Origin of the sequence: Arenibacter sp. F20364, assembly GCF_023015905.1 — a bacterium.
Taxonomy (GTDB): Bacteria; Bacteroidota; Bacteroidia; order Flavobacteriales; family Flavobacteriaceae; genus Arenibacter.
Map to the genome: position 1 here is coordinate 1 of NZ_JALKBD010000002.1, position 57,671 is coordinate 57,671.

The following is a 57,671-nucleotide window of genomic DNA, read 5'->3' on the forward strand; positions in this document are numbered from 1 at the left end:
AATGGTCTGTTCGGGTGCTTAAAAAACAAAACCACCTTAAAAAGCAGTTATCGAGGTCGTTGTTTTAATAATTACGGGGTTGTGCAACGGTTACCTATGTTGGCAGCAATACTGCTATAGCCGCTCTTGGCTTGTGCTAATTTGGCTTTGGCGGTTTCCAATTGAACACTGCTGATGATGTTTTTTTCTACTAACGGAATTAACTTGTCCACTTCCACCTGCGCTGCATTAATATTGGCCTTTGCTGCTTCGGCATCCTGACTTAATGATTGTGTTTCCAGCTTAAAAAGGACCTGTCCCTTTCTTACTTTTTGGCCCTCATCCACCTGTACTTGAGTGATATATCCCGGTACTTTGGCACGTACACTGCTGTTATTTGTACCTTCAACACTGGCCGGATATATGTTATGGGCAATAACTGTTTTTGTTGGAATAGATATTACCGGATAAGGTAGTGCTACGGGAGCTTGTTGTTGTGGTTGTTGTTTGCAAGCTTGTAACACAAGCAGACCAATAACGAAATAAAAATAATGAGAACGTTTCATAGAATGATATAGGATTTTGATTTTAGGTATGATAAATGTTTAAGATGAATATGTTAGTTAATTTCATCAAGCTTATTGATGGTAGTTTCCATAAGTAGTTTTATAGCTTTCAGATAGTCTCTATAAATAGTGGTTAACTTTTCATTTTTAATATAAGATGCTTGGTGATTTTGCTTCATAAAAGCACAGGTCAATTCAAAAAGTTTTAATTCCTTGTTCGCTTGTTGCGTATAATTCACCAATCTGTTTTTAAGGTAGTTTACATTCTTTCTAAAATGACGCTTACGATCACCTGGTTTTGTAAAATATTCTATCTTTTGGGTTTGCAATAGTAGATTGATACTGGTGGATACAGAGCTTTTACTGGCTTCCGTAGCTTCCATTAACTCTTCAAAAGTTTGCCCCTCAGAACCTGTAAGGATGAGCATTGCGTAAATTCTTGTAGCTAATGGGGGCATTTTGTACAGGTTTTCAAAGTGCATTCCCAAGGCTTCGATCAATTCTTTTTTTACAGGTGCTTCCAAAATTTTAGTTTTAAAATTTGCTGCAAAAATACAATTGGTTCTGAACAAACAAAACTAATCGAAGTTAAGAATTTGTTAATAAAGTGAGTTCGATATATGAATGGGGTTTAAGTGGAGGCTTGTGCCAAGTATAGTCTTTAGGCAAGGTAGATGTATGGGCATAACCCATAAGTACTTGCTAGGTCCGTTCTAAAGATAGTGGGTTTTTGGTGACGATCCGATTTAAGATGTGTAGCATATCTTTATAAGGCTAGGAAATTCAAAATCCGTAGCCTTTATACTATGGCACTATTGCTTGATGGAAAGATTCTTTTCGGAATCTGGGAAGAACAAATTAAAATGCACTTTTAAACTGCTCTAAAAATCGCATATCATTTTCGCTCAATAGTCTAATATCTGAAATTTGATGTAATAATAGTGCAATCCTATCAATGCCCATACCGAAGGCAAAGCCTGAGTATTCATTGGCATCAATACCGCAATTGGTAAGCACATTGGGGTCTACCATACCGCAGCCCATGATTTCCAGCCATCCTGTACCCTTGGTCATTCTGTAATCTGTTTCGGTTTCCAGGCCCCAATATACATCTACTTCGGCACTTGGCTCTGTAAATGGGAAGTAGGACGGCCTAAGCCTTATTTTAGATTTTCCGAACAATTCGGTAGTAAAAAATTGCAAGGTCTGTTTTAAGTCGGCAAAAGAAACGTCCTTATCTATATATAATCCTTCCACTTGATGAAAAAAACAATGTGAACGAGCAGAAATGGCTTCATTTCTGTACACTCTGCCTGGTGAAATGGTCCTAATAGGGGGTTTGTTGTTTTCCATATAGCGCACTTGTACCGATGAGGTATGGGTACGCAATAAAATGTCCGGGTTGGTCTGTATAAAAAAAGTGTCCTGCATATCCCTTGCTGGATGATATTCCGGAAGGTTTAAGGCGGTAAAATTGTGCCAATCGTCCTCTATTTCCGGACCTTCGGACACATTGAAGCCTATCCGGGAAAAGATATCGATGATCTGGTTTTTGACTATAGAGATAGGATGGCGCGTTCCAATGGCCAATGGTTCCCCGGGCCTTGTTAAATCGCCATAGATTCCTTTTTCCTCTTTCTTATTTTCAAGGGCTTCCCTTAAAGCATTGACTTTTTCGGTAGCAACCGTTTTTAATAAATTTATGGTTTGCCCAAACTCCTTTTTTTGCTCGTTTGGGACATTTTTAAAATCTGAGAAAAAATGATTGAACAACCCTTTTTTTCCTAAATATTTAACGCGGAATGCCTCTATGGCCTCATTATCGGTAGAAGAAAACTCTTCTACCTCAGTAATATGCTTTTTTATGGTATCGATCATGGTGTTCGGCTAATGCCGCAAATTTAAGATATTTACGGCATTACCGAATACATATTTCATCATAAAATGGCTAATCACCTATGCAGAAGCTTCAACTTTTTCGTTGGTTGGCTTATGATTTAAGAACTTGATACAATCATCAAAGGTGTCAAAAATATGTTCCTTTGGTATCAAATCAGGTATTAGATCTACACGCTCCATCATGTAACGCGGTTGATCCAGTACATCTACCAATAATACTTCGATATTGGAATTAAGTAAATCAATAAGTACATCTTCCAAAGTGTAGAGACCGGATTGATCCATATACTGCATACGGTCCATGCGAATAATAACCGTAGATGCGGACCTTGGAATTTGGTCTGCCAATACTTGAAATTCACTGGTTGAACCAAAGAATAGCGGGCCTTTGATGTGCTTTATAAAAACTTTTTCCTTTAAATGTTTCGGGAAATTGGCTTCATCTGCCCATCCTTTTTCATGTTCCAAGGTTTTTACATCTGACCTTTCAGCGGTTAGATCTCCCATTTTTTTCATGAACATTAGTGAAGCAATTACAAGTCCAACACCTACTGCATAAACCAAATTCCATACGGAAGAAAGAACGAGCACAATAATCATTATTATAACTTCAGAACTTAATTTAATTGGGCCAACGCTCATGTCTTTTGGTAAACTAGGTATGGCTTTTAGGCCTTTATAATCCATAACACCTATACCTACGGTAACCAATATACCCGCAAGTACGGCTGCTGGTATCTGGGACGCAACTGGTCCTAAGGCCAAAAGAATGATTAAGAGAAGAATACCTGCGACCATACCGGATAATTTGGTCTTGCCACCGGCATTTATATTTACTACTGTACGGATGGTAGCTCCAGCTCCTGGAATACCCCCAAAAATAGCAGCTACACTGTTACCTATACCTTGGCCAACAAGCTCTTTGTTGGGTTGGTGCTTTGTTTTGGTCATGTTATCCGCTACTACAGAGGTTAAAAGAGAATCTATGGCTCCTAATAACGCCAAAGTCAAAGCGGTAAATATATATGGTGTAATTGAACTGAGTTGAAAACCTGTGATTATTTCAAGATTGGGCATCGGAAAACCACTTGGGATTTCTTCAATAGGGCGGTAGTTGAGTCCAAATCCATACGCTACGCCCGAAACAACGATTAGGGCTACCAAGGCACTTGGTATGGCGGTTGTGATTTTTTTGAAACCGTAAATAATCACTATTGTAGCTAGGGCAAGTATGAGTTCTAACCAATTAATGTTCTGTAAGGCTCTGGGAAGCACTTTAATGGCCCCTAAAACCCCAGACGCCTCACTTTTGGCCAGTGTTCTAGCCTCTTTTAGCATATCATCTTGGGTAATACTTTCGGAACGTTTGATTGTTTCTTCAAAATTTTCTAAAACTAGAATACCTTCGCCTGCCTCTTCCCTTAGAATATTCTCTAATATTATTTCCTCAGCCATTGGTTTGAACTGTGATACAAACTCATCATCTTCTTTTGGGTAGTATCCTATAGCCGGTAAAATTTGAGTAACCAATATGATGACCCCAATAGCTGTCATAAATCCGGAAACCACTGGGTAAGGGATGTAACGGATGTATTTCCCTATTCCTAAAAGGCCAAGACCAATCTGCATGAGGCCGGCCAATAAAAATACAAGAAGAATGGCGGGAAGCGCCTTTTCAATGCTTCCGTCGTTAAGGGCTATAATACCGGCAATAACCACCATACTTACGGCGGTCATCGGAGCTGTGGGACCAGAAATTTGCGTATTGGTACCTCCAAACAGCGCAGCAAAAAAACTGATGAATATAGCTCCATATAGTCCGGCACTGGGTCCTAGCCCAGAACTTACACCAAAGGCCAGAGCTAATGGAAGGGCTACAATACCTGCAGTTATTCCTCCAAAAAGGTCTCCTCTAAAATTTGAAAAAAGATTTTTCATAATATTGTATTTAATGCTAAGCTTAGTTTAAGCAACAATTAATTAAGTTAGAAACCAACGTTTGGTTTCTATAATGAGAAGGCCAATATGGCAACATTGGCCTTCCATAACAATCGGTTTTTATTCGTAAAAAATAACTTCACCATTCGAGACATCATACATAGCGCCAACAACTTTTATTTCCCCTTTTTCTTCCATTTCGACTAGTACAGGGCTTTGTTTGCGGATATTGTCAATAGTTAAATTTACGTTCTTTTCAGCAACCTTATCCACAAACTCAAGGTTTTTGGAATTTCTTAAATTCTCATCTACTGGTTCAATAACCGCCTCCACTGCTGGTTCAATCTTGCGGATCAAGGCGGTAAGGTTGCCTAATCTTGCATGATCACAAGCTCCTTTTACGGCACCACAACTTGTATGACCTAAAATTACGATCAGCTTAGTGCCTGCAAGTTTGCAGGCAAATTCCATGCTACCCAAAATATCCTCGTTTACAAAGTTACCGGCTATTCGAATACTAAAGATGTCGCCAAGGCCTTGGTCAAATACCAATTCGGCAGAAACTCTAGAGTCAATACAGCTCAAGATTGTTGCAAATGGAAATTGGCCTTCACTGGTATCATTCACTTGTTCCAGAAGGTTTCTGTTGGCTTTAAGGTTGCCTTGAAATCTTTGGTTGCCTTCCTTTAAAAATTGCAACGCCTTTTCCGGGGTCATTGTTGCTTGGGTCTCTCTTGTATGTGCTTTCATATTTATCTATTTTAATTATGCTATTTTTAGTGTTGTGTTAAAGTTATATCGGCTGCGTTTTTCCCCTGTTATTAAAAGATTAATATCTGACTTCTTAACCATATCGTAAGTATTTAATGGACAGGAAAGACCTTCTTGTGCCTTTTTTCTTCCTTCCAAAAACAAAAGGTCGATATTACTTCTGGATAAATAAAGGGGAAGATTGTTCACAGTATTTTCATTGTGATCAAACACATAGTGGATGGTCTTGCGTCCTAAAAAATCACTCGTTTGTGGTAGAGCATTTGAAGCTTCAACAATATTAAACGACTTTAAAGTACTGTTCGTATGGAAAAAGAGTTCTTCTGTATAGGATGAGTTCAATGCCTCTTCGGAACAATTTAGGGATCCTATACCTATTTTTTTACCTGGTTCAAGACCTTTGTGATGTGAAACGATCAAGACAGTACCTTTAAAAACGTTTAGTACAAAGTTGATAATTCTATCGTCAGCAGTATTAAAATGTTTGCTTTTGTGTCTTCCCAAGACCAAAATGTCTGGTTGGTTTTCGTTTAAATACCGGTCAATTTCATTTTTAATATTTCCAAAGGTACTGGAATAATTAATAGGTACCCTGTAATTTTCAATCATGGGCGATATTATATCCTTCATTCGTTTATCGGTCAGAATATATTCACGGCTTATTGAACGCATGGCCGATAGTTGGTTTTCTTTCCCAATTACTGACGTAGGCTTTGTTATATTAAAAACTTCAATTTCCCCATTGATCATTTGAGCCAAGCTCACAGCACTTTTTAACAGGCTGGATATGTCTCCATGTAAATCGGTGAATAAAGCTATCTGTGGTTTATGTTTTTCCATGTCCATTAGCTTAAGCTTAAATTAGATTTTGGTCTTGTTCTAAAAAATTCCGAAAAACTTGATGGGTTTTCAACTACACCACGCTTAGAGACCAATTGAATATCTATATTACGCTCTTTGGCTTTTACCGAGAAATCGTCTAGAATTTCGATTATATCAAGATCAAGATATCTTGTCTTGAGCAAATTTATCTCTAAATAGGTGTCCCTAGGAAGGCTATCCAATTCTTTAAGAATAGCACCTTTATTAAAAAAGGTCACTTCTTCCGCCAGGGTCATTTTTATCTTGTGCTTTCCATTACTTACATCTTCCATGTGCAGGAAATGGGAGTTCTGATAATTTTTCAAAAGGATAACCACAATACCAACGGCAAGGCCTAGGCTGATACCAATGAGTAAATCTGTAAATATGATACCAAATACGGTAACCGAAAACGGAACGAACTGTTTCCATCCCAATTTGTACATTTTTACAAAAAGCGCAGGTTTTGCCAATTTAAAGCCTACTATAAATAGTATGGCCGCTAAAACCGATAAGGGTATCATATTCAACAATCTTGGAATAAGAATAACGGAAATTAGCAATAGGAAACCATGGAAAATAGCCGATAGCTTTGATTTTCCACCAGATTGAATGTTGGCGGAACTTCTAACGATTACTTGGGTTATTGGTAGTCCTCCAATTAATCCGGATAAAATGTTACCTGTACCTTGTGCAAGCAGCTCGCGGTTCGTAGGTGTTACGTTTTTGTTCGGGTCCAACTTGTCGGTGGCCTCAACACATAATAGAGTTTCAAGACTGGCAACCAAAGCAATGGTAAAGGCGGTAACCCATACATCTGGGTTTGTGATTGCAGCGAAATTAGGAAAGCTGAACTGTCCAAAAAAGGATGCGGCATCTTCCGGAATGGGTACACTTACCAAGTGGTCGGATGAAATGGCCAAAAAGTCACTGTTCTGAGTCAACACAAAGAATATGATACCTACTGCGACGGCGACCAAAGGCCCTTGGATAAGCTGAAAGATCTTGCCTTTTTTGGAAAGTACCTTATCCCATAACAATAAGATGGACAAGCCAGCTATTGCCACTAGTGTTGCACCAGGGCTAATATTGTTTACAGTATTTAGGATTCCGGAGAAGGTGTTTTCCCCATCCACTTGAAAGAAGGCCCAATCGCCCTCTGGGTCCGGGTCATAACCAAAAAAATGTGGAATTTGTTTAAGTATAATAATGATACCTATACCGGTCAACATGCCTTTTATTACAGATGAAGGGAAATAATACCCTATAATTCCAGCTTTTAGAATACCGAAGATCAACTGAATAATTCCACCAAGCACAACGGCAACCAAGAAGTTTTCATATCCTCCTAAGGCACCAATTGCAGTTAATACAATAGCGGCCAAACCGGCAGCTGGTCCACTCACACCAATTTTGGAACCGCTGAGTGCTCCAACAACAATACCACCGACTATACCAGCTATTAAACCAGAAAACAAGGGGGCTCCACTAGCTAAAGCAATACCCAAACATAGGGGTAGCGCTACAAAAAAAACTACGACACTTGCGGGAAGGTCGCTCTTAATATTTTTGAACATATAAAAAAAATAATTTAGTCCTTAATGGGAATCAAAGACAGGTTTTTAATTAATCGAAAAAGTTTTACTTAACTGATGGGATTAACTAATATGTTCAGGTGGTGGGAGAAGAATTTTTTGGGTGAAGTTAATATGCCCCATTGGATGGTAGACACCCATTTCAGATTTTTGGGACAGTGCAATTAATGAAAAATCAACATAACTATCGTTTACAAACTTCTCTTGTAAAGGAGATTTCTTACCGGTTTCTTGCTGTTCTTCTTCGTTAAGGTTGGTTACAATAACGGGATTATCAATATCAAGTAATGTGATGGCGCTCGGAGCCACTATGGCAAATAGCCAAAGGGACAATAATAGTACACGAGCGAAAACTTTCATAAAATCACAACTTTTGGCAAATATAACACCAAGGGTTTTAATAGTCGTTAAAGAAATATTAAAAATCCTTAAGGATCTTTATATCTTCTGATGGAATCCAACCTGTGGTGCCATCTAAAATACGAATTTTTTTCCAGTCATTCAGTTGTTCAAGAACGTTGACCTTGGCACCGGCATGTAAAGTAAAAACGGACTGGCTCCTATTGTTGGGTTCGGATTTAATAACAACTTCTTCCGAAAAGACAATGGCAGGTTGATCCGATTCAAATTCGGAAAATTCTAAATAGGCGAGTAATACAGCAAGGACTGTAAATAAAAGAAAGACTAGACTGCTTATAAAGGCTATTCGTTTTTGGGTGGAAAATCTGAAATAATAAAAGGCTATATAGCAGCACACAAATAGCATCATAAAGCCAACGGCAACATAGGCCCATTGGTCAAATGAGAGATATGAAGTAAGTTTGTTGTACAATCTGGAAATAGTGGTCTGTGGAAGTGGTTCAATGGCATCCAACGTCATGTTTTGGGCATAGGACAAATTATCCCTAATATCCTGATCATTAGGTTTAAGTAATAATGCCTTCTCGTAATAATAAATGCTTGGGGCAATATTGTTGAGCTTATAATAGGTATTTCCCAAATTGAAATATAATTCGGACGAATGTTCCCCATTTTCCAATATCTTTAAATAATTGTCCGCGGCTTTGGCATACTCGCCTTCGTTGTACAATGCCGTAGCTTCCTCAAATAGCTGTTCGTTTTGGGAAAATCCCAAGGTAGCTACCAAACAGACTAAAATAGTTAATACACGTACCATTGCTTAAATTTGTTTATCCAATTGTGAGATAACCTCACTTGCCTTGTTGTAATCCTCTTGCATTTGAACATCGGAGAAAGGGCTATATCTGGCCATTTCGTAATTCTTTAGTAATCCGATAAAGCCTTCCTGAGTGGTTTCGTCCACATTTTTTTCACTCAATAAAGAGGCAATTTTATCCTTGCTAAATTCTGAGGTCTCTATTTTCAGTTTTGCCTTCAAATAATTGTGCAAGGCCTTTTCCAAGGCCACATAAAATGATTCCTTGGATCCTAATGCCTTTTTAGCAGCAGACAGGTATTTTCTAGCCAGTTTGTTGGCACGCTTAATTTTGATTCCTTCTACATCACTGGCAATTGCTTCTCTTTTTTTACCAAATAGGATGGCCAGGGGAATTAGCAAAACGGGCAGTAGCCACCAAAGGAAGAAGCTGGTGGAACCAAAAAAGTGTTGACTGTTGATGGTTGTGAGATTTGGATTTAATTTGTTGAATACAAATTGATTTCCCGTAGCGACAACCCTTTGTTTATTGCTGGAAATAGGGCCAGTATTATTTGAGGCTCCACTGGTTGGGCCCTCTATCACATTGATCATGATTTCCCCGGAACTCAAAGTTTGATATTTTTCGGTCTTGGGATTAAAAAAGCTAAAGGCTATACTGGGGATGGGGTATTTGCCTTTAAATGTAGGCACTACCGTGTAACTATTGCTTACATTTCCTTCCATGCCAGATAAGGTAGTACGAACACTCTCGTTGAATTCAGGGTCATATACTTCCAAGGAACTGGGGAGATTTAATCCTGGAATCTCAAAAAGTTTTAGATTTCCCTTACCATTTATGGCAACCTTGGCCTGTAAAGATTCGGATGCGTTAAGATGGGTTTTACTGGTGGTAACCGAAAATTGGAATTCTCCGACCGCACCACTAAAATCTGCCGGTTTTCCTTCATTGGGCAATGGCTTTACATTAATGGTCCTATTGCCTGCGGATACGGTCTTGTTGGTTTGGGCAAATATTCTTCCTCCAAAAAAATCCCTTTTGTTGGTGGGAATCTGAAGACTTACATCCAAGGATAGGGGTTCTATCTCCAGTTCCCCGGTCTTCTGTGGATAAAGGACGACCCTTTTTAAGATGACGGATCTATAAGACTTGCCGTTGTAGGTGGTATTCTGTATATCGTATTTGGTGACAGGGATATCTTGGCTCCAGAAATTGTTATATTTAGGGTTGTCCAAAGCCCTAAAGTTGGTTACATCTATGGTAGGACTTGCGTAAAGTTTATAAACTACGGTGACAGCCTCATTTAAATATGGGCTGGTTTTGGATATTTCTGCTACCAGATGTAAACTTTCATCCGCCACATCATCTACCGTTTTTTCCCCGTCCGGCCTTTCCACCGCAGCAGTAACCTCCACTTCTTTGGGGAGTGATTTATAGGTTTCTCCCTTGATGACAATGGTCGCCTGTTTAAGGGTAAATTTTCCCCTTGCTGTGGGTGCAAGGGTATAGGTATAAGTTTTTGAAAAACTCCTGACCCCATTAACCCAAGAGGAGCTAATGGATTGTGAGGGGCCCATAAGCACCCTGAAACCTTCAAAATCAGGGGGAACAAAATTGTCCCCATCCCTGTTCATGGTAAAGTCTACCCGTAGTCGCTCGTTAATGCCCAACACATCCTTGCTGAGATTCATTTCGAAGGTAACGGTTTCATCATCCTGGGCATACGAGAGTATGCCTAGGAATAACAATGTAAATAACGATATGTATTTTTTAATATTCACCTGTATTACCAGTCTTTTTCATTTTGGGATTTTACACCTTTTACTTTTTGTGCATCTATTTTTTCCTGTACTTTTTTCTCTTCGTTCTGCATTGCCTCCAACAAATTTTTCACTTGCTGTGGAGATAGTTGGTTCGGCCTGGGCTGCTGTTGCTGCTTTTGGTCATCTTTCTGTTCCCCTTTGGAGGGATCATCATTATTATCGTCTTCCTGATCTCCTTCGTCTTTCTTATTCTCTTCTTTTTCTTCCTCGCCTTTATCCCCCTCTTCCTTTTTGTCTCCTTGGTCCTCTTTCTGCTCGCCCTTATTGTCTTCGTTCTGATCCCCTTCCTTTTTATCCTCGTTTTGGTCTTTTTGATCTTTTTGGTCTTCCTTGTTCTGGTCGTCCTTATTCTGATCGTTTTTTTGTTCTTCTTCCTGTTGCTTTTTTAGCATTTCCTTGGCCAGGGCCAAATTGTAGCGGGTCTCTTCATCCGTAGGGTCGTTCCTTAATGCCTCCTTATAGGTATCTACCGCTTTTTGGTATTCTTTGTTTTTCATAAAGACATTGCCCATGTTGTGATAGGCCCTGTGCTTGTCCTTTTTGTTGGTGGCATTTTCACCTGCCTGTTTAAACCTGCCAAAAGCCTCGCTATAAGTTTCGTTTTCATAATAGGCATTTCCCAAATTATAGGGTGCAATACTGCTCTCTGCACTTTTGGAGATGGCCCTTCTATAATTGGCTTCGGCATTTACAAAATTGCTTTCGGAAAGGTCTTTATTAGCCTCCCAAGTATAGTTGTTGGCAATTTTAATTGATTTTTCCTTTTCCTTGTCCGCTTCCTGCGCTTGGACAAGGCCTCCGATCAAAATAATGATAAATGCAATCTTTTTCATAATCCTTCTACGTTTATCGCTCGTTAAACAGATTCAATTTTTTTAGCCACTTGGTTTTTCTATCCAAGACAAAAATGTCTAAAAATAAGAATAAAAGGCCTGCTGCCAAAAACCATTGGAACTGATCTTTGAATTCGGCAAATTGCTTGGCCTCAAATTCCTTTTTGTCCATTTGGTTCAATTGTTCCTTAATGAAATCAACGGCTTCTTCCGTGTTTTCCCCGTTTATGTATTCCCCATTGCCCTCATCGGCAATTTCTTGTAGTACCTCTTCATTTAATTTTGTAATAACCACCTCACCTTGGCGGTCTTTTTTTAGGCTTTCAACAATACCGTTTCTTTTAAGAGGTATGGGTGCTCCTTTTGTTTTTCCTACGCCAATGGTAAATACCCTTATGCCTTCATTGGTGGCATCCTCAACAGCATTGCTCACGTTACCTTCGGAGTGGTCCTCTCCGTCCGAGATAATGAAAAGAACACGGTTGGTTTGTTCCTCATCGTCATAATAGGTCGATGCCAATTCAATGGCCTGATCAATGGCCGTGCCTTGTGAGGAAAGCATATCGGTGTTCATGTTTTGCAAGAACATCTTGGCAGCCCCGTAATCGGTCGTTATAGGGAGTTGGGGAAATGCCTGCCCGGCATAGGCAATAATCCCGATTCTGTCACTTGCCAGTTGATTGATAATCTCGGAAACCAGACGTTTGGCCTTTTCCAGCCTATTTGGTGCTATATCCTCGGCCAACATACTTTTGGAAACGTCCACGGCAAATACAATATCCACCCCTTCTCTCTTCACCGTTTCCAATTTGGTGCCCATTTTTGGGTTTACCAATGCCATGGTCAAAGAGGCTATTCCCAACAGAATAAAAATTAATTTCAAGGTGGATTTAAAGTTGGATCTGTCGGGGGTCAAACGCTTTAAAAGTGCAAGTTCGGCAAATTTTCTTTGCGTACTTTTTTTCCAGATTTGAAGGAGCAAAAATAGGACTACCATCACCGGAATGATGGCTAACAGATATAAATATGATTTTTCGTCTAACTGAATCATTTTGTATTCTTCATTTGTAAATCAATCCCCTCGAAACCTTAATTCTTCGACCTTAAATAAAACTCCTGAACAAGGTGTTTCTTACCAGCCATTCCAATAGGAGCAAAACTCCTGCCAAATAGACCCAAGGTCTAAATTTTTCTTCGTACTTGTAATATTTAAACTCCTCTACTTCTGTTTTTTCCAATTTATTTATCTCCTCGTAAATAGCCTCAAGTTTTTCATTGTCGGTAGCCCTGAAATACTGTCCCCCTGTTGTTTCTGCTATAGATTTCAATAGATTTTCATCTATTTCTACCTCCCGCATTCCATATCGGAAAGATCCGTCAGCATTGTACGCTATCGGCGTCATGGCATTTCCATTGGTGCCCAGGCCAATGGTGTAGGTTTTAATGCCGAACTCCACTGCCAAATTTGCGGCAGTTTGTGGTTCTATAAATCCCGAATTGTTGACGCCATCCGTAAGCAAAATAATGACTTTGCTAAGTGCCTTGCTTTCCTTTAATCTATTTACAGAGGTGGCAAGCCCCATTCCAATAGCCGTTCCATCATTTAATTGTCCATAAGTTATTTCATCCAAGGCCCTTAAAACGATAGATTTATCACTTGTAATAGGCGTTTTGGTATAGCTTTCCCCGGCATATGCCACTAATCCGATCCTATCGTTGGGTCTTTCGCTGATAAAATCGGCCGCCACTTTTTTAAGTGCTGTTAATCTATATGGCTTTAAATCTTTTGCCAACATACTGGAGGAAACATCGATGGCCATAACAATATCGATTCCTTTTGTAGTTTTGGTCCTGGAAGAGATATCCTCGGTTTGTGGTCGCGCCATTGCAACTATAATCGCGGCCAATGCCAACAATCGCATTACAAACAGCAGCGGTTTTAATTTGGGTAAAATGCTGCCTTTTGGAAAACCTTTAATGCTAGATATTTTTAAGGAAGCGGTCTGTTCCTTTCTTTTCAAGAAGTACCAAAGCATTGCCACTGGAAGTAATAGCAACAACCAGAAAAACTGTGGGTTCGCAAAGGAAATATTCTCAAACATCTATAAGCTCGTTTTTACTTCTACTGAGTTCAAAATTCGGTCTACTATCTGGTCTGCATATTGGTCATCTGCCAACCAAGTCAAGATTATATTTTGCTGAAAACCTTTACCACCAAAAAATAGGACCAAATAGTTTCCAGAGATCAATTCCTTGGATTCGGGCACGGCAAATTTTCCACTCCCGTACAGTTTAACCCCCTTTACCCCTGTAAGGGTAGAAAAAGGTTCTTGCTTGGTAGTGATGTTTTTGGCACCTTGATTTTCAAAATTTTTCAAAATCTGTTCGGAGGCCTTTTCAAAATCCGGTTCCTCCGGTTGTGCCAGTGTAATAGAGGTGGCGCCAATGGTAAACAGTCCAATGGAGCTTCTATAGGCAAAGGCCTGCATTTCTTTGATGGAGGCTTGGGCTTCTGGAGGGAGTTTTACCGCTTGGCGCAACAAGACTTCGGGGGTATGTAAACTAATAGGTGGGAAACCGTAATCGCTTTGTACCCATTCACCTTCCAATAATTCTTTGGTGGGGTGGCCTAAAACGGTATCTTTTACGTGTCCAAATCCGTAGAAACCTATTGCCGCTGCCGTGGAAAATAATAATACAAGGACCGCAGTAACGGCCACAATAACTATTTTTTTCTTATGTTTTTTGCGTTCCAGCTCCTCCAAGTACTCTTCCCTTTGCAATAATTCCTCTTCCGTGGGTTCTGGAATGGCCTCTTTGGTCTTGATTACAATCTGTTCAACAGATTTTCTATCCCGTTCGGCTACAGAGGACTCCGGCTTGGATTTTGCAAATTTCACCAAATCCGAGGTCTGTAGCACCTTTTTGAACTGTTGTATGGTTTCGGGGTCCAGTTTCAATTGACCGGCATCCTTCATCATTTCCAATTTATCTATCAATTGGTCCGTAGTACTTTCCAATGCCGTTACATGAACATCTTCTTCCAAATAAGATCTTACAATGTCCGTTAACTCGGAATAATAGGATTTATAATCGTCCTGGATTAAATATTTTGATTTTTCCAATTGTTTTAAACCAAGGATAGCACGGTCAAAAGGAGGTAATAGGGCTGCCTTTTCCTCTTCGCTCAAAGGTTTTTTTCTAAAAACGAACCAATATAATGCTGCCCCTGCCAATATAAGGATGCCCAGTACCCAAAGGAGTATTTTCCAGAGGGCCCCGTTCGATTTTTCTACATTTATAATGGGTTTTATGTCGTACATCTTCTGTGCCAAGGTATCGACGGGTACTGTAGCAACATCAATTTTTATGGAATCGGTAAAAAACGGTTTTCCGTTTACCATGATCTGTTGTCTTGGAAGGGTATAGGAACCAGAATCGAATTGGGTTAGGGCATAGATTTTTTGTAGGGTCATCCTATCCAATTTTTTAACCGTATCGGTCCTTAGGGCTTCCACGGTTTCCAAAGGGGAAAAGGTTTGGCCTTCGGGAAAGATTACCTGGGCGGTGGAATCTGTTTCTACGGTGACCTTAAAATTGATCTGTTCCCCAATCTTTATATAGGTAGTATCCACTCCAGACACAATGGTGGGGGTATTTTGGGAAAAACCTTGTGTCGAGGCAAATAACAGACACAATGTAATATATCGTAGAAAATACGAATAACTATTTATAATGCTCAAATTTAAGTTCCTCATTTAAATCAACCTCTTCTCTTAAAATAGCCCAATAATTTCTTTACATAACTTTCATCCACCCTACAACTCAACACCCCGCAACCTGATTTGGTAAAAGTCTCCTGAAAATAGGCAACTCGTTCACTATAGTGTTTGCCATAGGCCATCCTTACTTTTTTGGACTGGGTGTTCACCAATTGAGTAGCTCCTGTTTCAGCATCCTGCATTTGCACCATACCCAAATTAGGAATGTTTTCCTCCCTTTCATCAAAAACCCTTATGCCGGTAAGATCGTGCTTTTTGCCTGTGATGCGGAGGGTTTGAAGATAATCGTCGGTTATAAAATCCGAGAGTACAAAGACAATGGCTTTCTTCTTCATTACGTTGGTAAGGAATTTTAAGGCCGTTCCTAAATTGGTCTCGCTGCTCTTGGGCGAAAATTCCAACAATTCCCGTATTATTCTTAGGGCGTGACTTTTGCCCTTTTTTGGCGGAATGTAAAGTTCCACCTCATCGGTGAACAAAAGAAGTCCAACTTTATCATTGTTTTGAAGAGCTGAAAATGCCAGTGTAGCAGAAATTTCAGTAATAATTTCCTTTTTAAACTGATTGCTGGTACCAAAAAGTTCTGAACCACTCACATCTACCATAAGCATCATGGTAAGTTCCCTTTCCTCCTCAAATACCTTTACATAGGGTTCGTTATAGCGCGCGGTTACGTTCCAATCTATGGATCTTACATCATCACCGAATTGGTATTGGCGCACTTCACTGAAAGTCATACCCCTCCCCTTAAAAGTCGAGTGGTACTCTCCGCCAAAAATATGGTCGGAAAGACGCCTCGTCTTTATCTCGATCTTGCGAACTTTTTTTAATAATTCCTTGGTATCCATTTTCAGTATGCAGTTTGCAGTAAAAAGTATTCAGGTACAGTTTTAAGGATTAAAGGCCAAAAGCTGTAGACAGATAACTGTAGACTGATTAAGGTACTTCAATTTCGTTTACGATCTTATTTATTATTTCTTCCGAAGTAATGTTTTCCGCCTCAGCCTCATAGGTTATGCCAATCCTGTGGCGTAAAACGTCATGAATCACTGCCCTTACATCTTCAGGAACAACATAGCCCCTTCTTTTAATAAAGGCATAGCATTTGGCAGCAACCGCCAAATTAATACTACCCCTTGGTGAAGCTCCGAAACTAATCAAAGGTTTTAGGCTTTCTAAATTGTATTTTTCCGGGTATCTGGTAGCAAATACAATGTCGAGTATATATTTTTCAATTTTCTCGTCCATGTACACATCCTTAACCGCCTTTTGGGCACTTAGAATCTGTTTAACGCTAACTACAGGTTTAACCTCTTCGTATGCACCTTTAAGGTTTTGCCGTATTATTAATTGCTCTTCACTAAGTTTGGGGTAGTCTATAACCGTCTTTAACATAAAACGATCCACCTGGGCTTCCGGTAAAGGATACGTTCCTTCTTGTTCCACCGGGTTTTGGGTAGCCATAACCAGGAAAGGCTTGTCCAAAACAAAAGTTTCGTCACCTATAGTAACCTGTTTTTCCTGCATGGCTTCCAAAAGGGCGGATTGCACTTTTGCAGGAGCACGGTTAATTTCATCCGCCAGAACAAAATTGGCGAATATAGGACCTTTCTTAATGGAGAAATCGTTCAATTTCATATTGTAGATCATAGTACCAACAACATCTGCCGGTAGAAGATCGGGAGTGAACTGAATTCTACTGAAGCTTCCTTGTACAGCTTTTGCCAGGGTATTTATGGCTAAGGTTTTTGCCAAGCCAGGGACGCCTTCAAGTAGAATATGTCCCTGCCCTAAAAGTCCAATGAGCAATCGTTCTACCATATGTTTTTGTCCTACGATTACTTTGTTCATTTCTAAAATAAGTAGGTCGATAAAAGCACTCTCCTGGGCAATTTTCTCGTTCACGGCACTGATATCTACCGAAGTATTTTCTTCCATATAATCCTTTGTTTTGTTTTGTTTACAGTGGTTTACTCCAAAAGTGGATGCAAATTGAAAATTTATTTAGTTATTGGCTGTTAATGTATGGTTAAAAGTTAAGCAATGGGTCTAGTTTTATGAACTATTTAAGGGATTTATTCATAATTTCACAAACATATGAAAAATAAAACATCTTATTTCAAAATCATTGCAGGTACAATTACTTGGGGCACTTGGGATAAGAAGCTTTCTGTTGGAAAGAAACTAAGTTAATTTATCCCTGTCAAGAACTGGGAGTTGCCACCTTTGATTACGCGGATATTTACGGTTTGTTTAGTTTTTAGCCGTTTATTGGAAAGGTCTCTACCACTGCACATATATCAAGGGGTATAATTTGGATTATAGGTACCGCCCAATCTAAACAATTGACCGACGCCATAAAGGCTTTAAATATGGAAGGTTGGTTTTTGTTGTTTAGTTGCTTTGCAGGGCAATGGATTTCCTAGTTGCCGACCAACGGAGTTAATAAATATAAAATATAGAATCATTTTTTATGAGTATTTCCAATAAAGAGAAGCCCACAGCATTTATAACCGGGGCTACGAGCGGAATAGGTCTTGCAACCGCCAAAATCTTTGCAGCCAACAAAATCAATCTAGTTATTTGTGGTAGGCGGAAAAAGCGATTGAACGAAATTAAAAAGGAACTGTCCAGACATACCAGGGTTTGCATTCTAGAATTTGATGTACAGGATAAAAAAGCGGTTTTTGAGGCCGTTGCTTCCCTTCCAGAGGAGTTTTCCAATATTGACATCCTTATCAACAATGCAGGCAATGCCCACGGTTTGGATTCCATAGAGGAAGGAAATTTGGAGGATTGGGAAGCTATGCTGGACATTAACGTGAAGGGCCTTTTATATGTTTCCAAGGCAATAATGCCAAAAATGATCAAAAACAAATCCGGACATATCATAAACATTGGCTCCATTGCGGGGAAGGAAGTGTATCCTAGAGGGAATGTGTACTGTGCCAGTAAATATGCAGTGGATGCCCTGAATCAAGGGATGAGAATAGATTTGAACAAATACGGTATTCGCGTTGGTGCCATTAACCCGGGATTGGTGGAAACGGAATTTAGTAAGGTACGGTTTAAGGGAGATAATGCTAGGGCCGAAGATACCTACAAGGGTTATAAGCCATTGCAGGCAGATGATGTTGCGGACATAATCCATTTTATGGTCACAAGGCCCTCCCATGTCAATATTGCAGATTTATTAATTTTACCTACGGCGCAAGCGAGTGCTACAATTGTCAATAAGGAATTATGATCAATAAGCGCCTGCTCGTAAAAAACCTGCTTGCCCATAATGACGAGAATAGCTTTTATGATAAAAAACGCTTTATAGATATTGGACAGAGGGAGGGGAAGGCTAAATTTTTGAAGCATGTCTGCGCTCTTGCCAATAGCAATCCTCAAAATAATTCTTTTATCGTTATTGGAGTCGAGGATGAAGATAATGAAATTGTAGGGGTCGATTTTTTTGATGATAGCAAGATTCAAAATTTGGTCAATGCCTATTTGGACAATCCCCCGCGTATTACCTATGAAAATATTCCATTTCCTCATTTGCCCATGGGCAAAGTAGTTGGATTGGTAACTATAAAATCTAATGGGAAAGTTTGTTCTTTGCGAAAGAATATCTGGAAGTATTATGGGGGGTCTGTTTTTTTTAGGGATGGTAGCATAAGTATGCCAAAGGCGTATGGAATTGAACTGACCGATATAAATGCAGAAGTGGTGGCAACCATAGAGAAGCATGCCAAAAATAATATTGAACTTACCCTGGACGGCGTAGTCGATTTTTTGAATGAAAGACACAAGGATTTAACCAGTCATTATAAGGTTTTTAAAGAGCAATTTGTGGTTTGTTGGGCGGGACATCAAAAAAAAGTAAAAAATGAAACTTATTACTCCCGTGTCGATATTGAATTGATCAATGAACAAGTGAAGCTGTTTTTTTCCGCATTCGATGAAATTACGATTGCTTATGATGAAAATTCCTTTACTACGATCGAATATGTTCAGTTGGGATTAAGTGGCCAACAAAAGTATTATCCTTTGGAAAAAGTGGTCATTACTTTCTTCGATAATGGGACCTATACCATTCAAAGCGATTTAATATTTGAACCTCCCTTGTATGATAAAAAAACACTTCATCACATTTACAACGCCAATATAGCCCTGCTTAAAAAAATTGAAAAGGATATTTCCCTGTCCCCAAATGAAACAAAGGACTTAGATCTGTTGTCCGATACTTTTTTGATTTGCTATGTCAATGGGTTCGACGAAGCCAAGGATGTTATGGAAAACGCAAAGCCGATCCTAAAGAAATATGATCTTCCGGTGTATCAATCCATAAAAGAATCATTAAGAATTATTAGAAAGATGAAATACAATTAGAGGTTGTGGCCGACCATTTCATTAAACCTGATTTATTTGTTCTTGGTTGGGCAAGGATTCTATGGCTCCAAAATTAAGGGTTGTAATAGCTCCGGCCTTATTGGCATCCTGCACCATTTTTTCCAAAAGTCCGGAATCGTTCAAGAGGGTTTCCAAGTTGGTTGTCAATGAAATTTGCTTTAACAAACACCCAATAAATGCATCTCCTGCACCTGTTGTGTCAAGGGGTTTTATTTTTATGCTCGGAATTATTTTTTGCACCGCAGGGGTGCTTAAATAGGTGCCCTCTCCGCCTAGGGTCACGGTAATTATTTTTGTTCCCAACTCGTGTAAAAAAGTACAGGCCTCTTTTAGATCCACTTTTCCTGAAAGCAATTGGGCCTCTTCCAAACTGAATTTACACAAATCCGATTTTTCAATAAAGGGGATGCATTTTTGAATAAAGATCTCCTCGGTTCCTTTCCATAGATCCACCCTAAAATTAGGGTCGAAGCAAATAAAACTGTTTTGGAATATGGCTTCTTGGAAATAGAGGGAATATGCCTCTTCCAAACTACCGCCGAGGAAGGAGGTTGCGGCTCCAAAATGTACGATCTGATCTTTAAATAGATTCTTTATTCTTATGTCGTGCTTTAATTCTTTGTCCGCCCCACGGCTAAAGACAAAATCGCGCTCGCCATCCTCTGCAAGGGAAACAAAGGCTAGGGTTGTAAAGGTGTCTGACCGCTGTGCCAGGGATACGTCTACCTGTCCTTCCGTTAATGTATTGATAAGAAAAGTGCCAAAGGGATCTTTGCCTACACAGCCGATAAAAAAACTTTTGCCCCCCAATTTGGCTATTGCTGAGGCCACATTTGCCGGGGCACCTCCCGCTTTTTTAGTAAAATCGGTGGCTTTTGATAGATCGCTACCCTGTTTCTCAGCCACGAAATCTATTAATAATTCCCCTATACAGTAAACGTTTTTCATCTGTTAAATTTTATTGTTTTTAGGGATTATATCTAAGCTAAGTTGAGTAAAATAATTATTCTCTTGAGTGTTTCATAATTATCTTAATCATCTAGGTTTCTACCCTTTTTTAAAATGACTGATCTAAAATAAAGAGAAATAAGCACTAATACTAAAAAAGCCCCTAATTGTATACAGTTAGGGGCTTAATTTTTAGGAGTAAATTTCTAGATCCAAAGAGTACAGGCCTATCCGCATTTGGACGAACCGCAATCCTTACAGGTAAGGCATCCTTCTTGGTAAATCAGATTCTTGGAATTACAGGAATCACATTTTTGTCCCTTGGCTTCCGTGCCATCGGCTACATATCTTTTCAGAGCTCTTGCAACCCCATTTTTCCAGGTGTTGATAGATTCGCTGTCCAGTTGTAGACTATTGATAAGGTCTACCACTTTTTCTATCGGCATGCCGTGGCGTAGGGTGCTGGAAATTAATTTGGCATAGTTCCAATATTCGGGATTGAATTTATGGGATAGCCCTTCAATGGTTGTTTTGTAGCCTCTTTTGTTCTTGTACTGAAAGTCATATCGCGAAGAACCGTCCTCATTCCTGCTTTTTATGATGACTCCGTCATTTACCCATCTGGGAATTAAGATACCGTCCTCGTCATCGGCCATACCAGTGAAAATTTCATAGGGCTGGTCGTTTATGAGGCCAATAAAGGCAATCCATTTTTCTTTATTATTTTGAAGTCGGACCACATCCGCATCCAAAATTTGGGGTCGCTTTGTAGGGAAATGGGTAAGGGATTCCTCATTTTCAGATTTCTTTGATTCATTGGAGATCAAAACACCGGATCTGGAACCATCCCTATAGACAGTGACACCCTTGCAACCTGCTTTCCAAGCTTCCAAATAGAGTTTACCGACCAATTCTTCGGATACATCGTTCGGAAGGTTTATAGTGACACTAATGGAGTGGTCTACCCATTTTTGCACCGCACCTTGTAAACGGACTTTGCTCAGCCAATCCACATCGTTGGAAGTAGCTTTAAAATACGGAGAACTTTCTACAATCTTCTGTAACTCTTCTTGGGAATAATTTTTTTCGGTATCAATTCCCTTGACGGTCATCCATTGTTTAAATTTATGATGGAAAACCAAGTATTCTTCCCAAGAATCCCCAACTTCATCTACAAAGTCAATACGGACATCCTTGTCATTGGGGTTTACTTTTCTGCGGCGTTTGTAAACAGGCAGGAAAACCGGTTCTATACCAGAGGTGGTTTGGGTCATTAAACTTGTAGTCCCTGTGGGCGCAATGGTCAATAGGGCGATATTTCTTCGGCCGTATTCCAACATTTCATAATATAGCTTTTCATCAGCTTCCTTAAGCCTTGTGATAAAGGGGTTGTTTTTTTCCCTTTCCGCATCAAAAATTTGAAAAGCGCCACGATCTTTAGCGGTGTGTACCGAAGCTCTATAAGCTTCTAGGGCAATAGTCTTATGTACTTCGATCGCAAAATTGTTGGCCTCTTCACTTCCATAACGCAGGCCAAGTGCTGCCAGCATATCTCCCTCGGCCGTAATTCCGATTCCCGTTCTGCGTCCCTGTTCGGCCTTTTCTTTAATGTTGCTCCATAAATTATATTCTACGGCTTTGGTTTCTTCCAATTCCGGATCGGATTTTATTTTTTCCAGAATTGCATCTACTTTCTCCAATTCAAGGTCTATGATATCGTCCATAATCCGTTGGGCAGCAGCAATATGTTCTTTAAAAAGTTTAAAATCAAAGCTGGCATTATCAGTAAAAGGCTGATTTACATAGGAGAAAAGATTAATGGCCAACAAGCGACAGGAATCATATGGACATAACGGAATTTCCCCACAGGGATTGGTAGAGACGGTGTTGTAGCCTAAATCTGAATAACAATCAGGAACGGATTCCTTTATTATGGTATCCCAAAACAAAATACCCGGTTCTGCCGATTGCCAAGCATTATGGACTATTTTTCCCCAAAGTTTTTGGGCATCTATAGTCTTGGATACTTTGGGGTTGGGGCTTTGAACCGGAAATTTTTGGGTATAGGGCTGTCCAGTTTCAACTGCCTTCATAAAATCATCGTCCATTCTAACGGAAACATTGGCTCCCGTTACCTTGCCCTGTTCCATTTTAGCATCTATAAAATCTTCTGCATCAGGATGGTTTATGGAGACCGATAACATTAAAGCTCCCCTTCTGCCATCTTGGGCCACTTCCCTGGTAGTATTGGAATATCTTTCCATAAAAGGCACCAAGCCCGTTGAGGTTAAGGCCGAGTTTTTTACCGGCGACCCTTTTGGCCGTATATGGGAAAGGTCATGCCCAACACCCCCACGGCGTTTCATAAGTTGAACCTGTTCCTGGTCTATTTTCATGATTCCCCCGTAAGAATCGGACTGACCTTCATTTCCTATTACAAAGCAATTTGATAAAGAAGCGATTTGAAATGGATTGCCAATACCTGCCATTGGGCTACCCTGTGGGACTATGTATTTGAAGTTTTTGATTAGGTCAAAGACTTCTTCTTCTTTAAGTGGGTTTGGATATTTTTGTTCTATTCTGGAAACCTCCCTAGCTATCCTATGGTGCATATCATTAGGGGTTAGCTCATAAATATTCCCTTCGGAGTCTTTTAGGGCATATTTGTTTACCCATACCCTGGCAGCAAGATCATCGCCTTTAAAATATTTCAATGAAGCATTAAAGGCTTCTTTCTGACTGTAAGTCTTTTGGGGCCCTTGGGCAATTTTTGTTGGCATATAATGATTTTTAATGGTTGTAGTAAACTTGGAATAAAGGACAAAAGTATTAAAAAAAGTAGAAATAAAAACATGATATTTATCATGAAAGTTTACAAGAAATAACCTATAAATAATTGAAAATCAACACAATAAAGATTTATCAACATAAAAAAGTTAACAAATAAATTTCACTTTTTATCAATTTTAATTTCATTTAGGCTGTCATTTTAAATGAAATTCCAGTAATGGTAGCCTGCCGGCTTTTTATTTTGGTTGATATATTTTCATCTTGTTTGGTCTTGTCCGATGGGCTTTTTATTCATTCGGTATTACGAGTTGATTCTAGGATTAATAATCAATTCACTGTGAAAATCCATTTTTAGTTGTTTTGCCATGGATATTAAAGTGGTATTTGCGATTTTTGCCAAATGAGAACATTGGTAATCGGAGACCTGCATTCAGGTTTAAAGGCCTTGAAGCAGGTATTGATAAGGGCAAATGTAAGCCCCAGTGACCATCTTATTTTTTTGGGGGATTATGTGGATGGTTGGAGTGAAGCCGTTGATACGGTAAATTTTTTAATGGAGCTTAGGCTTACACACAATTGCTCTTTTATTAGGGGAAATCATGATGAACTTTGCAATGATTGGTTAAAAAGTGGGGATAATAATCCTGTATGGTTACAGCATGGAGGGAGTGCAACCCAAAATTCTTATCGGCTAGTAGGGGATGAAATAAAAGAAGCCCATATTGAGTTTTACGATAATTTGGAGAATTATATTCTTGACGCTGAAAATCGCTTGTTTATCCACGCAGGATTTACTAACTTAAGGGGTGTAGGGCATGAATATTTTACCAAAACCTATTATTGGGATAGAACCCTTTGGGAATTGGCATTGTCTTTAGATCCATCGTTGACCAAAGTGGATGATTTTTATCCTCAAAGGTTAACGCATTACAAGGAAATTTTTATTGGTCATACGCCAGTAACCCGGATTGGTAGGACAACCCCAAAGAATGCCGCCAATATATGGAATGTTGACACAGGAGCTGCCTTTAGAGGTCCTTTGACCATTATGGATGTTGGATCAAAACAATATTGGCAAAGTGATCCGGTATATTTGTTTTATCCCTCGGAAATGGGAAGGAACCAAAATTAACTGTCTATTGGGGGAAATTATCAAGATTATTAAGGATATTTACATAAAATTTGAAGAATGTCAAATAAGAACGTTAGAATAGAAGTAATGAAGTCCATTGAGGGTAAGGTGGATGGTTTTATAGACCAGTACCTTATTCCAATACAAGATATTTGGCAACCCACAGATTTTTTACCTGATACACAAAGTGAAGGCTTTATGGATCACGTAACTCAGATACGCGAGGAAGCCAAGGAATTGGGGTATGATCTTTGGGTTACCTTGGTAGCGGATACTATTACCGAGGAGGCACTGCCTACCTACGAATCTTGGCTTATGGATGTGGAAGGAATAGACCAACATGGTGAAAACAAGAATGGCTGGTCCAAATGGGTGCGTCATTGGACCGCTGAGGAAAATAGACATGGTGATGTGCTTAACAAATATCTTTATTTGGCCGGGAGGGTGAATATGCGGGAAATGGAAATCACCACCCAGCATCTAATTGCGGATGGGTTCGATATAGGAACGGACAGAGATCCTTATAAAAACTTTGTGTATACCTCTTTTCAAGAGTTGGCTACCAATATTTCACATAAAAGGGTAGGTCAAATGTGTAAAAAGGGGGGCAATACACTACTTGGTAAAATGTGTACCATTATCGCGGGAGACGAAATGCGTCATCATTTGGCCTATAGGGAGTTTGTTAAGGTAATTTTTGAAAACGACCCCAGTCAGATGATGTTGGCCTTTGCCGATATGATGAAGAAAAAAATTGTAATGCCTGCCCATTTCTTAAGGGAGTCTGGAGGAAATATAGGGACGGCTTTTGAGAACTTTTCCAATTGTGCCCAAAGATTGGGAGTTTACACTGCACAGGATTATATAGATATTTTGAAAAAATTGAATAGCTATTGGGAATTGGATAGCATTAGAAGTCTTAATGATGATGCGGAAAGGGCAAGGGACTATTTGATGAAATTACCGGATAGATTGGAGCGAATCGCCAGCAGGATGAAATTCCCTGAGGACGACTATAGGTTTAAGTGGGTGGAAGCTAATGGAAGAATGGTATAATGCCATAAACATTGAGGCAGCTGTCCACATAATTGATTAGAAAGTGAAGCTAGTGATAGCTTCACTTTTTTTGCACTCTATCCATATGGCAAAGTAATACCCATATGTTTTAAGATGATTACAATAATTATAGTTTCCCTCTTTTGTGTTCTTCCTGCCACTTGTGTAATTCTTTCCATTTGCCCTCATAAGCCATTTTCGCCTGCATGGGCCAAGAGGCGGGATCGTGAATTTTATAACGTGCTCCTCCGCTGTTCAATATCTCCTGACATTTGGCTACAGCGGTTTCGGACAAATCTTTCCATGTTTTAATATCAAAAGAATTGAATAGTTGCTGAATTTTAGGACCAATTCCTTCCACAATCTTTAAATCGTTCTGTTTTATAGTTTTGCCAAAGACAGATTTTGCGGCTTGTGCATTAAAAGGAAGCAATGCTTCTGCAGGGACTATTGGGGAAATAGGTTCCGCAGGAACAACAAGCTCCGATTTTTGGGATAGTTGTTTGTTACAGGATGCTAATTCGGCTTCCAGTTTTGTGTTTTTATCCTTTAGTATTTTTAATTCTGGACTTTCGTCTAATTGGGTACTCCCGCCTTTTCCGATTAAGTAGCCAAATAAGGCGCAGACAATACCTACGATGGCGGGGATTAACCAGCACCAAATATTAGTGTTTTCCATGTGCTATATTGTTTTGGGTTAGTTATTTTGATCAAGGTTCTGTTGTATTATTTTTTCCTCGGCCAGCATTCTATTTTTAGCAACATCCTCGATATTTTCAACGGAGGAAACAACATCTGTTTTGGTAGTGCATGTATTGCACAACATGAGGTTAAAATAGGTTCCAGCAACAATGGCAATAACAATACCTAATATATTGGTTGTTCTTTTTGACATTTCGAATGGCTGTTAGGGTTTTGTCTAAATGTATTAAAAAATTCCCTTAAATGTTAAAAAAACCGTCTTAATTATTCCGTTTCAATTAGTTAGGAAAATTATTGGATCTGTTTGAAGAGTCCCAACCCCTTTGATAATTCATCTCGTTATTTAGGTTTAAGGAAGATTCCAGGATTTGTTAAGAGCCAATATTTCTCGAACTTTAGGGCGTAAAATTGGGGCAAGAATTAAGAGCGGTACGTGGAAAATTTACCAATTATACACGTTTTATTACCATCTATATAATTTTGCTTTTAAACATGGATTGAAATATAGACTTTAGCGTAAATATTATAATAATAAAGACCTTATTTCTCCCGACGAAGTTCCGGCATTGAAATAGGTCTTTTACACCATAATTATTTGAGTTAGTTTGGTTAAACCCGCAGCTATTTCTAATGGACCTATTCGGGGGGAGGGGAAATTTTCAAGTGGCTACGGGTTTATTAAATCCCAAACTGTCAAATTATAACTTTTTGTCTTGGAGTATAGAGCTGCTTCAGGATGTAATTTGGTTGGTTAGTTTTAAACCCGCTATGTACTGGTTCACTACCAGTACATAGCGGGTTTTTTAATGGGATTTGCTTTTAAAGGTCAAACTTTATCCCTTGAGCTAAAGGCAATTCTGTGGTATAGTTTATAGTGTTGGTCTGTCTTCTCATATAGATTTTCCATGCATCCGAGCCAGATTCACGTCCTCCACCTGTTTCTTTTTCCCCGCCAAAAGCTCCTCCTATTTCGGCACCGGAAGTTCCAATATTAACATTGGCTATACCGCAATCGCTACCTTGGACGGATAAAAAGCGTTCTGCTTCCCGCAGATTATTTGTCATTATTGCCGAGGATAGTCCCTGTACAACCCCATTCTGAATGGCTATGGCGTTTTCTACATCCCCGGAATACTTTAAGAGATATAATATTGGGGCAAAAGTCTCGTGCTGTACAATCTCATAAGTGTTGGTCGCTTCGGCAATGGCAGGTTGTACATAGCATCCACTTTCGTATCCTTCCCCCTGCAAAACGCCACCTTCAACAATAAGATTGCCTCCTTCTTCCACAACCTTCTTAAGCGCCTGTTGGTACATCTTAACCGCATCGGTATCGATCAATGGACCTACATGGTTGTTCTGATCCAGTGGATTTCCGATTCGCAATTGCCTGTAAGCGGTAACGATAGCATCTTTCACCTTGTCGTAAATAGAATCGTGTATTATTAATCTTCGTGTGGAGGTACAACGCTGGCCTGCTGTGCCAACGGCGCCAAAAACAGCTCCAATAACTGTCATTTTTATATCTGCATCCGGGGTTACGATAATTGCATTGTTTCCTCCCAGTTCCAATAGTGATTTCCCCAATCGTGCAGCTACTGCTTGGGCCACAATTTTCCCCATACGTATGGAGCCTGTTGCAGATACCAGAGGAATTCTTTTGTCATGGGTCATATACTCACCTACCTTATAATCACCATTGATCAAACTGGAAATACCTTCCGGAAGGTTATTCTCCCTAAACACGCTAGCTGTAATGTTTTGGCAGGCCACGCCACATAGGGGTGTTTTTTCACTGGGCTTCCAAATGCAAACGTCTCCCGAAACCCATGCCAAGGCAGTATTCCATGCCCATACGGCCACTGGGAAATTAAAGGCTGAAATTATTCCAACCACCCCTAAAGGATGATATTGTTCGTACATTCTATGTCCCGGCCTTTCGGAGTGCATGGTAAGTCCATGCAACTGTCTGGATAGACCAACGGCAAAATCGCAGATATCGATCATTTCCTGAACCTCTCCCAAACCTTCTTGATAAGATTTTCCCATTTCATAGGAAACCAACTTTCCCAAAGGTTCCTTAAGTTCACGAAGCTTATCGCCAAGCTGGCGTACTATTTCTCCCCTTTGGGGAGCGGGTTTTGTTCTCCAAATTTTAAATGCGTTGGTGGCCGCACCCATCACTTTTTCATAATCCTCTTTAGAGGTCGTCTTTACTTTGGCAATTAATGCACCATCAACAGGGGAATATGAGCTTATCTCCTCACCGCTGGAAAAATTATCCGAACCAGTTGAGGTTCCATGGTTTATAGTTTTGATGCCTAATTTTTTTAAGGCTTCCTGGATTCCAAATTCTTTCGCAATTTTTGACATTTATAACTATTTTATCGTTAATTGTTATATTTTTCAAATCTACAAATTAATGTGCAGTCTAAGATATAACCAACCATAAATGTTTAATAACCTAATTTATGGTTTTAGGTTGAATATAGAAGTTTAGAGGTTTTATTAAATAGAGATACTGGTTATTGGTCTTCCTTGGCAATAAACCTTTCGTCTACGGGCATTATAGTACCGCAATTGCTACAGGTTCTAAGTTCCTTGGAACCATAAAAGGTTTTAAAATGCCCTAGGAAGTCTTTTTCAATATCATTCAAAGTGAAGTAAACTTCATAAAGTTTGTTGTTGCAGTTATCGCAAAACCAAAGCAAGCCATCTTCAACGTTCATCTCGGCCCGTTTACGTTCAATGACCAGACCTATGGACCCTTCCTTCCTAACTGGGGAATGAGGTACTTTGGCCGGGTGCAGGTACATGTCCCCTGGGCCTAATTGCATGGTTTTTTTTTGACCATTTTCTTGAATATGGACCTCAATATTACCTTCCAACTGATAAAACAGTTCCTCTGTTTCATTATAATGGTAGTCCTTTCTGGCATTGGGCCCGGCAACAATCATAACAATATAGTCTCCCGATTCCTTGTATAGGTTTTTATTGCCTACAGGGGGTTTTAAAGTATCCCTATTCTCGGAAATCCATTTATTTAGATTGAATGGTTTTTTTATGGACATAGCGCATCTTATAGAAGTTAATATTATATACCACCAGCAGTTCAAAATTGATAGTAACTGCTCAGCTATCAAATATTAAAACGCGGTTTAATATCAAAAATAATAAAAGTAATCTGCTTTTTAGAAGACTATCGGTAGAAGAGTTGTGTAAAATATAGTTTGCCTTCGGTGTTTCTCTTTACACTTACCGCGGTATGCGTAAATTCTCCCTCCATAGTTTTTTTATGGTCAGAACTGGCCAACCATTTTTGAAAGGCTTCCAGGGCAGAATCATAATCTTTGGCAACATTTTCCGAGACAAAAGAGGCATTTACTGCTTGGGAAATATCGGATGCCCGTGCGCTAAAATTGTCGTGGTTAATAGAGCCTTTGGCTATCATATAGTCGGTATGCTTGTTGGCATACTCATAAGCCACTACACTAAAATCCAAATTGTTATAGCCTAGGGAGGTACGATGGTCGTTGACGATCCCGAGTAATTCCTGTTCCACCTCGACCGCATTTTCGGCTTCGGGACTAACTGCCGGCTCTATAGACTCTGTGCTGCATGAGACTACTACAAATGCGAACAAAAGCATTACAAAATAATGCAATTTCATTTTCATATAATGTTCTATTTGTAAGTAGGAAGAAAGGGAAGAATGGGGTATTCTTATGTTCTCGTAATTGGCTTCTCGTAACCAATAGTTGTAATATTAAAGAATTTATTTATCCCGAAGTTGAATTAAGTGATTTATTCGACGAAATGCATAGCTCGTTATGAATCCTGTAATCCAAGGATTACGTAATTGGTAAACCTAACACTCCACATGCCATACAGACTAGGAATTTCGAATTTTTAAGACTGCATCTAGAATAAAAATAAAAGGAAAAAAATCTTGTGCCTTGCTTAATTAGGTCAAATAATATCTCCTAAATGGAAATCCTTTTATCTTTACGGTACAAAATTGGTTCTTTTCATGAAATTACTTGTCCGCACCCTAGTATTTCTATTTATAGTTGGTTGTAACCCGAAAAAAGAGACTGGAAAAACTTCAATAGACAACTTAAATCTTTATCAGGAATATATAACGGAAGTGTCCCATGGAATCATTTCTGCAAAAGCCGATGTAAGGGTAGTGTTGAGTCGCCCAATTGATTCATGGGAAAGCGGAAAGGAACTGGATGGCGATTTACTAGTTGTATTTCCCAAGACAAGTGGCAAGGTGATAGCCTTGGATAGTAGAACCATTGCTTTTATACCCGAAGCCGGTTTTCTACAGGATAGCAACTATAGGTTTACATTGAACCTTGGGTCTATAATATCTGGGGTCCCAAAGGAATTGCGCGATTTTAATTTTGAGCTGAAAACATTGAAACAACAGTTTAATGTGTATACCCAGGCGCTGCAATCCTATTCCAAGGATTATCAATATATGGAAGGACAATTGAAAAGTGCCGATCAATTAAGTTTAGAAAATGCCAAGCAGTTGCTGGAAGTGAAACAACAGGGAAAAAAGGTTTCTGTTAAATTTGATGAATCCATAAGTGAAGGAACCCAGTTTTATTTTAAGATCGATAGTATCCAGAGATTTACAGAGGATACGGACCTGGAGGTAGTCTGGGATGGCACCGGTATGGATATTGAAAGTGTTGGAAAAAATACGATCAAGATCCCCGGCAAGAGTAATTTTAGTATTCTGGATGTTAGTTTGGAGACCGGGGAAAACCAAATCATTAATATCAATTTTTCGGATCCCCTAAAAAAAGGACAAAACTTTAAGGGTTTGGTGGTGTTGGAAGGTGATGGCAACCTTAAATATGATGTTGTAGGGAATACCTTGAAGATATACCCATCCAAGGAGATGAGCACAACACTTCAGCTCGAGGTTTTTGAGGGGATTGAAAGTATTGATGGGTACAAGCTAAAGACAAAGCTTGTAGAGCGGGTAGCGTTCGAACAAATAAAACCGGAAGTACGACTCTTGTCCAATGGTACGATTTTACCCTCCTCCAATAATTTGAAAATCAATTTTGAAGCTGTAAATCTGAAATCTGTTGATATTACTGTCTATAAGATTTTTGAGGACAATGTTCTGCAGTTCCTACAGGGAAATGATCTTAATGGGAGCTATAACCTAAAGACGGTCGCACGGCCAATAGCCTCCAAAAAATTGGATTTGGAAAACAGTCTTAGTGGGAATAATGGAAAATGGTCGGCGCATGCAATAGATTTAGAAACACTTATTACGTCCGAGGTAGGGGCAATTTATAGGGTCGAACTTGGTTTTAAACCCTCGTATAGCCTTTTTAAATGTGACGATACCAATTTTGAACAGGAAACTTCATCGGAAGATGTTTTTGATCAAGAAACGGAAAATAGTTCATGGGACGGGGTGGAATCCTATTATGAAGACTATTACTTCAACTATGATTGGAATCAACGTGATAACCCTTGCCATACTTCCTATTACTATGATAAAACGGTGGGGGCCAATGTTTTGGCCTCGGATCTGGGAGTAATCGTAAAACAAGGGGTGAACAAAAGTTATTTTGTAGCGGTCAATGACATTATAAGTACCGATCCCGTTGCAGGGGCCAAGGTAACTTTCTATAATTACCAGCAGCAGCCCATTGGACAGGTAACAACCGAATTGGATGGCACCGCTCTCTTCGATACCGATAATTTGGCCTACTTTGCAGTAGCAGAGAGCAATGGTCACAAGACCTATGTTAAACTAAATGACGGAAACGCCCTGTCCGTCAGTAAGTTTAATATTGATGGGGTTGCATTGCAAAAGGGGATCAAAGGTTTTATTTTTGGGGAAAGGGGTGTCTGGCGTCCTGGCGACGAGCTTTTTCTTTCCTTTATATTGAACGATAAGGCCAATAAGCTCCCCGTAGGACATCCCGTAAAATTGGAATTGATAGATCCCTACAACAAGATCGTGCACCGGGAAATAAGGACTAATTCCCTCAACAATTTTTATAGTTTTGTTTTAAGGACGGATGAGAATGCACCTACCGGCAATTGGATAGCGAAGGTGTCTGTAGGAGGGGCAACCTTTACCAAAACCATTAGGATTGAAACAATAAAGCCCAATCGATTAAAGATTAAGACCGCGTTTGAAAATGAGGTGTTGACTAGCGGTAGACCCATAAAAGGGAGGCTGGAGGTGGCTTGGCTTCACGGTGCGGTGGCCAAAAACCTGAAAGCGGATATTACGGCTAGGTTCAATGTGGAGACTACGACTTTTAAGAATTTTCCGGCTTATGTTTTCGATGATCCCACAAGGGCGTTTGCCACTGAGGATCAGATTATTTTTAATAGTGCTGTCAATGCCGAAGGTAAAGCGGACTTTAGTATAAGCCCACAAATTAATAGCCAGGCTCCAGGAATGCTAACGGCAGCGTTTATTACCAAGGTATACGAAAACGGTGGCGATTTTAGTACGGATGTCTTTACGAAGCAATTTTCGCCATTCAGTACCTATGTGGGGTTGAATGTGCCCAAGGGCGATAAGACCAGGGGCATGTTGCTTACAGATCAACCCCATAAGTTTGAATTGGTAACGGTTGATGAAATGGGCAATGCCAAATCTACCAAGAATTTAAAAGTGGCAATTTATAAAGTTAGCTGGAGATGGTGGTGGGAGACTTCTGCCGATAATCTATCCAATTTTAGTAGCAGTGAGTATCAGGAGAAAGTATTCGAGGAAACCATTAGTACCAATGCCAGCGGTAAGGCATCATTTAACTTTGAGTTAAAATATCCCGATTGGGGGCGATACTTGGTGCGGGTGGAAGACCCGAAAGGGGGTCATGCGACCGGTAAAACAATTTATATAGATTGGCCGGGATGGGCGGGAAAATCCATGAAAAATGATCCTTCCGCTGCTACTATGTTAATATTCTCTACGGACAAGGAAGTCTATAAAGTGGGGGAAACGGCCACTGTTACTTTTCCTGGTTCTGAAGGGGGAAGGGCATTGGTTACCATTGAAAATGGTAGTGAAGTCCTAAATTCACTTTGGGTGGAGGCCAAAAAAGGGGAAACAAAATTTGAAATTCCCATATCTGAATTATATACTCCCAATGTATACATTAATATTAGTTTGTTACAGCCCCATGCCTCTACTATAAACGATTCCCCTATTCGTATGTATGGGGTGGTCCCCATATCGGTAGAAGATCCTTTGACCAAACTACAGCCAGAAATTGCCATGCCGGATGTCTTGAGCCCCCAGGAAAGTATCACACTTAAGGTAAATGAGAAACACGGTAGGGCCATGACCTATAGTATAGCTATGGTGGATGAAGGATTGCTGGACCTGACCCGTTATAAAACCCCAAATCCGTGGAGTTCTTTTTATGCGAGAGAGGCACTGGGAGTCAAGAGTTGGGATGTGTACGATGATGTAATCGGGGCCTTTGGGGGACGAATAAATCAGGTATTTGCTATTGGCGGGGATGGAGAATTGGCCGGAGCCAAAAATAAAAAGGCCAATCGCTTTGAGCCTATAGTGGTTTTTCTGGGTCCCTTCAGCTTGGATAAAGGGGAGACAAAAGCGCACAAAATAGACATCCCCAAATATATTGGATCTGTACGCACAATGGTGATAGCCGGAAATTCCGGGGAGGCCGCATATGGAGTGGCAGAAAAAGCAACTCCAGTGAGAAAACCCCTTATGGTATTGGCTTCCTTACCAAGGAAAATTACCCCAGGAGAGACAGTAACTTTACCGGTTACGGTTTTTGCTATGGAGAACAAGGTAAAGGAGGTGACTTTGCAAATTAAGGCAGATCCTTCCTTTAGCGTAGTAGGTAAGACTGTACAAAATGTTTCCTTCTCCCAACCGGATGAGAAAATGGCCTACTTCCAATTAAAGGTAGCCGATTATAAGGGGATTGGTAAGGTGGTGGTAGAGGCTTACGGGAATGGTGAAAAGGCATCTTTTGAGGTGCCGATCGATGTAGTGAATCCAAACCCTTTAACTACCGTTACCGAGAATATTATCCTGGAGGCCGGGAGTAGTGGAAAAATCAATTTTGAGACTTTTGGTATTCCGGGCAGCAACGGGGCAGAGGTAGAATTTTCTACACTTCCACCAATGAATTTTAATGGAAGAATGCAATATTTGATCCAATATCCCCATGGATGTTTGGAGCAGACCATATCCGGTGCTTTTCCACAGTTGTTTATTGCGGATATCTTCGATATCAGGATATCCAAGAAAAAAGAGATACAGCAAAATATTGAAAGCGCCATAAAAAGAGTTGGTAGTTACCAAACCCCAGGTGGGGGTTTTGCCTATTGGCCGGGACAAAATTATGCCGATGATTGGAGTTCGTCCTATGTGGGTCACTTTTTGTTGGAAGCTGAAAAAAAGGGATATGTTTTGCCTCTGGGATTCAGGTCTTCTTGGGTAAATTATCAGCAGAATATAGCTAGGCAATGGAGATCTGGGACAGGATATTCTGATTTGGCCCAAGCATATAGATTATATACCTTGGCATTGTCAGGTAATGCCGATATTGCTTCAATGAACAGATTAAGGGAAACCCTTAATCTTTCCAACGAGGGAAAATTCCGCTTGGCAGCTGCCTATGGGCTTGTTGGCCAGGAGCCTGTGGCCCAACAAATAATCAAATCCGCAAATTATGATTTTTCGGATAGTAAATATGATGACTATACTTATGGGTCTTCCGATCGTAATAGGGCCATGGCCTTAGAAACCTTCGTGCTTTTAAAAGATAAGTTAAAAGCTCAGGAAATGGCCAAGAATTTGGCAAAACGTTTAAGTTCGGAAAAATGGATGAGTACCCAAAGTACTTCCTATTGCCTCTTGGCACTGGCAAAATTTGCCGATATGGTCGGAGGTAAGGGTATCAAGGCCAGTATTACGGTCAATGGTAGTAAGTCTACTATAAATACGGAAAAAACCTTGTCCAATATTGGACTGGGAATTAGTACTGGCACCAATGCTATCGATTTAAAAAATACTGGTGAGAATTTGCTCTATATAAGCATGGTTAAGAGTGGAATCCTGCCTGTAGGAGAAGAAAGGGAACTGCAGCGGAATTTAGTAGCCAATGTAACCTTCAAGGGAAGGAACGGTATTAAATTGGACCCTTCTTCTATAATGCAGGGCACGGATTTTGTCGCGGAAGTATCGCTTACCAATACCAAGGCAGAATTGATCAAAAATGTGGCATTGTCCGAAATATTCCCTAGTGGCTGGGAAATAGTAAATACAAGGTTCACGGATTTTGGAGATTTTGCGGAAAATGAAGTGACTTATACAGATTTGAGGGATGATAGGGCCAATTTTTATTTTGACCTGAAGAAGAACGAAACAAAAACTTTTACGGTATTGTTGAACGCATCCTATTTGGGAAGATATTATATGCCCGGCATACAGGCGGAGGCTATGTACAATAATGATTACGTGGTGCGTACTAAGGGGCAATGGGTAGAGGTTGTACAGTAATTATTCTTATTGGTCAGGAAAAAATGAAGGTCTTTTTACGCAACCCTTTTGTGTTTTTTGCATTTATAAATAAAAATATAAATAGCAACATATGAAAAAAACAACTTGGTTTGGGCTCCTTGGGGCAATTGCATTTAACAGCCTTTTGGTAGGTTGTAGTACGGATAATACTGTTGAATGTCCTGCTGATTTTGAAGGGGCACTCGTAGAGGAAGAAAATAGTTTGATCGGTACTTGGGAGATGACGGCCATAGTGGCTCAAAAAGAAGTAGATCTTACCAAAGACAACGTGGAGAATCCTAAAAAGGATATTTATGCACAATATACCGACTGCGAAAAAGATGCCGAGTATACTTTTGGCCCAGGTCGCGCCTACGAATTCGCCCAAGGGCAAAATGCTTCCACATGCAGTAATAAGGTTAAGATTGAAGGGACCTGGAAGCTCTCCAGTGGCACCCTAGGTTTTATTGGTAATTGTTCCGCTCAAAATTTGAAAATTGTTTTCAATGCGGAGAAAACGGCCTATACCACTACTTCCAATTTCAATATTACGGATGTAAATGGTTTAACGGTACAAACAGACGTTACTTTTACCTATACCAAAGTGGAAGCTACCCAATAATTGGAATTGTATTGAAGGACTATATCATCCTATAGGCCAGATTTTTTTTCTGGTGCTATAGGATGATGTAATTAGGCGCCTACCTTAATGAAGGTGTCTTTTTCGTTGTTCACGGGCGGTTCGGCCTGCAATGTGTTACTTTCCTTTAACACCTTACTAAAAACAAAGGCTCCTATTTCTTTTACAGGGCTATATAGTTTGGACTCGTCAATGGACTCTTGCTTAACAAATCCAAGTTGATTATTGGTCCTGTCAAAAAAGATCAATAGGGCACCTAGGATTACAGCAACCTTCAGAGCGCCAAATATTCCTCCTGCTATTTTATTTAGTAATCCCAACATGGCAAAATCGGCAATCTTGGTCAATAGTCTTCCTGCTATATTAACCACTAGGACAATAATTATAAAGGTGATCAAGAAAGAAGTAGTGTTCATATATCGTTCGTTCCAATCCATATTTTCGGAAAGATATTCCCCTGCAATGTACGAGAAGTGAATGGCACCATACAAACCTGCAATAAGGGCAACCAAAGATGCCACTTCTACAAAGAGACCATTTTTAATTCCTTTGTACAGGCCATAAAGTAATAGTAGTCCAATAATGATATCCAATACACCCATACTTAAAGTCTTTTGACAAATATAAAACTTTGATTTGTACCTTTGGACAATTCTATTGTACTTGGATAAATGAAGGTAACAATAGAGCTAAATCTGAATAAATTACAATGTCTAGAGATACACAATTAAAAGATAGATGGGAGATTTTGGTAAAAAAACTGTCTTCACAATTTGCGGACAACGATCCGTTGGAATTGGATGCGATAATATATCTGGTGGGAGTCCAGGAATTGGGGCAAATTCACAAAACCTTTAAAAAGGACGAAAAATTAAATCTGATGCATATTGCTATTTGTAGGTTGTTGGAACCTTATGGGTATTATGAGTTCGATTTTTTTGATGAAGAGGGCTGGCCGCATTATAATATAAAGGAAGAACTTCCCCCATTAAAGGCCGGCGAACAATCCGTATTGATGAAAGAAGCACTGGTAAGCTACTTTTTGGAAAAGGAATACATTTTATAAGCATGGAACTTAAAAAGCCCTATTACGCCGTAATATTTTCATCAATTACTACGCAAGATGATCGGGGGTATACGGAAATGGCCCAACAGATGGAGTCATTGGCCAAAAAACAGGCAGGTTTTCTAGGCTTTGAAAGTGCTAGGGATCAAATAGGGATTAGTGTAAGTTATTGGGAAAGTCTGGCTGCAATAGCGGATTGGAAAATGCAGGCGGATCATTTGTTTGCCCAAAAAAAAGGTAGGGAAGAATGGTACAAATGGTATAAAGTGCGTATTTGTATGGTAGAAAGGGAATATGAATTTGGAAACGGATAGGGATCCAGTTAAAGGAGAAACAATCTTTCAAAGGTTGAAGGGACTAATTCAAGAGCATCCTAAAAAGTTGATTGTCCTAAGCCTACTGTTGATCAGCTATTATTTCTGTTTGCCAAAACAATTGTTCCAAACTCCCCATGCCACCGTTGTTGAGAGTAATTCTGGTAAGCTTCTGGGAGCATTGATTGCAGAGGACGGGCAGTGGAGATTCCCGGTAGTGGATAGTGTTCCTTACAAATTTGAGACTTGTATTTTAAATTTTGAAGACGCCCATTTTTATCAACACCCCGGTTTTAATCCTGTTTCCATAAGCAAGGCTTTACTAGCAAATCTTCTGGCAGGGAAAACGGTGAGAGGGGGCAGTACCCTTACCCAGCAGGTGATACGTTTGTCTCGCAACCGCAAAAAACGGACCTACTGGGAAAAAATCAGGGAACTGGTTTTGGCAACTAGATTGGAGTTGCGTTTTTCCAAGAAACATATTTTAAAACTGTATGCCAGCCATGCTCCATTTGGTGGGAATGTGGTAGGACTGGAGGCGGCGGCGTGGCGCTATTTTGGGATGCAGCCAAATCAAATGTCATGGGCCGAAGCGGCTACTTTGGCCGTATTGCCCAATGCCCCAAGTTTGATTTACCCAGGGAAAAATCAAACAAAACTGCGAAACAAAAGAAATAGGTTGCTGAACAAATTGCTGAAGAACAATTATATAGATAGTACTACCTACCAGCTTTCACTTTTGGAGGAATTGCCTAAAAAGCCTTTTCCTTTACCGGATACCGCACCTCATGTGGTGCAATACTTGTCTAAAATAAATAAAGGAAAGAGAATTTTGACCCATTTGGATGGGAATCTGCAAGCGAGTGTCAATAGCGTTGTAGATAGGCATTACAAAAACCTGAAACAGAATCAGGTTTACAATACGGCAGTTATGGTGATGGATGTTAAAACACGTAAGGTGCTGTCATACGTAGGTAACACCCCAACGGATAGGGAACACGAAAAGGATGTAGATATGGTACAGGCCAATAGGAGCACGGGGAGTGTTCTTAAACCTTTATTGTACACGGCCATGATGAATGCTGGAGAATTGTTGCCCGGTATGCTAATACCGGACGTTCCAACTCAAATAGCGGGTTATGCCCCGGAGAACTTCAACGAGACTTATAGTGGGGCCGTGGAGGCGGACAAGGCCTTGGCCAAGTCCCTTAATATTCCGGCAGTGCGACTTTTGCGATCCTACGGTCTGGAAAAATTTAGGGACCAACTGGATCTGTTTAATTTAAGGGGCCTTAATAAGTCTGCCGATCATTATGGACTAACCTTAATTCTTGGTGGCGCTGAAACCAATCTATGGGATTTGTGTAAAACCTATGCCTCCTTGGCTTCTACAATAAATCATTTTAATCTAACCTCAAGTGAGTATTATACCAAGGAATTTGTAGAACCCATTCTAACAGTGGATACCATGGTCGATTTTGGTGTAAAGTCAACTGTAGAAACTATTTTTGACGCAGCTAGCATCTATCTGACCTTTGAGGCCATGAAAAAAGTAAACAGGCCGGAGGGGAATGAATCTTGGGAGTTTTTTGATTCCTCCAAACAGATAGCTTGGAAAACAGGTACCAGTTTCGGAAATAAGGATGCTTGGGCCATTGGTGTTACCGAAGGGCACGTAGTTGGTGTTTGGGCCGGTAATGCGGACGGTGAAGGACGGCCTAATCATACCGGGCTAACCAGTGCTGCACCAATTTTATTTGATGTGTTTGATCTTCTGCCAAGATCTGCTTGGTTTCAAAAACCAGAGGATGAGTTTACGGAAATTAATGTCTGTTCGGAAAGCGGTTACTTGGCAACGGACATATGTCCCAAAACGGAAATTTCTATCCCCAAAAAGCAAAATTTCGTTCAGGCCTGCCCGTATCATCAATTGGTGCATTTAGAAGTACAAAAGCAGTTTAGGGTTAATTCATCCTGCGCAGATTTGTCACAAACAGCTAGCGAATCTTGGTTTGTATTGCCACCAATGATGGAATATTATTTCAAAAAGGGACACCCCTCCTATAGGCCACTGCCCCCCTTTCTGGAATACTGTAGGGAAACCAACACTGCAGCTATGGAGTTTATTTATCCAAGTAACGGAAGTAGAATCACCTTGGCAAGAAATTTTGAAGGAAAGAAGAACGAATTGGTAGTTAAGTTGGCACATATTAAACCGGAAACAGCAGTTTATTGGTATTTGGATGAGAAATTTATTGGGCAAACCACAGACTATCACGAAATAGGAGTGACACCCGCACCCGGAAAGCATAGAATTACAGCAGTTGATGCTCTGGGCAATGAAGTTATTATAATGATAACGATAGAGTAACAGTTGCACTTTGATATGGACCTATAATCAGTTATCTTTAGAAACATTATAGAAAAAAGTTTACTCCCAACGAACCCATAATATATATAGATGATAAAAGATATTCGATTTTCTAATTTAGATAGGAAAAAAACCGTTGATAAACTTTCCAAGGAAGTATTTGACCTTGTCGTAATCGGTGGCGGTATTACAGGCGGGGGGATTGCCTTGGATGCTGCATCTAGGGGTTTAAAGGTTGCCCTGGTAGAAAAAAATGATTTTGCATCTGGAACCAGTAGTAAATCAACAAAATTGATTCATGGCGGCTTGCGATATCTAAAGCAGTTTGATTTCTGGCTGGTTAAGGAAGTAGGTTCTGAAAGAGCTATAGTCCATAATTTGGCACCTCATTTAGTCTTGCCGGAGAAAATGTTGTTACCGCTTATAGAAAACGGATCTTATGGTAAATGGCTTACCTCAATAGGTTTAAAGGTTTACGATATTTTGGCCCAGGTGACTGGCGATGATAAACGTAAAATGTTGGAGAAGAAAGAGGCCCTGAAATTAGAACCTTTATTGCCCAAAAAAATCTTGAAAGGAGCGGGCTATTATGCCGAATATAGGACCGATGATGCCAGGCTTACTATGGAGACTATAAAGACCAGTCTTCACCATGGCGCCATTGCGTTAAACTATGCTGAGGTGAAGGACTTTATTTATGAAGAGGATATGGTTGCGGGGGTTAAGGTGAAAGATACGGTTTTGGATACCGAATTCACTATAGCATCCAAGTATGTAATAAGTGCCGCAGGACCTTGGGTAGATGAACTTCGGGGGATTAACAACTCCAAAAAAGGAAAGCGCCTGCATCTTACCAAAGGGGTACATTTGGTTTTTCCCTATGAAAAATTGCCTATAAAACAATCCGTTTATTTTGATATCCCGGATGGACGGATGATGTTCGCGATCCCAAGGGGCAAGATTACCTATATTGGAACCACGGACACCAATTTTAATGAGAACAAGGATAGCGTAAAAACTGATGTGGCCGATGCTATTTATTTAATATCTGCCGTAAATAATATGTTTCCAAAGATAAATTTGGAAATGGAAGATATTATCTCTTCATGGGCAGGATTGCGCCCACTTATACACGAAGAAGGCAAGTCGGCCTCTGAACTATCCCGAAAAGATGAAATTTTTACTTCGGATACCGGTCTCATAAGTATTGCTGGGGGGAAGCTTACGGGGTATCGTAAAATGGCAGAGCGAGTGGTGAACAGAGTAGCCAAAAAAATGGAGGAAGAATATGGGATTAGTGTCAAGGATTCGGATACGGAGCATATACCTTTATGTGGTAACGATTTTAAAAAGTATAAATACGTTAAGAAATATATTGCCGAAATCCAAGAAAGGTTGGCCCCTGAGGGATTTTCTAAATATGACGCCTGGTATTTGGTAACTAATTATGGAAAGCAGACCGAAACAATATTACAATACTACGCAAAACAGAAAGCAGATGATCATATGTTGGGTATGGCAAAAGCCGAGCTAAAGTTTGCCATAGAAAATGAAATGGTACAAACTCCAATGGATTTCTTTATAAGAAGAACCGGAAGATTATACTTTGATATCGATAGCATTAGAAGTTTGATGGAACCCATATTGGCGGAGTTCAGAACCGTATTTAAGCTTAATGATGAGGTAATCAACACCTATCGGGAGACCTTGGAGAGAGAAATGGAGGAGCATTCCAACTTTTCGCTGGACCGAATTTAGCGAATACGTTCAAAGAATAATTTTATGGACTTAGGAAATTTATCTATTAATGCTAATCCAGCTTTTCGGTAAGTTCCTTAAAGACCTTTTTAGGGCTTTTATTTTCATAAAGCACTTGGTAAACGGCATTTAGGATAGGGGTCTTTGATTTTTTCTTATATTTTGCAACTATTAAATGGGCACTATTGGTGGCATAGTATCCCTCGGCTACCATTTTCATTTCCATCATGGCACTTTTTACCGTATAGCCTTTGCCTATCATGTTGCCAAACATTCTGTTACGGCTAAATACGGAGTATCCGGTCACCAAAAGATCTCCCAAATAAGCAGAGTCGTTAATGTTGCGCTTTATCTTATGTACCCAACCAATAAACCGCTTCATTTCTCTAATGGAGTTGCTCATAAGCACACTTTGAAAATTATCTCCATAACCCAAACCGTGGGCAATACCGGCAGCAATGGCATAAATATTTTTTAACATTGCAGCGTATTCCGTTCCAATAATATCGTCCGATATTTTTGTTTTTATATAGTCGCTGCTGAGGTGCTTGGCCACCAATTTGGCTTTTTCGGTATCGGCACAGGCTATGGTTAAATAGGATAAACGTTCCAAAGCAACTTCTTCCGCATGGCAGGGACCGGTAATGACCCCTATATTTTCAAATGGAATGTTATAGTTGGCATTAAAGTGTTCCCCGACGATCAAACTGGATTCGGGCACAATACCTTTAATGGCCGAAAAAACAATTTTGTCTTTAATGTCAACCTTTAATTGCTTCAATTCGTTTTCCAAAAAAGCGGAGGGAATTGCAAAAATAAGTACATCGGCATCAGCAACGGCCTTGTTAATGTCGTCTGTAAGGTTCAATTGGTCCGTATGAAATTCTACAGAACTAAGGTAATTGGGATTGTGCTTCTGTGTCTTAATATGTTCAATGGCATCCGTATTGCGCATATACCAGTTTACCACATCGGCATTCTCTGTCAACATCTTAACAATGGCTGTTGCCCAGCTACCACCACCCAACATTGCAAACTTAATATTGTTTTTCATTTAAATAATATTTCTTGTTCTTTATCCAATACCCAATAATTATGGTTTTAACTTATTCAAAAACATCAATGGCCCATAAACTTTCCATAATTAATACTGAAAAGCGCATTGTTGAACTAAATCCCTGGCAATGTAGGACTGTTTTTTGGAGATTCAAAACTAGAATTCAATACCATTTGAATAAGGTTCTGAACCAAGTTGGGAAGCTATAAGTTTGACCCTCTAAGTATGATTGTACTTATGACACCTTAATTATTTGATAATCAATAGCTAGTGTTATTGGCACAATGATTGTTTTACATGAATAAGTAACATCAATCTAAATGATATGAGAGCTATAAAACTCCTTCTTACAACTTTAACCCTTGCTATTTTGGCAACAGGTTGTTACACCGAGGTTATTGTTGGGGACGAATTTATTGAAGAACCAGTTCTAAATATTCGGACCTTATTAAATTCCTACGAAATCTGGTATGTGGATATCAATGCTACGGACGGTAATGGGGAGGTTCCTTTTCTGCAACGTGCATTTACTGTCTCATTTATGGATGAAACCCTTTTTGCCAATAATAATATAGTGGGTATAGGTAAGGCAGGCAACGGATTTGGATTGGATGTTGGGTATTTTAATACTGCTAACGGGAGGCTGCAAATAAATCATAATGTTGATGGATATTGGAGCTTTGAGGTATTCGTTGTGGATCACAATACCATTGAATTATATGACTCCAACAGCCAAACGTCCTATTTTTTGGAGGGATATCAGAGAAATAACTTTGATTACGATATGGTATTCTATGACAATATTCAATATTTATTGCAGGAATATGATGTTTGGGAAAAGATAGCTACTAGTGAAGAAGGGCTATTGGACGATTTTGATTCGGAAAACTACTTGCAATTCTACAATGACGGCAACAGAAATAGGTTTAGTTCCTCTGTAGACCCCAGCGGGATGCATTTGGACGACATTTTATGGGATTACCGTGGTGAGTATTCCCTGTTTGATGTTTATAACGATGAAACGCTTAAAACTTTAACACTGGATTATGATTTCATGGGCAATGATTACTTTGAGTTGTACGTTATTAATGATAGTACCATAGAGCTGTATCACTCCAAGAGTGGAACGGTATACAAGTTTAGGGGAAAGGGATTTATTACCTATTTGAAATCTGGGATATCGGAATCCGATAAGAAGAGGGCAAAAACCGAATATGGGACCATGAAGGTGGTCAGAAAAAGAAAGATATAATCATCGCCGTAATATTTTGCGGTACCGATATAAAGAAGTTTTTGGTTGGTTATTTAGTTAAAGACCGTCTTGGAGTAATTGCCTAGGGCGGTTTTTTATTTTACGACGGTGCCGTAAGTGACGCATTTGCTAAGGCAAAATCCTTTTGAGACCTATCAAAAGTTTATTCAATTAAATTCCTTAATTTAAGGTATCGTTCGAGACCATAAAAAGCTAAGGGATGAAATCCAAGTATACCGATCCAGCAAATAAGAACCTCCATTCCAAGATTCCGGGGAACCCTTCCACCTCTACCACGAGCAAAATAACTTTGAACGATAGAAGTAATGGAAAGCCTTTAGGTGTGTTGAGCGAGGATGATTGGAAATTCTGGAAGCACAATGGGTATGTCGTTGTCAAAAATGCCATTAATAAGGACCAAGCAAAAGAAACTGCACAATTTTTATGGGAATTTGAAGAAAAAGACCCTGAAAACCCGGACACTTGGTATACTGTCCCAAGGGCAGTAATGAAAATGAAGGAATTAACGGGTACGGGAATGGTGGAGGTGTATAACCATCAACATCTCTGGAACAATAGACAACAAAAAAGAATTTATGATGCCTTTGTAGATATTTGGGGGACAGAAAAACTTTGGGTAACAATAGACAGGGCCAATCTAAACTTTCCCAATCGCCCTGGATTTGGACAAAAAGGATTCATACATTGGGATTATGATCCCGAAACAAGACCACAAAATGTGCAGGGAGTATTGGCACTGGCGGATCAGACAGATGAAAATATGGGGGGATTTCAATGCATACCATGGTTGTACCGAAATTATGATTCATGGAAATTAGACCAGCCAAAGGATAGGGACCGCTTTAAACCTGATGTGGCCAATTTGCAGGAACAAATCGTAAAGGTAAAAATGGAGACCGGCGATCTTTTGATTTTTAATAGTACGCTACCTCATGGAATAAGACCTAATTTATCAAAGGACAAAGTTCGTATTGCACAATATATTTCCATGATGCCTGCAGAAGAGGATAATGAGTCACTCCTGGCTTGGCGTATCAATTCATGGAAGAATAGGTTGGCACCAGAAGGTTATGCCTTTCCAGGTGACCCAAGAAATTGGGAACGGACCAAATATAAGTCGGCCCATCTGACTGAATTGGGCAGGAAACTCTTAGGGCTTTCAAAGTGGTAATTTGTTGTAAATGTCACATTTAGGCATATTATGGCTGTCTAAACAAGAAAAATGGACTATTTTTGCGCCTTTAAAAATAAAGACGTGAAGAAGTATTTAAATCTATTCGATTTTAAACAAAAAGTAGATTATAAGACCGAGATATTATCTGGTTTGACCGTTGCTCTGGCTTTGGTTCCCGAAGCTATTGCTTTTGCTCTGATTCCAGGGTTTTCTCCCCTGACAGGACTTTATGCCGCCTTTGTCTTGGCATTGATCACTTCTATTTTAGGAGGTAGGCCAGGAATGATCTCAGGTGCTACTGGGGCCGTGGCAGTTATATTCATCGGATTAATTTTAGAATTAAAGAGTACTTTCCCTGGGATTACTCCAGAAACAATTTTGAATTATGTATTTGCTACCGTAATCATTGCCGGACTATTGCAAATAATGGCAGGAGTTCTAAAATTGGGAAAATTTATACGCTTGGTGCCACATCCGGTGATGTTCGGGTTTGTTAACGGACTTGCCATTATTATTTTTATGGCACAATTCCCTAATTTTTATGTTAAGGGAACTTCAGAGTTGTTATCCGGGATTCCGTTTTGGACTATGTTGGGATTAACGCTTTTAACAATGGTGATCATTTGGGGCTTTCCAAAAATAACAAAGGCAATACCCTCTTCCTTATTGGCAATCGTAGTGGTTTCCGCAATAGTTTTGGGATTTGGTATAGATACGCTAACGGTTGCGGATACCATGGCCGAAGGAGAGTCTATTAAAGGTGGATTTCCTCCTTTGTCCATACCCAACATTCCATTTACATTGGAAACCTTTAAAATAATATTTCCTTTTGCGGCTATTGTGGCCGGTGTTGGTTTAATAGAGAGTTTGCTTACCCTAAATATAATAGACGAAATTACAGATACTCGCGGAAGTGGAAATAAGGAATGTATAGCGCAGGGGACCGCCAATATATTCTCCGGATTTTTATCAGGGATGGGAGGATGCGCTATGATCGGACAAAGTTTGATCAATACCTCTGCTGGAGCTAGGGCCCGCTTGTCTGGAATTACCGCTGCCGTAATGTTGTTGGTATTTATTATGTTCGGCTCCAATTTAATTGAGCAATTGCCCATGGCCGCTTTGGTTGGATTGATGTTTATGGTGGCTATAGGGACTTTTGAGTGGGCAAGTTTTAAGACATTTAGAAAGATGCCTACCTCAGATGTTGTTGTAATGGTTTTGGTGACCTTGATTACGGCCATTACCCATAATTTAGCCGTTGCCGTTTTGTTCGGGGTAATTATTTCTGCCTTGGCCTATTCCTGGGAAAATGCCAAACGTATTAGGGCTAGAAAATCTACTGATGAAAACGGGGTTAAGCATTATGAAATATACGGACCTTTGTTTTTTGGATCAACTACTGCCTTTGCGGAGAAGTTTGATATACACAACGATCCCAGTGAAATAATTATTGATTTTAAGGAAAGTAGAGTGGCGGATATGTCGGGTATTGAAGCTTTGAACAAATTAACCGAGCGCTATGCCAAGGTAGGGAAGAAAGTGCACCTGAAACATTTAAGTCGGGACTGTATTAGGTTATTGGAGAATGCGGATGAGATCATAGACGTAAATGTTATCGAAGATCCTACCTATAAGGTCGTTGTGGACAAGGTGTAGGCTCAATCTAACTATATGTCCTAGAGTAAGAGTGATATTATAAAAGAAAAGCGTTTGTATCAATTCTTAGGGTGATACAAACGCTTTTTTATATTGAGTATTTTATACTATAAGGTCCTTAAATACTCTGCTACCGCACGTGCATCCTCTTCCGAAAGATTCTGGTTGAGCATTATAGCATTGTTATACTCCTTTAATAAGGCTTGAGCTATAGGATCTTCCTTAAGCATGCCATCAGGGTTTAAGATCATGTTCATAACCCATTCCGGACTTCTTCTTTCAAAAACACCTTTTAGTGCCGGTCCAATTAAACGTTGCTCGGCCATATGGCAAGCCACACAAATGGTACTGAATGTTTTTTGGCCTTTTGCAGCCAAGTCCGTATCTATTTCATCTGCAAATGTTACGGATTTGATAGGGCCAACACCTTTGTTGTCCATGTCTACGGGGACTCCCTCACTTACAGGTTCCGCTTTCACTTCTTTTTTGGCACGGTTCATTTCAAAACCTTCCTTCTTTTCTTCTTTTTTTTCGCCACAGCTGATGATTAATCCAGCTAAGACCAAAGGGATAATTAATTTTCTCATCGTTTTGGTTTATTATTTTACGAAGATATGAAATAGATTATTTTAATGTAATTCTTCAATGAATTTTAATGCTCTTTTTTCGGTGTAAGTAATATTTTTTTGATGATAAAATCCAACATGACCTCCGTACAAGGGAAGTTCGAAATGCACTGATTTATTTTGTTCGGCTTCCTTTAAAGGATAACATTGGTCCCCTAGGAAGGAATCATTTTGGGCATTTATAATCAAAGTAGGAGTGCTGATGTCATTGATGAATTGCAGTGAACTGGATTTTTGGTAATAATCAATGGCATCCTTAAATCCATGTGCCCTACTGGTATAGATGTCATCGAAATCCTTTAGGTTGTTTATCTTGGCGATATCAGGATCGCTTATTTTATTAGGAAAAAGCAGTTGCTTAGCCCGTAGCTTTTCAATAAGATGTTTCTTAAACCGTTTGGCGTACATTATATTTTTTGGCTTCAGTAGTTCTAACAGTGAACTGTGCAAGTTGCATGGTACAGATACTGTGACCGCCCCTTTTATTTCCTTAGGAACGGACCTTCCTTCCCCCAAATATTTTAGGGCTAGATTACCGCCAAGACTAAAACCCTTTAAATAAATGGTAGCGTATTTTTTTTCTTTCAGTATGTGGTTAATTACGGCTTCCAAATCTTCCGTGGCCCCGGAATGATAAGATCGAAAAAGGCGATTGGATTCCCCACTGCAACCTCTAAAATTAACTGCACAGGCATCAATACCACTGGCATTGAACTGTTTTGCACTACCGGTAATGTAGGGCCTTTGCGCATTGCCTTCCAAACCGTGTAAAAGGATTACCACTGCGGTAGAGGGTTGGGCAGAGAAGCTCCAGTCCAAATCTAAAAAATCCCCGTCACCCAATTCGAGGGGTTCCCTTTGTTGGGCAAGTCCATTTACCTTTCTAATAATTCCCGAATATATAGTGGATAAATGTCCGCTTTTAAATAGGAATGGAGGGTTGTAATGGGAACGGATTATGGGCATTGAAAGTGTTCTGTATAGGGTTTTGGTATTATTTATTGAATTTACAAGATAAGTTAATTCGAGAATTATTCAAAGTTGGGCGGCGCTTATATGTATAGAGGTATATGGAAAGTTGCATGCAGGCTCAAATTTTTAGAATATGTTACCAATGTGCCCTAATATATGCTTATTTCAGGCCTATTTTAAATTTTATTTATGAAATTGTGAATTAATCTGTTGGTGTTTCAACTTAATTCCCTATTTTCGTTAACGTTAACGAAAATAATAATTTAAACTTATGACTAATAATAATTCAACTAGGATATTCTTGGTTTTACTCCTTCAATTTACTTTTTTTCTTACATATGGCCAAGATGGCTGGGAGATGCTCTTTAATGGAAAGGACTTTTCCAATTTTGAACAATTGAACGGGAATGCAAAATATAAAATTGAAAAAGGGGAAATGATAGGGACTTCCCGATTGAACACTCCCAATAGTTTTATGGCCACAAAAAAGGCCTATGGCGATTTTATTTTAGAGTTTGACGTGTTTGTGGAAAACGGACTTAATTCCGGAGTACAATTTAGAAGTTTGAGCCTTCCCGAATATATGGATGGAAGGGTACATGGATACCAATGTGAAATTGAAACCAGCGATAGAAAATGGGCTGGTGGAATTTATGACGAGGCAAGACGCGGATGGTTATATCCCTTATCCAGAAACAGTCAGGGGCAAAATGCTTTTAAGCCTGGGGAATGGAATCATTATAGAATTGAAGCCATCGGTAACAATATAAGGACTTGGATAAACGGAATACAGTGTGCAAATCTTGTAGATGATGTTACCGCAAGCGGATTTATTGCTTTTCAGGTTCATTCAATTCACCAAGAAGATTTAGAAGGTAAAATAGTGAAATGGAAGAATATAAGGATCAAAACTTCCGATCTGGAAAAGGAGCGTAATAATGTGGCCCTATATGCCCCGGAAATAAGCTATTTACAAAATCAGCTTACCCCAAATGAAGTTAGAAAGGGATGGCGATTGTTATGGAATGGAAAAACTACGGAAGGCTGGCGAGGTGCCAAACTGGATGCTTTTCCAGAGAAAGGTTGGGTAATGGAAGATGGTACTTTAAGTGTTCTTTCATCTGGTGGTGCCGAGTCCCGTAATGGAGGGGATATTGTAACAACGGCCGCTTTTAGCAATTTTGAGTTAAGTGTAGATTTTAAATTGACCAAAGGTGCCAATAGCGGGATTAAATATTTTGTAGATCCTGAGCTTAATAAGGGCGAGGGTTCGGCCATTGGTCTGGAATTTCAAGTATTGGACGATAAGGAGCATCCAGATGCAAAAATGGGAAAAAATGGTAATAGGACCGTGGGGTCTCTATATGATCTTATCCGTGCAGAGAACTTGGAAAACTCTAGGGGCAAGAACTTTAATGGGATAAATAAATGGAACAATGCGCGTATTGTTGTTAAGGACGGGCATGTTGAGCATTGGCTTAATAATGTGAAGGTGGTGGAATTTGACAGGTTTAGTCAAACGTTTAAGGCATTGGTGGAAAAAAGCAAATACGAAAAATGGGAGAATTTTGGGGTTATCCCAGAAGGTTTGATCCTGTTACAGGATCATGGGGACAATGTTTCTTTTAGAAGTATAAAAGTACGTGAGTTTTAAATTAGGTTCAATTCAAAATATAAGGATTATGAGTGAGGGACGTAGAAATTTTATTAAGAAAACGGCTTTGGCCTCAGGGGGCATAGCCTTAGGAATAAATTCAATGAGTGCCAAAAGTTACAGTAAGATCATTGGTGCCAACGACCGGGTAAGGGTAGGTATAGCAGGGTTCTCCAATAGGGCCAAAGGGGCATTGATACCAGCATTCCTTGGCCATCACAAAAAACAGAACTTTGAAATTGTTGGGGTTTCCGATATTTGGAACCGCAGAAGGGATGAAGGAGCTGCTTTTCTAAAGGAAAAGACCGGGGAAAAGATGAGGATTTGGAGAAACCATGACGAAATGTATGACGAAAATAAAATTGATGCCGTCATAATCTCCACTCCAGATTTCCAACATGCCTTGCACACCGTGCAAGCTGCCAATGCAAAAAAGGATGTTTATGTGGAAAAACCTTTTGCCGAAACTATGGATGATGCGAGGGTAGGTAAAAAGGCAGTCCAAGATTCGGGAATCGTATTTCAAATTGGTTCCCAAAGGCGAAGCGGGAAAAATTACCACGCAGCCAACGACTATATTAAATCGGGTAAATTTGGTGATATCGTAATGGTTGAAATGAGTTGGAACGTAAATCAACCTGACAGATGGCGCTTGCCCGAATTAACAAGTCAGATCAAAGAATCGGATACCGACTGGAAGCGTTATTTAATGAACCGACCTTATGAGGAATGGGACCCTAGAAAGTATTTGGAGTATAGATTGTTTTGGCCTTTTTCTTCGGGCATTCCAGGACAATGGATGTCCCATCAGATTGATACAGTACACTGGTTTACAGGTCTTAACCATCCAAGGAGCGTTGCAGCTAACGGTGGAATCTATCTTTGGAAAGACGGAAGAAAGAATTACGATACCATGACAGCAGTATTCGATTATGGCCCTTCGGATGATCTCTCCAAAGGTTTCCAAGTGGTATATTCTTCCAGGTTTACCAATTCTGCTGGAGGAACCAAGGAAATCTACTATTCCAATGGGGGAGAATTAAACTTGGACACCAATAAGGTGAGTCCCAATGGTGGATTAAAAGCTTCCCATGCCAATAAAATGGGAATGAAGGAAAATCAATTGCCAGAATTTGATCTATCGGATAGCGCTGTACAAGTGGTCACCTCTGCAGATACCGGTGCAGATAATATGACCTCTTTGCATATGTTGAATTGGATGGAATGTGTAAGAAGCAGAAAGGAAACAAATGGTCCAATAGACGCGGCCTATAATCATTCCATTGCCAATATTATGACCACGGCAGCCTTGAGGACAGGATTAAAATCTACGTTCGATGAAAGTGCTCAGGATGTTTTGGCCGGAGACACGGTTTTTAAGTATTAATCCTAATATCGAAGTATTATGAATAAAATTATCATAAGTTGTTTACTGATTCTTGTATTAATCCCTTCATGTAAAAACAAGGTGGATAAGGCGAATGTGGCAGAACCCTCCCCCAAGATGGATCAAGTCACCTTTACTACAGATGAAAATAACAAAAAGGTAAACGTACTAATAGATGGAAATTTATTTACAAGTTACGTATACGATGGAAAAACTCCTAAACCGGTTCTCTACCCAGTAATTACCAAAAGTGGTAAAAAAATAACCAGGGGATTCCCAATAGAACCGCAAGAGGGAGAGCGTGTAGATCATCCGCACCATGTGGGGATCTGGTTTAATTATGGAGATGTAAACGGCTTGGATTTTTGGAACAATTCCTATGCCATAAAGGAAGAGGATAAACATAAATATGGAACCATTGCCCATAACCAAATTGTAGAGACCAACGCTGATAATGGAACCTTGGTTGCCAAAGCAACTTGGGATACCTTCGATGGTACATCGCTCTTGGATGAAACGACCGAATTCAATTTTAGTCAAAGCGGGGATACTAGAAAGATTGTTAGAACCACTACCCTGAAAGCCTTGGAAGATGTATCCTTTAAGGACAATAAAGAGGGAATGATTGCCATCAGGGTAACTAGGGGGCTGGAGCTTCCTTCAGATCGACCCGATATATTTATGGATGCCAATGGGATACCGACGGAAGTCAAGGTTTTGAACAACGAAGGGGTTAATGGCAATTATTTGACCAGCGAAGGAAAGACGGGAGAAGAGGCCTGGGGTACTAGGGCCAAATGGACTACTTTATACGGAAAGATTGCGGATGAGCCTGTTTCGGTAACCATAATGGATCATCCCGGTAATGTTGGGTATCCTACATATTGGCATGCCCGCGGTTACGGACTTTTTGCGGCCAATCCATTGGGACAGGAGGTATTTTCGGATGGAAAGGAAAAATTAAATTTCTCTCTTCCCAAAGGGGATTCCGTTACTTTTAAATACACCATTTTGGTTCACAATGGCGATCAACTTTCTGAGGATTCAATTAACGGATATTTTTCAGATTTTAGCAAAAACCAATAACACGAATATGAAATATATTTCGATTTTATTGCTTTTCCTAAGTTTTGGAGGTGAAATAGTAGCCCAGAATTCTGAAAGGACAACCATGTACAGCTTGTTCAACGGCAAAACGTTGGAATCTTGGAAAATTCCGGATGGAGGGGAGTGGACTGTCAAGAACGGAAAGATAATAGCCAAGAACAATTCCGGCAAAAAAGGTTCCATTCTTTGGACCAATGAAAATTATGAGGATTTTGTGGTACAATTGGATTTTAAAATGATAAGTGGGAACGTTGATTCCGGCATATTTATGCGGGGCGAGGATAAAAATAACCCACAGATACAAATTGGCATATCCGGCTCCCTAAAAAGGGATATGACCGGGTCGCCATATGTACCAGGTGCCAGTTATCCCGTGGAAGCGAAGAATGTAAATAAGTTGCTGCGATTAAAGGGTTGGAATACCATCAAGGCACGTGCCATAAAAAATAGGTACACAGTTTGGTTAAATGGTGAGGAAGTCATGAATTATACAATGGATAATGCCAATCTGCAAGGCCCGGTTGGGTTGCAATTGCACCCAGGAAGGGAAATGGAAATACACTTTAAAAAAATAGTTTTAAGCCAGCTTTAATTAGAATCAAGTTGTAATTTTGCGGCCATTTCATTATGCCCTTATATAGTTAATTTAAGGAAACCGGTCTATGGACAATCTTATCGGAATTAAACAAATTGCCAAACTGGCCAACGTTTCCATTGGAACAGTGGATAGGGTTTTGCACAATAGGCCGGGGGTATCCAAAGCAACAAGGGAAAAGATCAAAGCCATAATAAAAGAAACCGGATATAAAAAGAATACTGTGGCCAGTCGACTTAATTTGGCTGCGCGTAAGAAATTGAAAATTGCAGTGCTCATTCCAGAAGTATCCAAGAATTGGAGCTATTGGGATCTTCCCAAAAAAGGTATAGACAAGGCAGTGGAAGAATTGAGTGAAATGGGGATTTTGGTGAAGTACTATTATTTTACGGATTCCCTTTCCTTTGTAAAAATGAGTGATACTATTTTGGAAGAAAAATACGATGGTTTGGTGACGGTTCCTTTTTTTAAGATGGAAAGCAATTATCTTTTGAGCAAGGCCAAAGCCCATAATATGCCCATAGTTTTTTTGGACACTGAGGTCAAATTGGACCATTCATCCTATTTTATTCGTCAGAATTCACATAAGGCTGGAATGGTGGGGGCCAGGCTTTTACATGGGCTGGTTGGCAGTGATGGAATCTATTTTGTTATCAATATGGTAACGGAAAGGGGACTGCACGCCAATAACCAACAAAGGGAAAATGGATTTAGAGAATTTTTCGGAACAAATTTCAACGATAGGGATATTCCAATAATCACTATTAATCACCCTATTGATAGGCCCTTTGAAGTTAATTCCGAAATTGAAAATATATTTGCGGATCAAAGACCCAAGGGAATCTTTGTTACCAATGCAAGGTCCTACCTAGTGCCCAATATTTTAAAGGCCTATAATGTTTCCAATGTATCTGTTGTGGGTTTTGATCTTCATCAAGATAATCTGGAATGTCTGCGAAAACATGAAATTGATTTTTTGATCAATCAAAAGCCTGAATTTCAAGGATATACCGCTATTAAGGGAATGTTTAAATTTCTTACCGAGAATGATTCTTCGGACTTAAGCATGGATGTCCCTGTTGAAATTATTGTTCAAGAGAACTGCGAATCTATATAGACGCCTAACATTGGAAGCTTTTTCAACTTTTAAATAAAAAAGACTTGCCATAAAAAATAAGACCTCCATGTTGGAGGTCTTATTAAATGGACTTAATTTAAACAACTTATTATTGTGGATATCCGGGATTTTGTGGATAACCTCCTAAGGTCCTGTCTATTTGTTCCTGTGGAATAGGTCTTACCACATGATAATCCTGTATGTTGGGAGCAGCGCCTGGATTGTGCATCCTAGTGCGTTCCACTAATTTTCCGGTACGGGCCAGATCCCACCATCTCCAGCCTTCGCCGGTTAACTCTCGTGCTCTTTCGTCCAAGAGAAAATCCAGGTCTACATCACTTGCGGTTATCTGACTTGCCACTTCTTGTCCTGGTACGGCTGCCCGCATTCTCACAACATTAATATCTTGTGCAGCACCGGAAGGATCACTTTGTTGTAGTCTTGCTTCTGCACGCAGCAGATAGGCATCACCCAATCTCATTAAGATAAAATCTCGTTGCCCATTTACTTTCTGACGATCAGGTCGGGTTGGGTCTATCCATTTGTTCATGGAAGGAAATAACCTTTCAGAATATTCCTCGTTGGTAATAACTATATAGGGCTTGGTGTCCTGCAACGATTGTGGCCAATCCATATCCTTTCCAGGACCTGGAATATAAATGGCCGTATCACCAATAGATAAGGCCGCCCTTGCTGGTTCACTTCCACTGGCTTCAGTAGCTGGTTCATTCTTATTGGCGTACCATACATGTTTAAACGAAGCGTCATAGCGCGTATCTATGTCTCTATCCCATAGGGTAAGCATAAAATCCGTAGGGCGGTGTCTTTTCCATGGTCTGCCATTTTCGGTATCTCTGGTCATTCCACGCCTAACGTCATATTCCATAAGGAAATATAAGTGCCCACGGTGACCATAAGGGTCAATATCGCTATCTACCTGTGCCTTGGAATTAGATATTACAAAGACCATTTCACTATTCCCTTCATTTGTAATATCCCATAGATCGGCATAGTTATCCAATAGGGAAAAGCCATAATTGTCGATGACGTTACTGAAAAGTGTTTCCGCTCTAGATGCGTCATTGCCATCTGCAAATGAGGTGTAGCTGCGTGTCAATAATGCTTTCCCTAAAAGGAATTCTGCGGCAGCCTTGGTAGCTCGTCCGTAGTCCGACTGTGAGTTGGGAAGGTTGCCAATTGCAAATTCCAGGTCAGGTATAATGGCTTGGCTATAAATTTCTGCTTGGGCAGTCTTATTGGCCTCGACTTGTACGCCTTCGGTTTCCTCCAAGCTAAGATGGGCATCACCAAATGTAGTCACTACTTGAAAATAATACAATGCCCTTAAAAAACGGACCTCCGCTATTCGCAGGTTTTTCTGCGTTTCATCCATGTCTACATCTGCAGAACGATTGATAACACCATTGGCTTGGTTTATTCCCCTGTACCAAGTGGCCCAAGATTGCTGCACATAACTCTCGGCACTGTTAAGCCCGGTATCGTAAAAGTTGAAAACTTTATGGCCACCATCTGCACCGTTTGTCCAGATGTCTGTTCCAAAAGTAGTCATCGCAAAGCCCATCTCTTGTCCATAAAAGGGTTTTAAGAAGGAGTAAGTTGCTTTAACGGCATCTTCAAGTCCTTTTTCCGTAGTATAGTAGGATGCTGCCGAGACGTCGGTTACCAATTCCTCATCGAGTGAATCGGAGCAGGAATGGGTCAAGAGCCCTAGGGCCAAAAACCATATATAATATATTTTTCTTTTCATGATATTTTAAATTTATATTTTTTTAACCGTGTTTATGCTAGACATTAAAACTTGGCGCTTAAGGATAAGGAATACATTTTGTTACTAGGTACTATCCCGCTACCTGCCGAAACAGCATCTTCGGAAACTTCTGGATCAAAGGTTTCGTAATCTGTAATGATCAAAAGATTCTGTCCCGAAAGTGTTATTTTTAGTTCTTGCATCCCTAGTTTCTCCGTAATTGAATTTGGGAGGTTGTACCCTAATGACACGTTACGAAGTTTGATAAAACTAGAATCAAAATACCTAAGTGTAGACCCGTTTCTTGGGCTTTCCTGATTCTCGTTGGGTCTTGGATTGGCGTTGGTAGGATTGTCTATTGTCCAATAATCCACATCCAAATTGTTATAACGGGCAAACAAGGAATTGTTACTGGCATGAAAGTCCGATCGTATTGTTTGACCTTGACGGAAATAGAAGAAAACGCCCAGTTCCAATCCTTTATAAGAGAACTTATTGTTAAAACCTCCGTAAAAATCAGGGGTATCTGTGCCTAAAATTTTACGATCATCAGGCGTGATAAGTCCATCGCCATCTAAATCATTAAGTCGGATTTCCCCGGGTACTTTTTGCTCTTGGGAATTGGCCAAAGCCTCTTCGTCTGCTTGATAAATGCCTATTTTCTCATAGTCGTACCAAACTCTGATCGGTTGCCCTATAAACCAATTGTTCCCAATGTCATCTACCGGATTTCCATTTTCATCCTTTAAGGCCAATTCAACAATTTCTTCTTTATAACCGGCTACGTTAAAATCCATTTTCCAGGAGAATCCATTTGGATTGTCCAAGATACCGGCACTTACCGCAAATTCCAAACCTTGGGTACGTGTGGCACCAATATTCTGTAAAATACTATTGTAACCTGAGGTAAATGGTAAACTTCTGTCTAATAGGATGTCCACTGTATTTGTTCTAAACCAATCTATCGCGCCATTGATGCGTCCATTAAAGAGGCCGTAATCAACACCTATATCCAAGGTTTTTGATACTTCCCAGCCCAAAGCTGCATTGGGTATTTCCGAAAGTGCAAAACCAAGTGCGGATTCCTCTCCAAAGGCATAGGCAGTGCCTTGCAGCCTTCCGGCAGTTTGATAGGGAGCAACGGAAGTGTTACCAACCTCCCCATAAGAAGCCCTAAGTTTTAACTCGGAGATGGCCGATTCTGCCATAAAGTCCTCTTGTGATATTCTCCATCCAGCGGAAACGCCAGGGAAGTAGTTCCATTTGTTGCCTTCCGCCAGTCTTGAAGAGCCATCAGCTCTTAAAGAGGCTTGGAATAAATATTTACCGTCAATATCA

General features: G+C 39.9%; 46 protein-coding genes and 1 pseudogene (1 of these 47 running past the window's edge). 18 read left to right on the plus strand and 29 right to left on the minus strand.

What is annotated here, in order from left to right:
• Positions 1-92 precede the first annotated feature (92 nt).
• From MWU84_RS01540 to MWU84_RS01615, 16 genes and pseudogenes are all read right to left on the minus strand, one after another.
• Positions 93-545: pseudogene (locus MWU84_RS01540) on the minus strand (biotin/lipoyl-binding protein); the annotation flags it as partial.
• Positions 546-598: 53 nt separating this feature from the next.
• Entirely contained in the window at positions 599-1,069 is a 471-nt protein-coding gene (locus tag MWU84_RS01545) for a transcriptional regulator (protein WP_157730669.1), read from the minus strand.
• Positions 1,070-1,403: 334 nt separating this feature from the next.
• A complete protein-coding gene (gene pheS / locus MWU84_RS01550) occupies positions 1,404-2,423 on the minus strand; it encodes a phenylalanine--tRNA ligase subunit alpha (protein ID WP_246897442.1) in 1,020 nt (339 codons plus the stop codon).
• A gap of 78 nt (positions 2,424-2,501) precedes the next feature.
• Complete coding sequence (locus MWU84_RS01555; protein WP_246897444.1) at positions 2,502-4,382, minus strand: SulP family inorganic anion transporter; 1,881 nt, start codon at positions 4,380-4,382, stop codon at positions 2,502-2,504.
• Between the two features lie 120 nt (positions 4,383-4,502).
• On the minus strand, positions 4,503-5,132 hold the full coding sequence (locus tag MWU84_RS01560; RefSeq protein ID WP_246897447.1) for a carbonic anhydrase family protein: 630 nt from the start codon (positions 5,130-5,132) through the stop codon (positions 4,503-4,505).
• Positions 5,133-5,147: 15 nt separating this feature from the next.
• Positions 5,148-5,993 (minus strand): universal stress protein, encoded by an 846-nt coding sequence (locus MWU84_RS01565; protein ID WP_246897449.1) that lies wholly within the window; start codon positions 5,991-5,993, stop codon positions 5,148-5,150.
• A 5-nt stretch (positions 5,994-5,998) separates the two neighbouring features.
• Positions 5,999-7,591, minus strand: a complete 1,593-nt coding sequence (locus tag MWU84_RS01570) for a SulP family inorganic anion transporter (protein WP_246897451.1) — start codon at positions 7,589-7,591, stop codon at positions 5,999-6,001.
• 81 nt (positions 7,592-7,672) lie between these two features.
• Complete coding sequence (locus MWU84_RS01575; protein WP_246897453.1) at positions 7,673-7,969, minus strand: hypothetical protein; 297 nt, start codon at positions 7,967-7,969, stop codon at positions 7,673-7,675.
• Between the two features lie 58 nt (positions 7,970-8,027).
• Positions 8,028-8,786, minus strand: a complete 759-nt coding sequence (locus MWU84_RS01580; RefSeq protein WP_246897455.1) for a tetratricopeptide repeat protein — start codon at positions 8,784-8,786, stop codon at positions 8,028-8,030.
• Between the two features lie 3 nt (positions 8,787-8,789).
• Positions 8,790-10,568 carry a BatD family protein gene (locus MWU84_RS01585; protein ID WP_246897456.1) on the minus strand — a complete coding sequence of 593 codons (1,779 nt, stop codon included), beginning with the start codon at positions 10,566-10,568 and terminating at the stop codon, positions 8,790-8,792.
• 5 nt (positions 10,569-10,573) lie between these two features.
• The gene (locus MWU84_RS01590; RefSeq protein WP_246897457.1) at positions 10,574-11,443 is read right to left on the minus strand and encodes a tetratricopeptide repeat protein; all 870 of its coding nucleotides are present in this window, start codon (positions 11,441-11,443) and stop codon (positions 10,574-10,576) included.
• Between the two features lie 13 nt (positions 11,444-11,456).
• Positions 11,457-12,494 (minus strand): VWA domain-containing protein, encoded by a 1,038-nt coding sequence (locus MWU84_RS01595; RefSeq protein WP_246897458.1) that lies wholly within the window; start codon positions 12,492-12,494, stop codon positions 11,457-11,459.
• Between the two features lie 52 nt (positions 12,495-12,546).
• Positions 12,547-13,545, minus strand: a complete 999-nt coding sequence (locus tag MWU84_RS01600; protein WP_246897459.1) for a VWA domain-containing protein — start codon at positions 13,543-13,545, stop codon at positions 12,547-12,549.
• The gene (locus tag MWU84_RS01605; RefSeq protein WP_348647825.1) at positions 13,546-15,186 is read right to left on the minus strand and encodes a hypothetical protein; all 1,641 of its coding nucleotides are present in this window, start codon (positions 15,184-15,186) and stop codon (positions 13,546-13,548) included. It lies immediately after the preceding gene.
• Positions 15,187-15,206: 20 nt separating this feature from the next.
• Complete coding sequence (locus tag MWU84_RS01610) at positions 15,207-16,073, minus strand: DUF58 domain-containing protein (RefSeq protein WP_246897462.1); 867 nt, start codon at positions 16,071-16,073, stop codon at positions 15,207-15,209.
• An 88-nt stretch (positions 16,074-16,161) separates the two neighbouring features.
• On the minus strand, positions 16,162-17,163 hold the full coding sequence (locus MWU84_RS01615; RefSeq protein WP_246897464.1) for a MoxR family ATPase: 1,002 nt from the start codon (positions 17,161-17,163) through the stop codon (positions 16,162-16,164).
• Between the two features lie 535 nt (positions 17,164-17,698).
• On the opposite strand from MWU84_RS01615, the gene MWU84_RS01620 reads away from it, so the two are divergent.
• Positions 17,699-18,472 carry an SDR family NAD(P)-dependent oxidoreductase gene (locus MWU84_RS01620; protein ID WP_246897466.1) on the plus strand — a complete coding sequence of 258 codons (774 nt, stop codon included), beginning with the start codon at positions 17,699-17,701 and terminating at the stop codon, positions 18,470-18,472.
• Positions 18,469-19,605, plus strand: coding sequence for an ATP-binding protein (locus tag MWU84_RS01625; protein WP_246897468.1), 1,137 nt, complete (start codon positions 18,469-18,471; stop codon positions 19,603-19,605). Before MWU84_RS01620 ends, MWU84_RS01625 begins: the two co-directional genes overlap by 4 nt.
• Before the next feature lie 21 nt (positions 19,606-19,626).
• On the opposite strand, the gene MWU84_RS01630 is transcribed toward MWU84_RS01625, so the two are convergent.
• A complete protein-coding gene (locus MWU84_RS01630; protein ID WP_246897470.1) occupies positions 19,627-20,574 on the minus strand; it encodes a carbohydrate kinase in 948 nt (315 codons plus the stop codon).
• A 227-nt stretch (positions 20,575-20,801) separates the two neighbouring features.
• Complete coding sequence (locus tag MWU84_RS01635) at positions 20,802-23,354, minus strand: adenosylcobalamin-dependent ribonucleoside-diphosphate reductase (RefSeq protein ID WP_246897472.1); 2,553 nt, start codon at positions 23,352-23,354, stop codon at positions 20,802-20,804.
• A 410-nt stretch (positions 23,355-23,764) separates the two neighbouring features.
• Here MWU84_RS01635 and MWU84_RS01640 point away from each other — a divergent pair, with 410 nt between their 5' ends.
• Positions 23,765-24,496, plus strand: coding sequence for a metallophosphoesterase (locus MWU84_RS01640; RefSeq protein ID WP_246897474.1), 732 nt, complete (start codon positions 23,765-23,767; stop codon positions 24,494-24,496).
• A gap of 57 nt (positions 24,497-24,553) precedes the next feature.
• The gene (locus MWU84_RS01645; protein WP_246897476.1) at positions 24,554-25,552 is read left to right on the plus strand and encodes an acyl-ACP desaturase; all 999 of its coding nucleotides are present in this window, start codon (positions 24,554-24,556) and stop codon (positions 25,550-25,552) included.
• 127 nt (positions 25,553-25,679) lie between these two features.
• Here the strand turns inward: MWU84_RS01645 and MWU84_RS01650 are convergent, their stop codons facing one another.
• The 5 genes from MWU84_RS01650 to MWU84_RS01670 form a co-directional block, all read right to left on the minus strand.
• On the minus strand, positions 25,680-26,231 hold the full coding sequence (locus tag MWU84_RS01650) for a hypothetical protein (protein WP_246897478.1): 552 nt from the start codon (positions 26,229-26,231) through the stop codon (positions 25,680-25,682).
• Between the two features lie 18 nt (positions 26,232-26,249).
• Positions 26,250-26,447: a hypothetical protein gene (locus MWU84_RS01655; protein ID WP_246897480.1), complete on the minus strand. Its 198-nt coding sequence runs from the start codon at positions 26,445-26,447 to the stop codon at positions 26,250-26,252.
• Positions 26,448-27,073: 626 nt separating this feature from the next.
• A complete protein-coding gene (locus tag MWU84_RS01660; protein WP_246897483.1) occupies positions 27,074-28,627 on the minus strand; it encodes an aldehyde dehydrogenase family protein in 1,554 nt (517 codons plus the stop codon).
• A gap of 152 nt (positions 28,628-28,779) precedes the next feature.
• Positions 28,780-29,325: a 3-hydroxyanthranilate 3,4-dioxygenase gene (locus MWU84_RS01665; protein WP_246897486.1), complete on the minus strand. Its 546-nt coding sequence runs from the start codon at positions 29,323-29,325 to the stop codon at positions 28,780-28,782.
• 128 nt (positions 29,326-29,453) lie between these two features.
• Positions 29,454-29,930 (minus strand): CAP domain-containing protein, encoded by a 477-nt coding sequence (locus MWU84_RS01670; RefSeq protein WP_246897489.1) that lies wholly within the window; start codon positions 29,928-29,930, stop codon positions 29,454-29,456.
• 354 nt (positions 29,931-30,284) lie between these two features.
• Between MWU84_RS01670 and MWU84_RS01675 the strand changes: the two genes are divergently transcribed.
• A complete protein-coding gene (locus MWU84_RS01675) occupies positions 30,285-35,795 on the plus strand; it encodes an MG2 domain-containing protein (protein ID WP_246897492.1) in 5,511 nt (1,836 codons plus the stop codon).
• Positions 35,796-35,886: 91 nt separating this feature from the next.
• A complete protein-coding gene (locus tag MWU84_RS01680) occupies positions 35,887-36,417 on the plus strand; it encodes a DUF5004 domain-containing protein (protein WP_246897494.1) in 531 nt (176 codons plus the stop codon).
• A gap of 71 nt (positions 36,418-36,488) precedes the next feature.
• Here the strand turns inward: MWU84_RS01680 and MWU84_RS01685 are convergent, their stop codons facing one another.
• Entirely contained in the window at positions 36,489-37,037 is a 549-nt protein-coding gene (locus MWU84_RS01685) for a CvpA family protein (RefSeq protein ID WP_246897497.1), read from the minus strand.
• A gap of 107 nt (positions 37,038-37,144) precedes the next feature.
• Here MWU84_RS01685 and MWU84_RS01690 point away from each other — a divergent pair, with 107 nt between their 5' ends.
• The 4 genes from MWU84_RS01690 to MWU84_RS01705 all read left to right on the plus strand — a co-directional run bounded on the left by MWU84_RS01690 (position 37,145) and on the right by MWU84_RS01705 (position 41,944).
• Complete coding sequence (locus MWU84_RS01690) at positions 37,145-37,501, plus strand: hypothetical protein (protein ID WP_246897499.1); 357 nt, start codon at positions 37,145-37,147, stop codon at positions 37,499-37,501.
• Positions 37,502-37,503: 2 nt separating this feature from the next.
• The gene (locus MWU84_RS01695; protein ID WP_246897501.1) at positions 37,504-37,815 is read left to right on the plus strand and encodes an antibiotic biosynthesis monooxygenase; all 312 of its coding nucleotides are present in this window, start codon (positions 37,504-37,506) and stop codon (positions 37,813-37,815) included.
• On the plus strand, positions 37,796-40,186 hold the full coding sequence (pbpC, locus tag MWU84_RS01700; RefSeq protein ID WP_246897503.1) for a penicillin-binding protein 1C: 2,391 nt from the start codon (positions 37,796-37,798) through the stop codon (positions 40,184-40,186). Before MWU84_RS01695 ends, pbpC begins: the two co-directional genes overlap by 20 nt.
• Before the next feature lie 90 nt (positions 40,187-40,276).
• Complete coding sequence (locus MWU84_RS01705; RefSeq protein WP_246897505.1) at positions 40,277-41,944, plus strand: glycerol-3-phosphate dehydrogenase/oxidase; 1,668 nt, start codon at positions 40,277-40,279, stop codon at positions 41,942-41,944.
• Positions 41,945-41,996: 52 nt separating this feature from the next.
• Here the strand turns inward: MWU84_RS01705 and MWU84_RS01710 are convergent, their stop codons facing one another.
• Positions 41,997-42,998 carry an NAD(P)H-dependent glycerol-3-phosphate dehydrogenase gene (locus MWU84_RS01710; RefSeq protein WP_246897507.1) on the minus strand — a complete coding sequence of 334 codons (1,002 nt, stop codon included), beginning with the start codon at positions 42,996-42,998 and terminating at the stop codon, positions 41,997-41,999.
• A gap of 328 nt (positions 42,999-43,326) precedes the next feature.
• Here MWU84_RS01710 and MWU84_RS01715 point away from each other — a divergent pair, with 328 nt between their 5' ends.
• The 3 genes from MWU84_RS01715 (at position 43,327) to MWU84_RS01725 (ending at position 47,107) form a co-directional block, all read left to right on the plus strand.
• Positions 43,327-44,253: a nicotinic acid mononucleotide adenyltransferase gene (locus tag MWU84_RS01715; RefSeq protein WP_246897509.1), complete on the plus strand. Its 927-nt coding sequence runs from the start codon at positions 43,327-43,329 to the stop codon at positions 44,251-44,253.
• Between the two features lie 220 nt (positions 44,254-44,473).
• Complete coding sequence (locus tag MWU84_RS01720; protein ID WP_246897512.1) at positions 44,474-45,445, plus strand: phytanoyl-CoA dioxygenase family protein; 972 nt, start codon at positions 44,474-44,476, stop codon at positions 45,443-45,445.
• 84 nt (positions 45,446-45,529) lie between these two features.
• Positions 45,530-47,107, plus strand: coding sequence for a SulP family inorganic anion transporter (locus MWU84_RS01725; RefSeq protein ID WP_246897514.1), 1,578 nt, complete (start codon positions 45,530-45,532; stop codon positions 47,105-47,107).
• Between the two features lie 107 nt (positions 47,108-47,214).
• Here the strand turns inward: MWU84_RS01725 and MWU84_RS01730 are convergent, their stop codons facing one another.
• Both MWU84_RS01730 and MWU84_RS01735 read right to left on the minus strand, forming a co-directional pair.
• The gene (locus tag MWU84_RS01730; protein WP_246897516.1) at positions 47,215-47,694 is read right to left on the minus strand and encodes a cytochrome c; all 480 of its coding nucleotides are present in this window, start codon (positions 47,692-47,694) and stop codon (positions 47,215-47,217) included.
• Positions 47,695-47,736: 42 nt separating this feature from the next.
• Positions 47,737-48,699, minus strand: coding sequence for an alpha/beta fold hydrolase (locus MWU84_RS01735; RefSeq protein ID WP_246897517.1), 963 nt, complete (start codon positions 48,697-48,699; stop codon positions 47,737-47,739).
• A gap of 277 nt (positions 48,700-48,976) precedes the next feature.
• Here MWU84_RS01735 and MWU84_RS01740 point away from each other — a divergent pair, with 277 nt between their 5' ends.
• The 5 genes from MWU84_RS01740 (at position 48,977) to MWU84_RS01760 (ending at position 54,565) form a co-directional block, all read left to right on the plus strand.
• Positions 48,977-50,359: a DUF1080 domain-containing protein gene (locus tag MWU84_RS01740; protein WP_246897520.1), complete on the plus strand. Its 1,383-nt coding sequence runs from the start codon at positions 48,977-48,979 to the stop codon at positions 50,357-50,359.
• A 28-nt stretch (positions 50,360-50,387) separates the two neighbouring features.
• Positions 50,388-51,746, plus strand: coding sequence for a Gfo/Idh/MocA family oxidoreductase (locus MWU84_RS01745; protein ID WP_246897522.1), 1,359 nt, complete (start codon positions 50,388-50,390; stop codon positions 51,744-51,746).
• An 18-nt stretch (positions 51,747-51,764) separates the two neighbouring features.
• Positions 51,765-52,832, plus strand: a complete 1,068-nt coding sequence (locus MWU84_RS01750) for a PmoA family protein (protein WP_246897525.1) — start codon at positions 51,765-51,767, stop codon at positions 52,830-52,832.
• 7 nt (positions 52,833-52,839) lie between these two features.
• Positions 52,840-53,445 (plus strand): DUF1080 domain-containing protein, encoded by a 606-nt coding sequence (locus MWU84_RS01755; protein ID WP_246897527.1) that lies wholly within the window; start codon positions 52,840-52,842, stop codon positions 53,443-53,445.
• Between the two features lie 70 nt (positions 53,446-53,515).
• The gene (locus tag MWU84_RS01760) at positions 53,516-54,565 is read left to right on the plus strand and encodes a LacI family DNA-binding transcriptional regulator (protein WP_246897529.1); all 1,050 of its coding nucleotides are present in this window, start codon (positions 53,516-53,518) and stop codon (positions 54,563-54,565) included.
• Positions 54,566-54,674: 109 nt separating this feature from the next.
• Here the strand turns inward: MWU84_RS01760 and MWU84_RS01765 are convergent, their stop codons facing one another.
• Together MWU84_RS01765 and MWU84_RS01770 are read right to left on the minus strand one after the other, a co-directional pair.
• The gene (locus MWU84_RS01765; protein WP_246897531.1) at positions 54,675-56,333 is read right to left on the minus strand and encodes a RagB/SusD family nutrient uptake outer membrane protein; all 1,659 of its coding nucleotides are present in this window, start codon (positions 56,331-56,333) and stop codon (positions 54,675-54,677) included.
• Positions 56,334-56,377: 44 nt separating this feature from the next.
• Positions 56,378-57,671, minus strand: the end of a protein-coding gene (locus tag MWU84_RS01770) for a TonB-dependent receptor (RefSeq protein ID WP_246897533.1). It continues 1,778 nt past the right edge of the window; the window shows 1,294 of its 3,072 coding nt (coding positions 1,779-3,072); the start codon falls outside the window, past its right edge — the gene reads right to left on this strand; it ends in the stop codon at positions 56,378-56,380.

Coding starts and splice junctions, on each gene's coding strand:
- MWU84_RS01580 (WP_246897455.1), bottom strand. CDS start 8,786: ATGGTACGTGTATTAACTATTTTAGTCTGTTTGGTAGCTACCTTGGGA.
- MWU84_RS01720 (WP_246897512.1), top strand. CDS start 44,474: ATGAAATCCAAGTATACCGATCCAGCAAATAAGAACCTCCATTCCAAG.
- MWU84_RS01735 (WP_246897517.1), bottom strand. CDS start 48,699: ATGCCCATAATCCGTTCCCATTACAACCCTCCATTCCTATTTAAAAGC.
- MWU84_RS01640 (WP_246897474.1), top strand. CDS start 23,765: ATGAGAACATTGGTAATCGGAGACCTGCATTCAGGTTTAAAGGCCTTG.
- MWU84_RS01590 (WP_246897457.1), bottom strand. CDS start 11,443: ATGAAAAAGATTGCATTTATCATTATTTTGATCGGAGGCCTTGTCCAA.
- pbpC (WP_246897503.1), top strand. CDS start 37,796: ATGAATTTGGAAACGGATAGGGATCCAGTTAAAGGAGAAACAATCTTT.
- MWU84_RS01715 (WP_246897509.1), top strand. CDS start 43,327: ATGAGAGCTATAAAACTCCTTCTTACAACTTTAACCCTTGCTATTTTG.
- MWU84_RS01565 (WP_246897449.1), bottom strand. CDS start 5,993: ATGGAAAAACATAAACCACAGATAGCTTTATTCACCGATTTACATGGA.
- MWU84_RS01655 (WP_246897480.1), bottom strand. CDS start 26,447: ATGTCAAAAAGAACAACCAATATATTAGGTATTGTTATTGCCATTGTT.
- MWU84_RS01680 (WP_246897494.1), top strand. CDS start 35,887: ATGAAAAAAACAACTTGGTTTGGGCTCCTTGGGGCAATTGCATTTAAC.
- MWU84_RS01760 (WP_246897529.1), top strand. CDS start 53,516: ATGGACAATCTTATCGGAATTAAACAAATTGCCAAACTGGCCAACGTT.
- MWU84_RS01615 (WP_246897464.1), bottom strand. CDS start 17,163: ATGGAAGAAAATACTTCGGTAGATATCAGTGCCGTGAACGAGAAAATT.
- MWU84_RS01730 (WP_246897516.1), bottom strand. CDS start 47,694: ATGAGAAAATTAATTATCCCTTTGGTCTTAGCTGGATTAATCATCAGC.
- MWU84_RS01610 (WP_246897462.1), bottom strand. CDS start 16,073: ATGGATACCAAGGAATTATTAAAAAAAGTTCGCAAGATCGAGATAAAG.
- MWU84_RS01685 (WP_246897497.1), bottom strand. CDS start 37,037: ATGGGTGTATTGGATATCATTATTGGACTACTATTACTTTATGGCCTG.
- MWU84_RS01690 (WP_246897499.1), top strand. CDS start 37,145: ATGTCTAGAGATACACAATTAAAAGATAGATGGGAGATTTTGGTAAAA.
- MWU84_RS01635 (WP_246897472.1), bottom strand. CDS start 23,354: ATGCCAACAAAAATTGCCCAAGGGCCCCAAAAGACTTACAGTCAGAAA.
- MWU84_RS01595 (WP_246897458.1), bottom strand. CDS start 12,494: ATGATTCAGTTAGACGAAAAATCATATTTATATCTGTTAGCCATCATT.
- MWU84_RS01695 (WP_246897501.1), top strand. CDS start 37,504: ATGGAACTTAAAAAGCCCTATTACGCCGTAATATTTTCATCAATTACT.
- MWU84_RS01645 (WP_246897476.1), top strand. CDS start 24,554: ATGTCAAATAAGAACGTTAGAATAGAAGTAATGAAGTCCATTGAGGGT.
- pheS (WP_246897442.1), bottom strand. CDS start 2,423: ATGATCGATACCATAAAAAAGCATATTACTGAGGTAGAAGAGTTTTCT.
- MWU84_RS01660 (WP_246897483.1), bottom strand. CDS start 28,627: ATGTCAAAAATTGCGAAAGAATTTGGAATCCAGGAAGCCTTAAAAAAA.
- MWU84_RS01710 (WP_246897507.1), bottom strand. CDS start 42,998: ATGAAAAACAATATTAAGTTTGCAATGTTGGGTGGTGGTAGCTGGGCA.
- MWU84_RS01750 (WP_246897525.1), top strand. CDS start 51,765: ATGAATAAAATTATCATAAGTTGTTTACTGATTCTTGTATTAATCCCT.
- MWU84_RS01630 (WP_246897470.1), bottom strand. CDS start 20,574: ATGAAAAACGTTTACTGTATAGGGGAATTATTAATAGATTTCGTGGCT.
- MWU84_RS01740 (WP_246897520.1), top strand. CDS start 48,977: ATGACTAATAATAATTCAACTAGGATATTCTTGGTTTTACTCCTTCAA.
- MWU84_RS01625 (WP_246897468.1), top strand. CDS start 18,469: ATGATCAATAAGCGCCTGCTCGTAAAAAACCTGCTTGCCCATAATGAC.
- MWU84_RS01570 (WP_246897451.1), bottom strand. CDS start 7,591: ATGTTCAAAAATATTAAGAGCGACCTTCCCGCAAGTGTCGTAGTTTTT.
- MWU84_RS01620 (WP_246897466.1), top strand. CDS start 17,699: ATGAGTATTTCCAATAAAGAGAAGCCCACAGCATTTATAACCGGGGCT.
- MWU84_RS01675 (WP_246897492.1), top strand. CDS start 30,285: ATGAAATTACTTGTCCGCACCCTAGTATTTCTATTTATAGTTGGTTGT.
- MWU84_RS01650 (WP_246897478.1), bottom strand. CDS start 26,231: ATGGAAAACACTAATATTTGGTGCTGGTTAATCCCCGCCATCGTAGGT.
- MWU84_RS01745 (WP_246897522.1), top strand. CDS start 50,388: ATGAGTGAGGGACGTAGAAATTTTATTAAGAAAACGGCTTTGGCCTCA.
- MWU84_RS01600 (WP_246897459.1), bottom strand. CDS start 13,545: ATGTTTGAGAATATTTCCTTTGCGAACCCACAGTTTTTCTGGTTGTTG.
- MWU84_RS01765 (WP_246897531.1), bottom strand. CDS start 56,333: ATGAAAAGAAAAATATATTATATATGGTTTTTGGCCCTAGGGCTCTTG.
- MWU84_RS01560 (WP_246897447.1), bottom strand. CDS start 5,132: ATGAAAGCACATACAAGAGAGACCCAAGCAACAATGACCCCGGAAAAG.
- MWU84_RS01575 (WP_246897453.1), bottom strand. CDS start 7,969: ATGAAAGTTTTCGCTCGTGTACTATTATTGTCCCTTTGGCTATTTGCC.
- MWU84_RS01705 (WP_246897505.1), top strand. CDS start 40,277: ATGATAAAAGATATTCGATTTTCTAATTTAGATAGGAAAAAAACCGTT.
- MWU84_RS01665 (WP_246897486.1), bottom strand. CDS start 29,325: ATGTCCATAAAAAAACCATTCAATCTAAATAAATGGATTTCCGAGAAT.
- MWU84_RS01555 (WP_246897444.1), bottom strand. CDS start 4,382: ATGAAAAATCTTTTTTCAAATTTTAGAGGAGACCTTTTTGGAGGAATA.
- MWU84_RS01755 (WP_246897527.1), top strand. CDS start 52,840: ATGAAATATATTTCGATTTTATTGCTTTTCCTAAGTTTTGGAGGTGAA.
- MWU84_RS01670 (WP_246897489.1), bottom strand. CDS start 29,930: ATGAAAATGAAATTGCATTATTTTGTAATGCTTTTGTTCGCATTTGTA.